General features: G+C 72.4%; 56 protein-coding genes. 31 read left to right on the plus strand and 25 right to left on the minus strand.

Annotation, left to right across the window (positions count from 1 at the left end; genetic code table 11):
* Positions 1–114: 114 nt before the first annotated feature.
* From ACFC1T_RS00635 to ACFC1T_RS00645, 3 genes are all read right to left on the minus strand, one after another.
* A complete protein-coding gene (locus ACFC1T_RS00635) occupies positions 115–1,416 on the minus strand; it encodes a DUF5667 domain-containing protein (protein ID WP_375881752.1) in 1,302 nt (433 codons plus the stop codon).
* 288 nt (positions 1,417–1,704) lie between these two features.
* The gene (locus ACFC1T_RS00640; RefSeq protein WP_375882333.1) at positions 1,705–2,523 is read right to left on the minus strand and encodes an ECF subfamily RNA polymerase sigma factor, BldN family; all 819 of its coding nucleotides are present in this window, start codon (positions 2,521–2,523) and stop codon (positions 1,705–1,707) included.
* Positions 2,524–3,078: 555 nt separating this feature from the next.
* The gene (locus ACFC1T_RS00645) at positions 3,079–4,101 is read right to left on the minus strand and encodes an HAD family hydrolase (RefSeq protein WP_375881755.1); all 1,023 of its coding nucleotides are present in this window, start codon (positions 4,099–4,101) and stop codon (positions 3,079–3,081) included.
* 119 nt (positions 4,102–4,220) lie between these two features.
* Here ACFC1T_RS00645 and ACFC1T_RS00650 point away from each other — a divergent pair, with 119 nt between their 5' ends.
* From ACFC1T_RS00650 to hemB, 7 genes are all read left to right on the plus strand, one after another.
* Positions 4,221–4,496, plus strand: coding sequence for a glutaredoxin family protein (locus ACFC1T_RS00650; RefSeq protein ID WP_375881756.1), 276 nt, complete (start codon positions 4,221–4,223; stop codon positions 4,494–4,496).
* Between the two features lie 163 nt (positions 4,497–4,659).
* Positions 4,660–5,394, plus strand: a complete 735-nt coding sequence (locus ACFC1T_RS00655; RefSeq protein ID WP_375881759.1) for an exonuclease domain-containing protein — start codon at positions 4,660–4,662, stop codon at positions 5,392–5,394.
* 107 nt (positions 5,395–5,501) lie between these two features.
* Positions 5,502–6,398 carry a redox-sensing transcriptional repressor Rex gene (locus tag ACFC1T_RS00660; RefSeq protein ID WP_375882336.1) on the plus strand — a complete coding sequence of 299 codons (897 nt, stop codon included), beginning with the start codon at positions 5,502–5,504 and terminating at the stop codon, positions 6,396–6,398.
* 25 nt (positions 6,399–6,423) lie between these two features.
* A complete protein-coding gene (locus tag ACFC1T_RS00665) occupies positions 6,424–7,764 on the plus strand; it encodes a glutamyl-tRNA reductase (RefSeq protein ID WP_375881762.1) in 1,341 nt (446 codons plus the stop codon).
* A 41-nt stretch (positions 7,765–7,805) separates the two neighbouring features.
* Entirely contained in the window at positions 7,806–8,810 is a 1,005-nt protein-coding gene (hemC, locus tag ACFC1T_RS00670) for a hydroxymethylbilane synthase (protein ID WP_375881765.1), read from the plus strand.
* The gene (locus ACFC1T_RS00675) at positions 8,807–10,444 is read left to right on the plus strand and encodes a uroporphyrinogen-III synthase (RefSeq protein ID WP_375881767.1); all 1,638 of its coding nucleotides are present in this window, start codon (positions 8,807–8,809) and stop codon (positions 10,442–10,444) included. Before hemC ends, ACFC1T_RS00675 begins: the two co-directional genes overlap by 4 nt.
* Before the next feature lie 74 nt (positions 10,445–10,518).
* Positions 10,519–11,505 (plus strand): porphobilinogen synthase, encoded by a 987-nt coding sequence (gene hemB / locus ACFC1T_RS00680; protein ID WP_375881769.1) that lies wholly within the window; start codon positions 10,519–10,521, stop codon positions 11,503–11,505.
* A gap of 62 nt (positions 11,506–11,567) precedes the next feature.
* Here the strand turns inward: hemB and ACFC1T_RS00685 are convergent, their stop codons facing one another.
* The 3 genes from ACFC1T_RS00685 to ACFC1T_RS00695 all read right to left on the minus strand — a co-directional run bounded on the left by ACFC1T_RS00685 (position 11,568) and on the right by ACFC1T_RS00695 (position 12,738).
* Positions 11,568–11,834: a hypothetical protein gene (locus ACFC1T_RS00685; RefSeq protein WP_375881771.1), complete on the minus strand. Its 267-nt coding sequence runs from the start codon at positions 11,832–11,834 to the stop codon at positions 11,568–11,570.
* 131 nt (positions 11,835–11,965) lie between these two features.
* Entirely contained in the window at positions 11,966–12,310 is a 345-nt protein-coding gene (locus ACFC1T_RS00690; RefSeq protein WP_188309838.1) for a rodlet layer protein, read from the minus strand.
* 83 nt (positions 12,311–12,393) lie between these two features.
* A complete protein-coding gene (locus ACFC1T_RS00695; RefSeq protein WP_375881773.1) occupies positions 12,394–12,738 on the minus strand; it encodes a rodlet layer protein in 345 nt (114 codons plus the stop codon).
* Between the two features lie 280 nt (positions 12,739–13,018).
* On the opposite strand from ACFC1T_RS00695, the gene ACFC1T_RS00700 reads away from it, so the two are divergent.
* A complete protein-coding gene (locus ACFC1T_RS00700; protein WP_375881776.1) occupies positions 13,019–13,726 on the plus strand; it encodes a hypothetical protein in 708 nt (235 codons plus the stop codon).
* A gap of 91 nt (positions 13,727–13,817) precedes the next feature.
* On the opposite strand, the gene ACFC1T_RS00705 is transcribed toward ACFC1T_RS00700, so the two are convergent.
* The 3 genes from ACFC1T_RS00705 to ACFC1T_RS00715 all read right to left on the minus strand — a co-directional run bounded on the left by ACFC1T_RS00705 (position 13,818) and on the right by ACFC1T_RS00715 (position 14,968).
* Positions 13,818–14,198 (minus strand): hypothetical protein, encoded by a 381-nt coding sequence (locus ACFC1T_RS00705; protein ID WP_375881779.1) that lies wholly within the window; start codon positions 14,196–14,198, stop codon positions 13,818–13,820.
* 148 nt (positions 14,199–14,346) lie between these two features.
* Entirely contained in the window at positions 14,347–14,616 is a 270-nt protein-coding gene (locus ACFC1T_RS00710; protein ID WP_375881781.1) for a chaplin, read from the minus strand.
* Between the two features lie 109 nt (positions 14,617–14,725).
* Entirely contained in the window at positions 14,726–14,968 is a 243-nt protein-coding gene (locus tag ACFC1T_RS00715; protein ID WP_375881783.1) for a chaplin, read from the minus strand.
* Positions 14,969–15,538: 570 nt separating this feature from the next.
* On the opposite strand from ACFC1T_RS00715, the gene ACFC1T_RS00720 reads away from it, so the two are divergent.
* A complete protein-coding gene (locus ACFC1T_RS00720) occupies positions 15,539–15,778 on the plus strand; it encodes a chaplin (protein ID WP_375881786.1) in 240 nt (79 codons plus the stop codon).
* Positions 15,779–16,071: 293 nt separating this feature from the next.
* Positions 16,072–17,748, plus strand: a complete 1,677-nt coding sequence (locus ACFC1T_RS00725) for an RICIN domain-containing protein (RefSeq protein ID WP_375881788.1) — start codon at positions 16,072–16,074, stop codon at positions 17,746–17,748.
* Positions 17,749–17,760: 12 nt separating this feature from the next.
* On the opposite strand, the gene ACFC1T_RS00730 is transcribed toward ACFC1T_RS00725, so the two are convergent.
* Positions 17,761–18,348: a DUF4291 domain-containing protein gene (locus ACFC1T_RS00730; protein WP_375881791.1), complete on the minus strand. Its 588-nt coding sequence runs from the start codon at positions 18,346–18,348 to the stop codon at positions 17,761–17,763.
* Between the two features lie 155 nt (positions 18,349–18,503).
* Here ACFC1T_RS00730 and ACFC1T_RS00735 point away from each other — a divergent pair, with 155 nt between their 5' ends.
* Positions 18,504–19,790 (plus strand): glycosyltransferase family 39 protein, encoded by a 1,287-nt coding sequence (locus tag ACFC1T_RS00735; RefSeq protein ID WP_375881793.1) that lies wholly within the window; start codon positions 18,504–18,506, stop codon positions 19,788–19,790.
* Between the two features lie 63 nt (positions 19,791–19,853).
* A complete protein-coding gene (locus tag ACFC1T_RS00740; RefSeq protein WP_375881795.1) occupies positions 19,854–20,342 on the plus strand; it encodes a MarR family winged helix-turn-helix transcriptional regulator in 489 nt (162 codons plus the stop codon).
* A gap of 44 nt (positions 20,343–20,386) precedes the next feature.
* Here the strand turns inward: ACFC1T_RS00740 and ACFC1T_RS00745 are convergent, their stop codons facing one another.
* The 4 genes from ACFC1T_RS00745 to ACFC1T_RS00760 form a co-directional block, all read right to left on the minus strand.
* Positions 20,387–22,582, minus strand: a complete 2,196-nt coding sequence (locus ACFC1T_RS00745; RefSeq protein WP_375881798.1) for a hypothetical protein — start codon at positions 22,580–22,582, stop codon at positions 20,387–20,389.
* Positions 22,583–22,590: 8 nt separating this feature from the next.
* Entirely contained in the window at positions 22,591–23,412 is an 822-nt protein-coding gene (locus ACFC1T_RS00750; protein WP_375881800.1) for a protein phosphatase 2C domain-containing protein, read from the minus strand.
* Positions 23,409–24,248 carry a vWA domain-containing protein gene (locus ACFC1T_RS00755; RefSeq protein WP_375881803.1) on the minus strand — a complete coding sequence of 280 codons (840 nt, stop codon included), beginning with the start codon at positions 24,246–24,248 and terminating at the stop codon, positions 23,409–23,411. The genes ACFC1T_RS00750 and ACFC1T_RS00755 overlap by 4 nt, the downstream gene beginning before the upstream one ends.
* A gap of 145 nt (positions 24,249–24,393) precedes the next feature.
* Positions 24,394–24,876, minus strand: coding sequence for a hypothetical protein (locus ACFC1T_RS00760; protein WP_350507657.1), 483 nt, complete (start codon positions 24,874–24,876; stop codon positions 24,394–24,396).
* 479 nt (positions 24,877–25,355) lie between these two features.
* On the opposite strand from ACFC1T_RS00760, the gene hemL reads away from it, so the two are divergent.
* From hemL to ACFC1T_RS00795, 7 genes are all read left to right on the plus strand, one after another.
* Positions 25,356–26,684, plus strand: a complete 1,329-nt coding sequence (gene hemL, locus ACFC1T_RS00765) for a glutamate-1-semialdehyde 2,1-aminomutase (protein ID WP_375881805.1) — start codon at positions 25,356–25,358, stop codon at positions 26,682–26,684.
* Between the two features lie 64 nt (positions 26,685–26,748).
* Entirely contained in the window at positions 26,749–27,399 is a 651-nt protein-coding gene (locus ACFC1T_RS00770) for a histidine phosphatase family protein (protein ID WP_375882339.1), read from the plus strand.
* Between the two features lie 151 nt (positions 27,400–27,550).
* Positions 27,551–28,156, plus strand: a complete 606-nt coding sequence (locus ACFC1T_RS00775) for a TlpA family protein disulfide reductase (RefSeq protein ID WP_375881807.1) — start codon at positions 27,551–27,553, stop codon at positions 28,154–28,156.
* Positions 28,153–28,941 carry a cytochrome c biogenesis CcdA family protein gene (locus tag ACFC1T_RS00780; protein ID WP_375881810.1) on the plus strand — a complete coding sequence of 263 codons (789 nt, stop codon included), beginning with the start codon at positions 28,153–28,155 and terminating at the stop codon, positions 28,939–28,941. Before ACFC1T_RS00775 ends, ACFC1T_RS00780 begins: the two co-directional genes overlap by 4 nt.
* 2 nt (positions 28,942–28,943) lie before the next feature.
* Positions 28,944–30,698 (plus strand): cytochrome c biogenesis protein ResB, encoded by a 1,755-nt coding sequence (locus ACFC1T_RS00785; RefSeq protein WP_375881812.1) that lies wholly within the window; start codon positions 28,944–28,946, stop codon positions 30,696–30,698.
* Between the two features lie 3 nt (positions 30,699–30,701).
* Positions 30,702–31,832, plus strand: coding sequence for a c-type cytochrome biogenesis protein CcsB (ccsB, locus tag ACFC1T_RS00790; protein ID WP_375881815.1), 1,131 nt, complete (start codon positions 30,702–30,704; stop codon positions 31,830–31,832).
* 121 nt (positions 31,833–31,953) lie between these two features.
* Positions 31,954–32,361 (plus strand): hypothetical protein, encoded by a 408-nt coding sequence (locus ACFC1T_RS00795; protein WP_375881817.1) that lies wholly within the window; start codon positions 31,954–31,956, stop codon positions 32,359–32,361.
* A 75-nt stretch (positions 32,362–32,436) separates the two neighbouring features.
* Here the strand turns inward: ACFC1T_RS00795 and ACFC1T_RS00800 are convergent, their stop codons facing one another.
* Positions 32,437–33,510 carry a ScbA/BarX family gamma-butyrolactone biosynthesis protein gene (locus ACFC1T_RS00800; protein ID WP_375881820.1) on the minus strand — a complete coding sequence of 358 codons (1,074 nt, stop codon included), beginning with the start codon at positions 33,508–33,510 and terminating at the stop codon, positions 32,437–32,439.
* A 350-nt stretch (positions 33,511–33,860) separates the two neighbouring features.
* Between ACFC1T_RS00800 and ACFC1T_RS00805 the strand changes: the two genes are divergently transcribed.
* Positions 33,861–34,478: a ScbR family autoregulator-binding transcription factor gene (locus ACFC1T_RS00805; protein ID WP_375881822.1), complete on the plus strand. Its 618-nt coding sequence runs from the start codon at positions 33,861–33,863 to the stop codon at positions 34,476–34,478.
* A gap of 85 nt (positions 34,479–34,563) precedes the next feature.
* Here ACFC1T_RS00805 and ACFC1T_RS00810 read toward each other — a convergent pair whose 3' ends face one another.
* From ACFC1T_RS00810 to ACFC1T_RS00825, 4 genes are all read right to left on the minus strand, one after another.
* Positions 34,564–35,175 carry a ScbR family autoregulator-binding transcription factor gene (locus ACFC1T_RS00810; RefSeq protein WP_375881825.1) on the minus strand — a complete coding sequence of 204 codons (612 nt, stop codon included), beginning with the start codon at positions 35,173–35,175 and terminating at the stop codon, positions 34,564–34,566.
* A 266-nt stretch (positions 35,176–35,441) separates the two neighbouring features.
* Entirely contained in the window at positions 35,442–35,651 is a 210-nt protein-coding gene (locus ACFC1T_RS00815) for an acyl-CoA carboxylase subunit epsilon (protein ID WP_375881827.1), read from the minus strand.
* 75 nt (positions 35,652–35,726) lie between these two features.
* Positions 35,727–37,328 (minus strand): acyl-CoA carboxylase subunit beta, encoded by a 1,602-nt coding sequence (locus tag ACFC1T_RS00820; RefSeq protein WP_375881829.1) that lies wholly within the window; start codon positions 37,326–37,328, stop codon positions 35,727–35,729.
* Positions 37,329–37,779: 451 nt separating this feature from the next.
* On the minus strand, positions 37,780–38,283 hold the full coding sequence (locus ACFC1T_RS00825; protein WP_375881831.1) for a PLD nuclease N-terminal domain-containing protein: 504 nt from the start codon (positions 38,281–38,283) through the stop codon (positions 37,780–37,782).
* A gap of 92 nt (positions 38,284–38,375) precedes the next feature.
* Here ACFC1T_RS00825 and ACFC1T_RS00830 point away from each other — a divergent pair, with 92 nt between their 5' ends.
* The 4 genes from ACFC1T_RS00830 to ACFC1T_RS00845 all read left to right on the plus strand — a co-directional run bounded on the left by ACFC1T_RS00830 (position 38,376) and on the right by ACFC1T_RS00845 (position 41,363).
* Positions 38,376–39,833 carry a menaquinone biosynthesis decarboxylase gene (locus ACFC1T_RS00830; RefSeq protein WP_375881834.1) on the plus strand — a complete coding sequence of 486 codons (1,458 nt, stop codon included), beginning with the start codon at positions 38,376–38,378 and terminating at the stop codon, positions 39,831–39,833.
* Complete coding sequence (mqnP, locus tag ACFC1T_RS00835) at positions 39,830–40,726, plus strand: menaquinone biosynthesis prenyltransferase MqnP (protein WP_375881836.1); 897 nt, start codon at positions 39,830–39,832, stop codon at positions 40,724–40,726. The genes ACFC1T_RS00830 and mqnP overlap by 4 nt, the downstream gene beginning before the upstream one ends.
* 72 nt (positions 40,727–40,798) lie before the next feature.
* A complete protein-coding gene (locus ACFC1T_RS00840; RefSeq protein WP_375881838.1) occupies positions 40,799–41,080 on the plus strand; it encodes a type II toxin-antitoxin system Phd/YefM family antitoxin in 282 nt (93 codons plus the stop codon).
* Positions 41,081–41,084: 4 nt separating this feature from the next.
* The gene (locus ACFC1T_RS00845; protein ID WP_375881841.1) at positions 41,085–41,363 is read left to right on the plus strand and encodes a type II toxin-antitoxin system RelE/ParE family toxin; all 279 of its coding nucleotides are present in this window, start codon (positions 41,085–41,087) and stop codon (positions 41,361–41,363) included.
* Positions 41,364–41,460: 97 nt separating this feature from the next.
* On the opposite strand, the gene ACFC1T_RS00850 is transcribed toward ACFC1T_RS00845, so the two are convergent.
* The 3 genes from ACFC1T_RS00850 to ACFC1T_RS00860 all read right to left on the minus strand — a co-directional run bounded on the left by ACFC1T_RS00850 (position 41,461) and on the right by ACFC1T_RS00860 (position 43,925).
* Entirely contained in the window at positions 41,461–41,811 is a 351-nt protein-coding gene (locus tag ACFC1T_RS00850; protein ID WP_375881844.1) for a hypothetical protein, read from the minus strand.
* Between the two features lie 62 nt (positions 41,812–41,873).
* Entirely contained in the window at positions 41,874–42,629 is a 756-nt protein-coding gene (locus tag ACFC1T_RS00855) for an alpha/beta fold hydrolase (RefSeq protein WP_375881847.1), read from the minus strand.
* Positions 42,630–42,698: 69 nt separating this feature from the next.
* Complete coding sequence (locus ACFC1T_RS00860) at positions 42,699–43,925, minus strand: FAD-dependent oxidoreductase (RefSeq protein ID WP_375881849.1); 1,227 nt, start codon at positions 43,923–43,925, stop codon at positions 42,699–42,701.
* A gap of 97 nt (positions 43,926–44,022) precedes the next feature.
* Here ACFC1T_RS00860 and ACFC1T_RS00865 point away from each other — a divergent pair, with 97 nt between their 5' ends.
* Positions 44,023–44,817: a TetR/AcrR family transcriptional regulator gene (locus ACFC1T_RS00865; RefSeq protein WP_375881852.1), complete on the plus strand. Its 795-nt coding sequence runs from the start codon at positions 44,023–44,025 to the stop codon at positions 44,815–44,817.
* A gap of 153 nt (positions 44,818–44,970) precedes the next feature.
* Here ACFC1T_RS00865 and ACFC1T_RS00870 read toward each other — a convergent pair whose 3' ends face one another.
* The 3 genes from ACFC1T_RS00870 to ACFC1T_RS00880 all read right to left on the minus strand — a co-directional run bounded on the left by ACFC1T_RS00870 (position 44,971) and on the right by ACFC1T_RS00880 (position 48,875).
* The gene (locus ACFC1T_RS00870) at positions 44,971–47,070 is read right to left on the minus strand and encodes an LPXTG cell wall anchor domain-containing protein (RefSeq protein ID WP_375881854.1); all 2,100 of its coding nucleotides are present in this window, start codon (positions 47,068–47,070) and stop codon (positions 44,971–44,973) included.
* Positions 47,071–47,346: 276 nt separating this feature from the next.
* Positions 47,347–48,063, minus strand: coding sequence for an MOSC domain-containing protein (locus ACFC1T_RS00875; RefSeq protein ID WP_375881856.1), 717 nt, complete (start codon positions 48,061–48,063; stop codon positions 47,347–47,349).
* 65 nt (positions 48,064–48,128) lie between these two features.
* Positions 48,129–48,875 carry a cyclase family protein gene (locus ACFC1T_RS00880; protein WP_375881859.1) on the minus strand — a complete coding sequence of 249 codons (747 nt, stop codon included), beginning with the start codon at positions 48,873–48,875 and terminating at the stop codon, positions 48,129–48,131.
* A 91-nt stretch (positions 48,876–48,966) separates the two neighbouring features.
* On the opposite strand from ACFC1T_RS00880, the gene ACFC1T_RS00885 reads away from it, so the two are divergent.
* From ACFC1T_RS00885 to ACFC1T_RS00910, 6 genes are all read left to right on the plus strand, one after another.
* On the plus strand, positions 48,967–49,641 hold the full coding sequence (locus ACFC1T_RS00885; protein WP_375881861.1) for a UbiX family flavin prenyltransferase: 675 nt from the start codon (positions 48,967–48,969) through the stop codon (positions 49,639–49,641).
* Between the two features lie 119 nt (positions 49,642–49,760).
* Positions 49,761–50,219: an Lrp/AsnC family transcriptional regulator gene (locus ACFC1T_RS00890; protein WP_030232219.1), complete on the plus strand. Its 459-nt coding sequence runs from the start codon at positions 49,761–49,763 to the stop codon at positions 50,217–50,219.
* A gap of 4 nt (positions 50,220–50,223) precedes the next feature.
* Positions 50,224–51,186, plus strand: coding sequence for a threonine/serine dehydratase (locus ACFC1T_RS00895; RefSeq protein ID WP_375881863.1), 963 nt, complete (start codon positions 50,224–50,226; stop codon positions 51,184–51,186).
* A gap of 86 nt (positions 51,187–51,272) precedes the next feature.
* Positions 51,273–52,436 (plus strand): aminofutalosine synthase MqnE, encoded by a 1,164-nt coding sequence (gene mqnE, locus ACFC1T_RS00900; RefSeq protein WP_375881866.1) that lies wholly within the window; start codon positions 51,273–51,275, stop codon positions 52,434–52,436.
* A gap of 115 nt (positions 52,437–52,551) precedes the next feature.
* Positions 52,552–53,832: a L,D-transpeptidase family protein gene (locus ACFC1T_RS00905; RefSeq protein ID WP_375881867.1), complete on the plus strand. Its 1,281-nt coding sequence runs from the start codon at positions 52,552–52,554 to the stop codon at positions 53,830–53,832.
* Between the two features lie 122 nt (positions 53,833–53,954).
* Positions 53,955–54,899: a beta-ketoacyl-ACP synthase III gene (locus ACFC1T_RS00910; protein WP_375881870.1), complete on the plus strand. Its 945-nt coding sequence runs from the start codon at positions 53,955–53,957 to the stop codon at positions 54,897–54,899.
* Positions 54,900–55,181: the final 282 nt, after the last annotated feature.

The raw sequence follows: 55,181 nt of genomic DNA on the forward strand, positions 1-55,181 counted from the left end.
CCCGTCACCCCCGGCCCCGTGTTGCGCGGCCCCGGCCCCGCGGGCCCCCCGGCGGGCCCGGGGCGGGGGGGGGGGGCGGGGGCCGCCGGGCCCCGGGCCCCCCCACCGCCCCGCTCAGCTCCCGCCGAGGATCCGCAGCCCGGGCAGCAGGCCGGGGATCAGCGGAGGCACGTCCACGCCCTGCTGGGCGCCGCTCGGCGTGCTGGGCGCACCGGACGGCGGCTGCGGCACCTGCGGCGGGGCCGCGTCGGCGCTCGGCGAGGGCCGGCCGCCGGTGAGCCCGCTGGTGAGGTTGCCGACCAGTCCGTTGACGGCGTCCGGTGCGCTGCTGGGCAGGGTGCTCGGCAGTCCGCCGCCCTTGGCCCCGCCGCCGGCCGTGCTGCCGCTGCCGGCGGTGTCCGGGGCGCGGTCGGTGCCGGGGCGGTTGCCGGTGCCCGTGCCGCCCTGGGACTGCGCGGAGCCGGGTGCGGCGCCGGAGCCGTCGGGCCCGGTGCCGGCCGGGGAGCCGCCGGTCGAGGAGGAGGAGTCGTCGCCCGCTCCGGTGCCGCCCGGTCCACCGCTCTTGGCGGGGGGCTGGGTCAGGCGCAGGGGCGCGACGTCCTCGGTTATGTCGTCGAAGAGCTGGTTCACCAGGTGGGCCTGCTCGGTGAGTTGGACCGGAAGTCGGCCCTGCAGCTCGCTCCAGCGGCCGTCCTCGTCGTGGGCGAAGCCGGCCAGCGCGCGCATCGGGCCCAGTGAGCCGTTGCTGCGGTAGACCGAACGCAGCAGCTCGCGGCCCTTGAGGGCGTCGGCGTGCATGTCGTCCAGCGCGCGGCGGACCCGGTCGACGGTGCCGGGGCTGAGCCCGGTGGTCGAACCGGACGGCCCGACCAGGGCGTTGGCCTCGCCGAGCCGGGTGGCGGCGTTGCCGAGCAGCAGTTCGCCGCGCTCCGAGTCGGAGTCCGCGAGGTCGAGTCGGAGCCCTTCGAGGCCGCGCTTCATGCCGTACAGCGTGTCCCCGGGGAGGGCACTGGTGCTTGCGGCGGCCGCGCCGGCCAGGCTGCCGACGGCGAGCCCGGCGACCAGTCCGCCGATCGCGAAGCGGCGGCTCCACCGGCCGCGCGGCGCCGTCCGGATCGCCCGGTGGCGGCGCTGGCGGGGCACCGCGGCACCCGGCCCGCCCGCGAAGGCCTGCTCGAACGCGGCCATCAGCTGGGCGCGTTGGACCGTCCGGACCTCCTGGTCCAGGACTGGCCCGGGCAGTGCCCCCAGCGCGTCGGCCACCCCGACCAGTTCGGCCATCGCCACCGAACCGGCTTCGGCGGCGGCGATGTTGGCCGATTCGGCGGTGGCCGCGCGGAGTTGCTCCGCCTGGTGGGCCTCCAGCGCCTCGGCGAAGGCCTTCGCCCGTCGGTGCTCCAGCACGTTTGCCGTCACGGGCCACACCTCCCTTCGTCGTTGTCGACACCCCGGCCCGCCGGACGGTTGCCCCGGCGGGCCAAAGCCACTCCATCGGGTGACAGGTCACAATTCGGCTTGACCGTATGCCTGGTGGGGGCTTGCATGCTGGCCAACGAGCGGTACGGGCGGTCGGTTACGCACGGCTGATCATCGGACCGACCGTTCACCCGGACGTGTCGCCCGGGTGGCAGTGGTGACGGGCCGTCGGGCCGGCGCCGGGTCGGGCCCCGCCCGGGCCCTATCGCTCCCTCGGTCACCGTCGCCTCACCGCGCGTCGGGCGGCAGGAGCCGGGCGAGGGTGCGTACGGCGCGGTACTGAAGGGTCTTGATCGCACCCTCGTTCTTGCCCATGATCCGCGCCGTCTCGGCCACCGACAGCCCCTGGAGGAAGCGCAGCGTCACGCACTCCTGCTGCTGGGGGTTGAGCCGGCGCACCGCGTCCAGCAGGGCGGCGTTGGAGAGCGACTCCAGCACCGACTCCTCCGGGCTGCGCTCGCACTCGTTGGAGTCGAGCATCTCGCCGGTGGTGACCTCCAGCCGGAACCGGCTGGACTTGAAGTGGTCGGCGACCAGGTTGCGCGCGATGGTGACCAGCCAGGCCCCGAAGTCGCGGCCCTGCCAGGTGAAGGTGCCGATCCGGCGCAGCGCGCGCAGGAAGGTCTCGCTGGTGAGGTCCTCGGCGGTGGCCCGGCTGCCGACCCGGTAGTAGATGTAGCGGTAGACGGTGTCCGCGTAGTGGTCGTAGAGCCGGCCGAAGGCCTCGCTCTCGCCGGCCTGGGCCCGCTCGACCAGCTCCATGATCGGGTTGTGCTCGGTCTCGTAGCCGGGGCTCGGCGCGGTGCGCGTGCGGCTGCGGCCGACGCCGGTGCTGCCGGTGCGGCTGCGCGAGCCGGTGCCGGTGGAGCCGGCGGCGGTGGTGCGCAGCGCGGTGCCGGGGCCGTGCTGGTGGCCGAACGGCACACCGGCGGGCACGAGTTGGGGCGAGGCGGCGAGCTGGCTGCGGAGCAGGGTGCGCAGCAGGTCCAGGCCGGTGGAGATCTGCCGCTCGGCCGGGCGGCCGCGGAGGCCGGTGCGGGGGCGCAGGGGCGCGGACGACGGGCGGGAGGGTGCAGGCGCGTCGTTCCGGACGGGTGGGTACACGGGACTCCCAGAGGCAGAACTGTGGACGGATCACCTCCGCCTGCGCGGAGAGCACTCCCCATGACATCCGTTCGAGCGGGACGCATGGGTGACGTGCATCCAGGAGAGAATAACGCTTTGTGCAATGACAGCTACACCGTGTGGTCGAAGTGGTCGTTTGGGATCCATTTGTTGCGCATATTCGGCTGACACTGACCGGAGATGTCAGCGTTCATCCGGCTCAACGTGACCGTTCGGGCGCCCAGGGTGACCAATTCGGCGGCACTGCGGGCGGTTTCCCAGCCTTGGGGCTCCGCAACCCCCGACTTTCCCGGCCTGGCGAACGATCAGAACCGGTCACCGGGTGACAAGTTCGCACAGCGGGCCCGGACAGCCGTGCCGGAGCCGGGAGTTCGCTCGTACGAGGGGCCAGGTCAGGCCCCTGATTGACGCCCTCTCACCCGCACGGGGGAGCGGCAGAAACGGTTCCGTGGACGGCCGTCCGGCCCGGACCGGGGCTCAGCCGCGCCGACGGCGGCGCCGCAGCGCCACCCCGGCCGCGGCCGCACCGGCCAGCACCCCGAGCGCGGCCGCCGCCGGCAGGCCCGCCCGGGCCGCCTTGCGCCCGGTCCGGAAGTCGCGCACCCGCCACCCCTGCGCCCGGGCGTGCCGCCGCAGCGCGCCGTCCGGGTTCACCACGTACGGGTGGCCGACCAGCGAGAGCATCGGGATGTCGTTGGCCGAGTCGCTGTAGGCCGCGCAGCGGTCGAGGTCCAGCCGCTCGCGCCGGGCCAGCGCGTTCACCGCGGCGGCCTTGGCCGGGCCGTGCAGCAGGTCGCCGACCAGTCGGCCGGTGTAGTGGCCGTCCCGGGCCTCCGCGACGGTGCCCAGCGCGCCGGTCATGCCGAGCCGCCGGGCGATGATCCGGGCCACCTCCAGCGGGGCGGCGGTGACCAGCCAGACCCGCTGGCCGGCGTCCAGGTGCATCTGGACCAGGGCGCGGGTGCCCGGCCAGATCTTGTCGGCGACGACCTGCTCGAAGACCTCCTCGCAGATCACCTCCAGGTCGGCGGTGCGCTTGCCGGCCACGATGCCCAGGGCGGTGTTGCGGGCGTCCGAGATGTGGTCCGGGTCCTCGGTGCCGTGCAGGCGGAAGAGCGCCTGCTGCCAGGCGAAGCGGGCGATGTCGCGGCGGGTGAGGAAGCCGTGGCGGTAGAGGCCGACGCCGAGGTAGAAGATCGCGGCGCCGCGCAGGATGGTGTTGTCGCAGTCGAAGAAGGCGGCGGCGCGCGGGTCGTCCCGGTCCGGGGTGTGGTTCCCGGCCGGGGCCTTGGGGGCCTTCCCGGGCCGGCCGGGTGCCGGGCTCCCCTCGGTGGCGGGGGCCGCCCCGGGCTCCTGCGCCACCGGGGCGTCCGTCGCGGGGGAGAGCAGCGGTTCGGCGCGCAGCGCGGCCTCGGCCGCCGCTGCCGCGGCCTCGCCCGCCAGGGCGCTCCGCTCGGTGGTGGAGCGTCTCGCCTGGGTGAGCCTTCGGAGCACGGCCATGTCACCGAGCATAGCCAGCCGGGCGGGGAGCGGCCGTGACGGAGCCGTGCCCGTGCGGTGAACAGCTGCCGGGCGGGCACCGCCCCGGGCCGGAGGGGCGGGTCGAGGACAATGGGCAGGTGAGCCCACTGCTGCGACGCAAGAGCCCCGAGCCGGCGGCCCGTACCGTGACCCTGGTCGGCAAGCCCGGCTGCCACCTGTGCGACGAGGCCCGGGAGGTGATCGTCCGGGTGGCGGCGGAGCTGGGCGCGACCTTCGAGGAGAAGGACATCACCCGGGACGAGGAGCTGTACCGCCGCTACTGGGAGCAGATCCCGGTCACCCTGGTCGACGGCCGCCAGCACGACTTCTGGCGGGTCGACGAGAACCGCCTGCGCAAGGCCCTGGGCGGCTGAAGAGGGGTTCGTGCGTGCACCACCTCCCCCGCCGACCGGCGGGGGAGCTTCGCCGAATCGTTGTCGAAGACACTCCGTTCCGGCGTGGGGCCGGGCGCCCCGGTCGGCTTACGATCGAACGCGTTTACGCCCGTGGGGGGCTGAGCACGCGAGGAGTGCCGCCATGCTTCCCCGTCCGACCCCCGCGCTGCCCGCAGCCCCGGGCTTCGCCGTGGTGGACGTGGAGGCGACCGGCCGCAGCCCGTGGCGGCACCGGGTGGTCGAGGTCGCGGTGGTGCTGCTGGACGATCGGCTCCGCCCCGAGGGCGAGTTCGCCACCCTGCTGGACCCGCTGGGCCCGGTCGGCCCGACCCATGTGCACCGGATACGCCAGGCCGACGTCGAGGGCGCGCCCCGCTTCCGGGAGATCGCCCCCCGGCTGCTGGAGCTGCTGGCCGGCCGGGTGCTGGTCGGTCACCACGTCAGCTGCGACCACGCCTTCCTGGAGCGCGAGTTCGCCCGGATCGGGGTGCCGCTGCCGCCCGTCCCCCTGCTGTGCACGATGCGGCTGGCCGGCGCCCACCTGCCGCAGGCCCGCGGCCAGGGCCTGGCGGCCTGCGCGGAGGCGGCCGGTCTGGGCTGGTTCCCGGCGCACACCGCGCTGGGCGACGCCCGGGTGACGGCGGAGCTGCTGCGGCACTGCGCGGGCGTCCCGTCCTGCCCGCCGGACGACTGGACCGGGCCGCTGCGCGAGGCCGCCCGGGTGCCCTGGCCGCGGCTGGGGCGGGCCCGTTCCCGGCCGTCCGGCGGTACGGTGCCACTGCTGCGCAGGGAGGCGCCGTACGGCCCCTGGCTGCCCGGCGCCCGAGCCCCGGAAGTGGTCCTGACACAGGCCGGTGCTATGAGCTCATCGGCGTGATGCGTGTCACTGTGCCGGGACAAATCGGACACCATCTTTGTGCACACGTTCACAAACGCTTAGCCTGGCTGCCAAAGCCCAGCTTCACCCACAGGAGCACCGTGGCAATCGGCCGATCACCACAGAGCAGTTCGCAGACGCCCGACCAGGGCGCCGCGCGCCGACCCGCGCGCGCCCGGGGCATCCCGGAGGCGACCGTCGCCCGCCTCCCCCTCTACCTGCGGGCCCTCACCGCGCTCTCCGAGCGTTCGGTGCCGACCGTGTCCTCCGAGGAACTGGCCGCCGCCGCCGGTGTGAACTCGGCCAAGCTGCGCAAGGACTTCTCCTACCTCGGCTCCTACGGCACCCGGGGCGTCGGCTACGACGTCGAGTACCTCGTCTACCAGATCTCCCGCGAGCTCGGCCTGACCCAGGACTGGCCGGTCGTCATCGTCGGCATCGGGAACCTCGGCCACGCCCTCGCCAACTACGGCGGTTTCGCCTCCCGCGGCTTCCGGGTCGCCGCCCTGTTGGACGCCGACGCGAACGTGGTCGGTTCCACCGCGGCCGGACTGCCGGTGCGCCACATGGACGAGCTGGAGTCGATCGTCGAGAGCCAGCACGTCTCGATCGGTGTGATCACCACCCCGCCCGGCGCCGCCCAGCAGGTCTGCGACCGACTGGTCGAGGCGGGCGTCACCAGCATCCTGAACTTCGCCCCGACCGTGCTGACCGTCCCGGACGGCGTGGACGTGCGCAAGGTGGACCTCTCCATCGAGCTGCAGATCCTCGCCTTCCACGAGCAGCGCAAGGCCGGCGAGGAGCCCGACCGCACCGAGTCGGTGCTGGACCGCGCCCCCGGCCCGGTCCGCGCGGCCGCGGCCAAGCTGCGCCGGGCGGCCGGCGGCAGCGGCAAGGGCCGCACCGGCGCCGAGCCGGCGGCCAAGGAGCCGGCCGAGCCGTCGGCCAAGGGCAAGCCCGCCAAGGGCGGCGAGGGCGAGCTGTCCGCGGTGATGCCCGCGTGAACACCGAGAGCTGTGGGGGGCGGGCATGAGTCTTCTCGTCGTCGGACTGAGCCACCGGACGGCACCGGTCGGCGTGCTGGAGCGTGCCGCGCTGACCGGTGAGGTCCCGACCCGGCTGCTGCACGACGCGGCCGCGTCCTCGACCGTCGCCGAGGCCGCCCTGCTCAACACCTGCAACCGGATCGAGCTGTACGCGGACGTGGACAAGTTCCACGGCGGCGTCGCCGAGCTGTCGCTGCTGCTGGCCCACCACAGCGGGGTGGACCTGGAGGAGCTGACCTCCCACCTCTACGTCCACTACGAGGACCGCGCCGTCCACCACCTCTTCTCGGTGGCCTGCGGCCTGGACTCGATGGTGGTCGGCGAGGGCCAGATCCTCGGCCAGCTGCGCGACGCGCTGGCCAAGGCGCAGGACGAGCACACCGCCGGGCGCGGCCTGAACGAGCTGTTCCAGCAGGCCCTGCGGGTCGGCAAGCGGGCGCACAGCGAGACCGGGATCGACAAGGCCGGCCAGTCGCTGGTCACCTTCGGCCTGGAGCAGGTCGCCGCGGGCGCGGGCGAGATCGCCGGCAAGCGCGCGCTGGTGGTCGGGGCCGGCTCGATGAGCTCGCTGGCCGCCGCCACCCTGGTCCGCTCCGGGGTCACCGACCTGCTGATCGCCAACCGCACGCCGGCCCGCGCCGAGCGCCTGGTGGAGATCCTCGGCCCGGACGTGGCCCGCACCCTGGACCTCGCCAAGGTGCCGCAGGCGCTGGCCGACGTCGACCTGGTGATCTCCTGCACCGGCGCGGCCGGCGTGGTGGTCCGGGCCGAGGACGTCGCCGCCGCGGTCGCCGTGCGCACCGCCCCCGAGCCGCTGGCGCTGCTCGACCTCGCCATGCCGCGCGACGTCGACCACGCCGTGCACGAGCTGGACGGCGCCCTGCTGGTCGACCTGGAGAGCCTCTCCCACGCGCACGCCGCCAGCCCCGGCGCCGGCGACGTCGACGAGGTCACCCGGATCGTCTCCGACGAGGTGACGGCCTTCGGCGCCGCCCAGCGGGCCGCCCGGATCGCGCCGACCGTGGTCGCGCTGCGGGCGATGGCCTCCGACGTGGTCGCCGCCGAGCTGGGCCGGCTGGACTCCCGGCTGCCCGACCTGGACGAGCGCTCCCGCGCCGAGATCACCCAGACCGTCCGCCGCGTCGTCGACAAGCTGCTGCACGCCCCGACCGTCCGGGTGAAGCAGCTGGCCGCCGAGCCCGGCGGCGCGTCCTACGCGGACGCCCTGCGCGAGCTGTTCGACCTCGACCCGGCGGCCGTGCACGCCGTTTCGGGCACGCCCGTCGGCGGCCGCCCCCAGCCTTCGGCCGGGAGCACCAGATGAACCGTCAGCCATCCCACGAGTACCACCGGGACGATCACCTCATGAATGGTCAACCGCTCACCGAGCAGGCTCCGGCCGCCGCCCTGCGGCTCGGCACCCGGCGCAGCGCGCTCGCCATGGCCCAGTCGGGCATGGTCGCCCGCGAGGTGACCAGGCTCACCGGCCGCCCCGTCGAGCTGGTCGAGATCACCACCTACGGCGACACCTCGCGCGAGGCGCTCGCCCAGATCGGCGGCACCGGCGTGTTCGTCTCCGCCCTGCGGGACGCCCTGCTGGAGGGCCGGATCGACTTCGCCGTGCACTCGCTCAAGGACCTGCCCACCGCCGCGCCCGAGGGCCTGGCGCTGGCGGCCGTCCCCGCCCGCGAGGACGTCCGGGACGCCCTGGTCGCGGCCGAGGGCCTGGCCCTGGACGAGCTGGTGGAGAAGCTGGCCGGGGCCGGTCGCCCGGCCCGGATCGGCACCGGCTCGCCGCGCCGGATGGCCCAGCTGAACGCCTGGGCCCGGGCCCGCGGCGCCCAGCTGGAGACCGTGGCGATCCGCGGCAACGTGGACACCCGGATCGGCTACGTGAGCGCCGGCGAGCTGGACGCCGTGGTGCTGGCCACGGCCGGCCTCAACCGGCTCGGCCGCAGCGCCGAGATCTCCCAGCACCTCGACCCCGAGCTGATGATCCCGGCCCCCGGCCAGGGCGCGCTCGCGATCGAGTGCGCCGCCGCCGACACGGACCTGACCGCCGCGCTCGCCGCACTGGACCACGCCCCCACCCGGGTCGCCGTGGCCGCCGAGCGCGCCCTGCTGGCCACCCTGGAGGCCGGCTGCTCGGCCCCGGTGGCCGCACTGGCCACCTGGGGCCGGGAGAACGAACTGCAGCTGGACGGGGTGGTCGGCGATCCCGACGGCACCGCCCTGCTGAAGATGTCCGCCAACGGTCCGATCGTCCTCGACGAGACCGCCGAGCAGCAGGCGCGGGCCCTCGGCCACGCCCTGGCCGCCCGGCTGCTCGACGCGGGCGCGGCCACCCTGATGGGGGAGCGAGCCCGATGAGCCCCACCGAAGCCCTCTTCCCGGCCGGCCAGCCCACCGGACGTTGCACCTTCCTGGGGGCCGGCCCCGGGGACCCGGGGCTGCTGACCCTGCGCGCGGTCGAGGTGCTGTCCTCGGCCGACGTCCTGGTCGCCGACCCGCTGACCGCGGCCGCCGTGCGCACCCACTGTCCGGCCGGCGTGCAGGTGCACGCCCCGGCCGCCGAGGGCGCCGACTTCGACCTGGCCAAGCTGGTCGCCGAGGCCGTCCGGTCCGGCAAGCACGTGGTCCGCACGGTCGACGGCGACCCGGGCCTGGACGGCTGCGCCGCCGAGGAGATGCTCAGCTGCGCGGGCGACGGGATCCCCTTCGAGGTGATCCCGGGCGTCGCCCAGTCGGTCGGCGTCCCGGCGTACGCGGGCGTCCCGCTGCGCGGCGCGGCCGGCACCGACGTCCGCTTCGTGGACGGCGGCCAGCTGCTGTCCGGCGCCCCGGTCGACCTGGGCGCGCCGGAGACCACCCTGGTGGTCCGCACCACCCTGGGCCAGCTGCCGGCCACCGCGGGCGCGCTGGTCTCCAACGGCCGCAAGCCGGACTCGGCGCTGAGCGCCACGCTGTCCGGCACCACCACCCGCCAGCGGACCTTCACCTCCACGCTGGCCACCATCGCGGCCGACCTCAAGATCGCCCGGGTGCTGCCCTCGCCGGTCTCCGCCCCGGTGGACCCGGCGACCTCGGTGATAGCCGTGGTGGGCGAGCAGGTCGCCCACCGGGCCTCGCACTCGTGGTTCGAGACCAAGCCGCTGTTCGGCTGGAACGTCCTGGTGCCGCGCACCAAGGAGCAGGCCCACGGCCTGTCCGAGCAGCTGCGCTCGTACGGCGCGGTGCCGCAGGAGGTGCCGACCATCGCGGTCGAGCCGCCGCGCACCCCGCAGCAGATGGAGCGGGCCATCAAGGGCCTGGTCACCGGACGCTACGAGTGGATCGCCTTCACCTCGGTGAACGCCGTCCGCGCCGTCCGGGAGAAGTTCGAGGAGTACGGCCTGGACGCCCGGGCGTTCGCCGGGATCAAGGTCGCGGCGGTCGGCGAGACCACCGCCCAGGCCCTGGTGGACTTCGGCGTGAAGCCGGACCTGGTGCCCTCCGGGGAGCAGTCCGCGGCCGGGCTGCTGGAGGACTGGCCGCCGTACGACCCGGTCTTCGACCCGATCGACCGGGTGCTGCTGCCGCGCGCCGACATCGCCACCGAGACCCTGGTGGCCGGCCTGGTCGAGCTCGGCTGGGAGGTCGACGACGTGACGGCGTACCGGACGGTGCGCGCCTCGCCGCCGCCGGCCGAGACCCGCGAGGCGATCAAGGGCGGCGGTTTCGACGCGGTGCTGTTCACCTCGTCCTCGACCGTCCGGAACCTGGTCGGCATCGCCGGCAAGCCGCACAACGTCACGGTCATCGCCTGCATCGGCCCGGCCACCGCGAAGACCGCCGAGGAGCACGGCCTGCGGGTCGACGTGATGGCCCCGGCGCCGTCGGCGGCCGCGCTGGCCCAGGCGCTGGCAGACTTCGGCGCCAAGCGCCGGGACACCGCGACGGCTGCGGGCGAGCCGGTCTACCGGCCCAGCGAGCGCCGTCCGGGATCCCGCCGCAAGGCCCGCTGAGATCCCTCAACTATGGTGCTGGGGGCGGCGGTTCGTCGCCCCCAGTACTGCACAACCGTTCGGAGAGAGAAGCCGTGTCCGCTGAATTCCCGTACGTTCGCCCCCGTCGACTGCGGCAGAGCCCGGCGATGCGCCGACTGGTCGCCGAGACCCGGCTGCACCCGGCGGAGCTGATCCTGCCCGCCTTCGTCAGCGAGGGCATCAGCGAGCCCAAGCCGATCGCCGCGATGCCCGGCGTGGTCCAGCACACCCGGGACAGCCTGCGCAAGGCCGCGGTGGAGGCCGCCGAGGCGGGAGTCGGCGGCATCATGCTGTTCGGCCTGCCCGAGGTGAAGGACGCCGTCGGCTCCGAGGGCACCAATCCGGACGGGATCCTCCAGCGGGCCATCAGCGACGTGGTCGCCGAGGTCGGCGACCGGCTGGTGGTCATGTCCGACCTCTGCCTGGACGAGTTCACCGACCACGGCCACTGCGGCGTGCTGGCCGAGGACGGCAGCGTGGACAACGACGCGACCCTGGCGCGCTACGCCGAGATGGCCGTGGTCCAGGCCGAGGCCGGCGTCCACATGGTCGGCCCGTCGGGGATGATGGACGGTCAGATCGGCGTCGTCCGGCGGGCGTTGGACGCGGCCGGGTACCAGGACGTCAGCGTCCTCGCCTACACCGCCAAGTACGCCTCCGCGCTGTACGGGCCGTTCCGCGAGGCCGTCAACTCCTCGCTCAAGGGCGACCGCAAGAGCTACCAGCAGGACCCGGCGAACGCCCGCGAGGCGCTGCGCGAGCTGGAGTTGGACCTCGCCGAGGGTGCGGACCTGGTGATGGTCAAGCCCGCGATGCTGTACCTGGACGTCCTGCGGCAGGTCGCCGACGCCTCGCCGGTGCCGGTGGCCGCGTACCAGATCTCCGGCGAGTACTCGATGGTGGAGGCCGCCGCCGCCAACGGATGGATCGAGCGGGAGCGCACCATCCTGGAGACGCTCACCTCGATCCGCCGGGCCGGCGCCGAGCAGATCCTCACCTACTGGGCGGTCGAGGCCGCCGCGTTGCTCAAGCAGCAGTAGCACCGCTACAGCAGAAGGCCGGGCCGCTCCCCCCGCGGGGAGCGGCCCGGCCTTCCTCGTTGCTACTTCCAGCCCTTGATGTGCGCGAAGCCCGCACCGCCGCCGATCAGGTCGGTCGAGGTGGCGGCACCCTCGGCGAAGCCGCCGGCGACGACGTCGGTGGTGTGGCCGACGCCGAAGCCCCCACCGGCCACGAACGGGTGGTCACCGGAGGCGACGATGCCGCCGCCGCCCACCAGGCCGACGTGGGCGAACGCCGGGGTGGCGGCACCGGCGAGCGCGAGCGCGGCGGTGACGGTCAGGGCGGCCTTGGCCAGCGTGCTCTTCATGGATCTGCCCTCTCTGTGGGGGCGCCCGGGGCGCCCGTCCTCTGACTGGTGCTGTGACTCTTGTCTGCCAAGCCCGGAGGGCCCGGGGAGCTCTTCCTCCCCGGGCCCTCCGTCCGTGCCGTGCCCCTTGATCAGCCGATCAGGTGCGAGACACCCGCGTCGCCCGAGGACTGGGTGTTCTGGCCGACGTTGCAGATCTGCTTCGGGGTGCTGTTCAGGACGGGCACCTCGACCGGAACCGCGACGCCGACGACGGCGACGGCGATGTTGTGGACCTCCGGCAGGCAGATGTTCGCGTTGTCCAGGGTGTGGAAGTTCGGGCTGCCGTTGCCGTGGGTGCCGGTCTGGTTGGTGCCGCCGTTGCCCTGGACGGAGGTGGCGGCGCCGTCCGAGTCGACGATGGCGGAAGCCGAGCCGGCGGACATCGCGATGGCGGCGGCGGCCAGGCCGGCGGCGGCGAGGGACTTCTTGATCATTTCCGGTTTTCCTCTCAAGGGTGAATCGGGGAGCGATTCGAGGGTGGTTCAGGGGGGTGGTGCGGAGGTGGGCTGGGGGAACGTCAGCCGACCAGGTGGGACACGCCCGCGTCGCCGTGGCTCTGGGTGCCCTGGCCCTGGGTGCAGTACTGCTTGCCACCGCTGTTGGCGATCGGGACCTCGACCGGGACGGCCACACCGAGAACGCCGACGGCGATGTTGTGGATCTCGGGGAGGCAGACGTTCGCGTTGTCCAGGAAGTGGAAGTTCGGGCTGTTGTTCCCGACCGTCCCGGTGAAGTTGGTGCCGCCGTTGCCCTCGATGGAGGCGGCCGAGCCGTCCGCGTCACCGATGGCCGAAGCGGGAGCGGCGGCGCCGGCGAGCGCGGCGACGGCCAGGCCGGCGGCGGCGAAGGACTTCTGGATCATGGGGAGATCCCTCTCTGAAATGCTTTCGGTTTCCGTGCGTAGCAACGCGTCGGACGCTCAGACCCGGTCTGCAGTCACTGACGTCCAGATCAAAGAATGACGGCACGGAAGGTTACGGGGATTTTTGAAAAGAGTCCGGGAGGCGCGTCCGAGGGTGGTTTCCGGTCGGATTATTACGCCGAATCGGTTAACGCCCGCAATCCGAACTCCTGGTCACTCGTTGCGCAGATTGCTTTCCGGCTGCGGCCCCGCAGCCCTCCCCGAAGGAACGGTGAAAAGCATGAAGTTCTCCAAGCGGGCCGGCGCGATGCTGTTGGCGGTCGGTGCGGGCGTGCTCGCCTCCCAGGGAGCGGCCTCCGCCGCCCCGGTCAGCCCCGACCAGGTCGGAGCCCTGGAGGACAAGCTGGCCACCCAGCAGGTCCCGGCGGACGTACCGCTCACCCCGCTGGGCAGCCACGTCACGGCCGGCATCCCCACCTCCCTGCTCATGCCGCCGGTGGCCGGCCGGACCACCGACAACGGGCTGCTCCCGGACCACCTGGTGCCCCAGCTGGCCACCGGCAAGGTCGGCCCGAGCGCCAAGGCCCAGCTGCCGCTGCCGCTGGTCGACCAGGGTGCCGACCTCGGTGAGGTGCTGCTGGAGGCCCCGGCCGCGCCGCTCCAGGCCAAGACCCCCGGCCTGGACGTGGGCAAGCCGCTCTCCCTGGTGCACGACGGCACCGGCCAGCTGGCCGACGGCCGGCTCCGGGTGGACGAGGTGGACCCGCACCTGGTGCCCGGCGCCGTGCAGACCGTCCCCGGGGCCACCGCGAGCCTGGGCGGCGACGAGAGCCGGCTCTCCGTCACCGACGAGGCGAACGACCTGGCCAACACCACCACCGCCACCGCCACCGGCGTCCTGGGGCAGACCGACGCGACCGGCACGGCGACCTCGACCGTCACCGGCCTCGTCCAGCAGAGCGGCCTGGCCGACCTCACCCAGCTCTGAGGCCAGCGCTGCGCCTGGCTCCGAGCCCGGCGCGCCGGAGCCCGGCACCCCTGGCCACCAGGAGGGGTGCCGGGCTCCGGCGCGTCCGCGGTCAGCCCGGCAGGACGCCGGAGAGCCCGCCCACCAGCGGGAGGTCCTTGACCCCGCCGCCCGCGCTCAGCGGTCCGGTCAGCGTGCCGGTGCCCACCGGGGCCAGGCCCTGGTCCGGCCGGACGGTCGCCCCGTTGTTGAGCACGTCGGCCGAGGAGTTGGCCCACGGGTCCAGGCGCAGGCTCTTGATCGGCGCGACGCCGTAGCCGAGGCCGGCCGTCGTCCCGTTCAGCGCCTGCCCGACGTCGGTCTTCGCCAGCGTGGCCGGGCCCGCGGCGGGCTCCTGCCCGGCGGCGGGAGCGGCCTGCGCCGAACCCGCGCCGAGCAGCACCACGGCGCCCACGGCGGCGGCCAGCCCGGCCCCGCCCTTCTTCGAAACCATGCGGTTCACCCTTCGGTGGAGTGCGGCCCGGCCCGGCGGAACCCGAGGGAGGGCCCTGAGCATCCGGACGTCCCGTCCGGAGAAACCGAACTGCCCCCCGGCCGGCTGGTCGGGGGGCAGGACGGCCGAAACGCGTGCCGATCGGGGATCAGCAGTCGTCCGCGGGCTGCGGGTGCATCTCGACGTTGGCGCAGCTGTTGCCGAAGGCCGGGTTCAGCAGGCCGATCACGTTGATGGAGTTGCCGCACAGGTTGATCGGGATGTGCACCGGGACCTGGATCTGGTTGCCGGAGGCGACACCCGGGGAGCCGGCGGCCACGCCCTCGGCGCCCGAGCTGGCGGCGGCGGAGCCCGCCGCGCCCATCACCAGGCCGGCAGCGGCGGCGGAGAGGACGGCGACCTTCTTCACGTTCTGCATGGGGGTTGATCTCCTCGATCACACACGGGTGGAGCGTGCCGCGCCCCGGCGCTGCGGGGCGCGGCACGGGCTCGGTGAATCAGCTGTCGCCGGGTCGGCGACCGCGGGTTCAGCCGACGTTGGCGCAGGAGTTGCCGAACGCCGGGTTCAGCAGGCCGATCACGTTGATGGTGTTGCCGCAGACGTTCAGCGGGATGTGGATCGGCACCTGGATCTGGTTGCCGGAGAGCACGCCGGGGGAGCCGGCGGCCACACCCTGGGCGCCCGAGCTGGCGAACGCGCCGCCCGCGGCACCGAGCACCAGGCCGGTGGTGGCCAGCGACAGGATGGCGGCCTTCTTGAGGTTACGCATGTCTGTTCCTCCGATTTCTGCCCGACGCAAGGGGAATGTCGGGAAACGGGCGAGCACGAATACTCACCCGAACGGTTCAGGGATTGCCGTGTTTGTCACTCCGGCGGCGCACACCGGCGTGTTGCGCCCGTGGCTCGGGCGTCGACGCAGCCGCCGCGTTCTTCCGGTACCTCGCGAACATTTCCCGCACGGCCGGGAACGGTCCGGACAGAGGTGCGACCGGGAATTCCCGGTCAGGCGTTCAGGCGGTGTCGCCGAACGCCGGGTTCTGGGGGGCCCGCCACGTCGACCGGCCCGCCGTGGGCCGCGGTGCCGACGTGGCCGTGGGCGAGCTGCGCATGGGCGGTACTCGATTCGTGTGAGCAGGGCCTGGTGGATCGTCTTCGTGAGGGAGAACGAGGCAGCGCGCGAGGGGAAACGGTCCGGTCCGGTGATCACCCGAATGCCGGTCGGCGGCCGGATTGCTCCAGACGGGTGACAGTGCGGACACCGTCGCAACCGCTCCGGACGGGTGTCGTTCTAGATGTCGCACTCCCCGTGCATCTCTGTATGAACAGTCAGGAGGCTCGCATGAGCATCAAGAAGACCGCCGCCGTCGGCGCGGCCGTGGTGGGCATCGTGGCCGCCGGCGCCGGCACCGCCATGGCCAGCTCCGGCGCCGAGGGTGTCGCTGCGGGTTCCCCCGGCGTCATCTCGGGCAACCAGATCCAGATCCCGGTGCACGTTCCCGTCAACCTGTGCGGCAACAGCATCGACGTCGTGGGTCTGCTGAACCCGGCGTTCGGCAACCACTGCGCCAACGTGGGCTGAACCCACCCCCGGTTCGGCCGGTGAGAGCCGCCGTTCCGTGCTTCCCTCCTGGGGCGCGGAACGGCGGCTCTTTTTTCGGGTCCTCCCGGGTCCTCCCGGGTTCTCCCGGGTCCGCTCGTGCCCTCCCGTGCCGCCACCGTTCCGGGGGCGGTTTCCCGGTGTTGTCACGAGCCTTGTTGCACTACTTGTCAGTACCTAGAATGTGAGACCTGCTCACCTTTTCGGCACCTCTCTTGCCCCGCACCGCCCGGCGCCCCGGGCCGGGCGGCCCCCACCCCCGCAAGGAGTCGCGTGTGATCAGGTTCCGCACCCCCGCTGCGCGGCGGGCGCGAACGGGCTCGTCCCGGTCCGCCGCACTGCTCGCCACCGGCGTCCTCGTCGCCACCCTCGGCCTGGCCGGCGCCCCCGCCGCGTTCGCCGACAGCGCCCCGGCCCCCGCCCCGGCGCCCACCCGCCCGGCCGCGATCGTCGCCCTCGGCGACAGCGCCATCTCCGGGGAGGGCGCCGGCACCGACACCAACGACGGCTACTTCCCGGAGACCGACACCTCCACCAACTACTGCCACCGGCACCCCAAGTCGGAGATCTTCACCACCGACATCCCCGGGGTCACCCCGATCGACCTGGCCTGCTCCGGCGCCCAGACCGGCGACCTGGTCAGCGACCCCGAACTGGCCAAGATCACCGGCGGTGGCAGCGGCGACTTCGGCGAGCCCAAACAGGACGTCAAACTCGCCGACACGGCGGCCAAGTACGACGTCAAGATGGTCGTCGTCACCATCGGCGCCAACGACGACTTCGACTTCAGCGGCATCATGATGCACTGCCTCGCGCAGTACTTCCCGATCCCCAAGGACCAGGGCTGCCGGGACACCATCGGCAGCGACGAGATCCGCCGGCGGGCCAAGGCGGTCCAGCCCAAGGTGGTCGCCGCGCTGCAGAACATCCGGCAGACCATGCGCCGGGCCGGCTACGCCGACTCCTCGTACCAGCTGGTCTACCAGTCGTACTTCAACCCGATCACCCCGGACATCCGGCGCAACGACTACCTCGGCAAGATCGCCGACGGCTGCCCGGCCTTCCCCGAGGACCTCGCCTGGGGCCACAACCTGGTGGTCCCCACGCTCAGCGACGCGCTCCGCGGCGCGGCCGAACAGGTGCCCGGCGTCCGGTACTTGGACCAGCGGCGGGTCGCCTTCGGGCACGAGGTGTGCGCGGAGTGGACGAGTTCGCCGTACGAGTACAGCAACGGGGACGTCATCAACCTCTCCGAGTGGGCCCGCAACGGCTGCGACTCGCAGATCGGCATCCCCGGGCTGTGCATGAACATGGTCCGCCAGTCGTACCACCTGCGGGTGGCCGGCTACCGCGGCGAGGGCGTCTGCCTCGGCCAGTTCTTCGCCAAGCCGGACCAGACGGAGGCGTACTGCACCCTCAACCAGCAGAACACCACCTCGATCCAGCCGCTCACCCCCGGCAAGCCCTTCGGTGACACCCCCGAGGACGGCTCCTGGTACCAGCTCACCAACGCGGCCACCGGCAACGCCCTCGACCTCACCGGCGGCGGCAGCTACGGCGACTCCACCAACGGCCGGGCCGCCATCAGCTACCCGGCGACCGGCGGACTGAACCAGTCCTTCGTCCTGGAGGCGAAGGCCGGCGGCAGCTACGAGCTGGACTTCAGCGGCAACCGCGGCATGTGCCTGGACGCCAACGCTGCCTCCACCGCCCCCGGCACCCGGATCCAGCAGTGGGGCTGCAACGGCGGCGCCAACCAGCACTGGGTGTTCACGCCGGCCGGCAACGGCAACTACAGGATCGCCGACTCGGCGGACCCGACCAAGGTCCTGGCAGCCGGCACCACCCTCGACGCCAAGGGCAACCCCTACGTCGAACTCGCCACCGACACCGGCGCCCCCACCCAGCTCTGGCAGCTCACCAAACTCGGCATCGTCTACCTCCACAGCTGACCCCAGCCGACCTCAGCCCGCCGCCGCCCCCACCCGGGCGGCGGCGGCCGCACCCAGCGGGTAGGCCGTCTCCACCGGCAACAGCGCGGCATCCCGCTCCCGCCGCACCCGGTCCGCCAGCGCCGTGACGTCCGTGATGCCCCGGATCCACTCGTCCGCGTAGCGCCGCACCGCCTCGCCGCGCAGCCCGACCTGGATCGTCCGCCACTCCAGCGCCCGCAGGTCCGGCCCGCGCTCCGGATCCCACTGCACCCGCACCGGGCTCTGCCGCAGCTCCCGCTTCCAGGCCGCCTGCGAGGCGTGCACCCGCCCGGTGTAGCCGCTCAGCACGGCCCGCTCCAGCGCCCAGTCGAAGCCCTCGCGGCTGATCTCCAGGGCCAGCACCCGCTCCTGGCCGGGGCTCCGGCCCCAGTCGCTGCGGTGCATCATCCAGAGGAACGAGGGCTTGATCCAGGTCATCCGGTCCCGCTGGAACGCCTCCGGGAACCGCCCCTCGGCCGCCGCCGGTTCGGCGATCGCCGGCGGGAAGGCCTGGTAGACGGTGAGGGTGTCAGCGGTGTGGAGCGCCCGGATCTGGTGCTTCGGCGGCTGGAGCGGCATGCGGGCATCGTCGGGGGCGGCGGCGGCCGGGCGCCACGGGTTTTCCGGGGTGGGCGGGGGCGGGGTGGGGTGCGGGGGTGTGCCGTAGGCTCTCCGGAACGTCGTTGCGCCGGAGCCGCGCGCACCATGAGCGGGGCGGGGAGTACCCAGAGCAGATGAGCACGGCATCGAGCACCGAGTCGTCCAGCACCGAACCGTCCAGCGCCGCTCCGGTGGCCGGGCCGGGGGAGCCGGTCGAGGAGCGGGCGGACCGTACGCCCGGCCGGTTCATGGCGCTGGTGGACCGCTTCGCGCCCGCGCTGGGCGCGTACGCGGTGGTCAAGGCGATCGGCCTGACCGTGTTCCTGATGCTGCTGGAGCACACCGGCGACTACTTGAAGAAGCAGCCCGGCCGGGGCGGCGGCGCCCACTCCTGGGACGTGCTGGGCACCTGGGACGGCGTCTGGTACCAGCGGATCGCCGAGAACGGCTACGACCCGCAGCTGATCGAGCTGCACGGGTTCCCGCTGGCCACCTACTACGAGAACTCCTCCGCCTTCTTCCCGCTCTACCCGTGGCTGATGCGGCTGGTCGGCGCGGTCACCGGCCTCGGCCCGTACGGCTCCGGGATAGCGGTCTCGGTGCTCGCCTCGCTGGTCGCCGCGGCCGGGATCTTCGCTATCGCGGAGCGGCTCGCGGGGTTCCGGGCCGGTGTGATCGCCGCGGTGGTCTGGGGCCTGTTCCCGGGCTCGGGCGTGGAGTGGGCGGTCTACTCGGACTCGCTGTTCGTCGCGCTGTCCGCCTGGGCCTGCTACTGCGTGATGACCCGCCGCTGGCTCGCGGCCGGGCTGCTGGCCCTGGTCGCGGGCCTGAACCGGCCGACGGCGGCCGCGCTGATCGCGGCGGTGTCGATCGCCGCGCTGGTCGCCCTGGTGCGCCGCACCGACGGGGTGGCCCGCCCGCTGACCGCGATGCTGATCACCCCGTGGGGCCTGTTCGGCTACGTCGCCTGGGTGGGCTGGCGGATGGGCGACTGGGGCGGCTACTTCAAGCTCCAGCGCGGCGCCTGGAACCGCTACTTCGACTTCGGCGCCTCCACCGTGCGCACGGTGATGGACGTGATCACCGGCCACTGGGACTTCTGGCAGTCCAATCCGGTGCCGGACCTGATCGCGATCGCCCTGCTGATCGCCCTGCCCGGCCTGCTGGTGCTGCTGGCGCGGGCCCGTCCGCCGCTGGTGCTGTGGGTCTTCACCGCGCTGACCGTCTTCACGGCGCTGAGCAGCAACCAGATCTTCGGCAACATCTCCCGCTACCTGCTGCCGGCCTTCCCGCTGTGCATCGGCCTGGCGGTGGCGCTGCGCAAGGTGCGGACCTCCTCGCTGATCGGGCTGTTCGCGATGCCGGTGATCGCGGCGGGCTGGTACGCGGGCTATGCGCTGTTCGAGTTGGGTATCCCGTAACCCCGATGTTGGTTGGCTACGGGATCATCCGGCAGCAGACGGGCCGTTGCTAATCTCGGACGTATGACGACGACCCCGCCCGTGCGCCAGATCCGCGACATCTCCGGCCTGCTGGACCACGCGAGCCACGTGCTGGCGACTCGGATGGCGGCCGCCTTCACCGAGCTCGGGATCACCCCGCGCGCGTACGGCGTGCTGTTCCACGCGCAGGAGACCGAGCGCACCCAGATCCAGCTGGCCGAGCTGGCGGACCTCGACAAGACCACCATGGTGGTCACCGTCGACGAGCTGGAGAAGGCGGGCCTGGCCGAGCGCCGCCCGTCCGCCACCGACCGCCGGGCGCGGATCATCTCGGTCACCGAGGCGGGCGAACGCGCCGTCGAGCAGGGCACCGCGATCGCCGACCGGGTCCACCGGGAGGTGCTGGAGGCGCTGCCGCGGCCCGAGCAGGAGGTCTTCGTCTCGGCCCTGTCCCGCCTGGTGGACGGGCACCTGGCGGAGCCGGTCGAGAGCGAACGCACCGTCCGACGGGCCCGCCGCTCCCGCGGCTGACCCGCCCGGGGAGCCGATCCACGCTGACCGGATCCCGCCACGGCTCAGACGCCGGTGTAGAGGAACCGGACGTACCGATGTCCGGCCACCGCGCGGCGGTGTGTCTCGGCCGCTTGATGTGCGGCCGCGAGGCGGGACTGGTCGATGCCGCCAGCTTGAGTGGCCGAAGCTTCCCGGTCGAGATCCAGCCGCGCTCGTTTCAGCCCCTCGGCCCGCTTCTGGTGTTCCACCAGCAGGTTCTGTCGCTCGCCGGCGATCCTCCTGGTCGCTTCATCCTTGAGTCGCTGGGTCGCGCTGGTCAGATCCTGGAGAGCCTGGGTGATTCCGTTGCGCTGGCTCGTGTAGCGCGCGGTGATCTCCTTGTGTCGCTGCTGTCCGAGGGTCATCGGGGCGCGGCCAAGGGCTGCGGTCCCGCAGCGCTCGCGCCAGGCTTCGAGGGTCTGCGCCTTCTGTGGGCCGACGCCGCGAACCTTCACCTGCTGTCCGTTCGGACGGATGATGTATGCGGTCACCGACCCGTAACCGCCGCTGGTGGAGACGAGTTTGATCCCGGTGAAGTCGGCGGCGGTCACGATGCCGTACGCCGCGAGTTCCCCCACCGTCTTGGGGCCGAACTGGTGCAGCTGTGCGGCGCTGATCCTCTTTCCTCGCAGCCGCTCGTGCACCACCTGCGCGCGCAGGGCGTTCAGTGCCTGTTGGAGCTCGGACTGTTGCGCGCCCGAGAGTTGCGCCAACTGCTGTTCGAGTGTTCTGCGCCGCCCCGCCGCGTCGGCTTCGACTCCGGCGTGCTGCTGCTGGAGCGCCCTGTCCAGCCGCTGTTGTCCGGCCTGGCGCAGGGCCGGGAGCGCCGCCTCGTCCCGGTCGAGTCCGGCTCGGTGTTGGTCGATGCGGGCGAGGGTCTCCGCCTGGTGTCGGGCTTCTGCTTCCAGCCGATCGAGCGCCCGGCGCAGAGCCGCGGCTTCCCGGACCTCAGGGCGGGAGCGACGAGCCTGCCGGACGAACAGGGCGGACACCGCAGCGCAGACGATGCCGACCGGCAGCAGGACATGGGTGAAGAACAACAGCACGGGGGCGAGGACACCGATCGGCAGAAGGACGGCTGCCAGCACGTCCACCAGGCGGCGCCGGGCGAAGCCTGTCGCCGTGATGGGCGCCTGCGAGCCGCCCGGTGCGGTGTGTGGCGGTGTGGGCGGTGCAGCTGCGGCTCCGGCGGCGGGTGCGACATGGTCTTTCATCCACCCCGGTAGCGGGCCTCTGGGCGAGGGCACCTTGGGGGGAGGGCCTACGGTGCTCGTGGGCCGACCGAGGGTGCTGAGGTCCGGCAGCGTCGAGAGTGGCAGACCGGCCAACATCTGTACGCGTTCGGCGAGTTCGCGCACGGCGCGGTCTCCGTGGTGGACCAGGGCAGGGAACCGGCTGGAGTTGGCCGGGTTCTTGAAGTCGTCCTCGGACAGCAGCAGGTACTCGCCGCCGTCCTCGTGGAGCTGGTGCCAGAGGGCGGGTTCGACGGACAGTGCGAACAGCGACAGGTAGATCACCCACGCGGAGAAGCGGTCCATGCCGGGCCCGAAGTCACCGGCCGAGCGGTTGGGGGGCTGGTAGTTGCGATGGCCGTTCTCGGTGCCCGGAAGCCCCTTGAGGGCCGGGACAAACATGCCGTCGTAGTCGACCAGTCGGAACGTCCCGTCCTTGGCGACCAGGAGGTTACCGTGCTGGAGGTCTCCGTGGGCGATGCCGGCGGTCGTGAGGTCGGCGACCAGGCCGGTGAACCGGTCCGCGAGTGCGCCCACGGCCGCCCGGTCGGTGAAATGGGTCTCCAGCCAAGCCGACAGGGTGATGCCTTCGACCCACTGCATCTTGAGGATCGGGTAGCGATCGTTGTTGACCAGGATGCCGTCGGGCAGGTACTCGAACCCCATCTTCCAGGGCTGGGACAGTGAGGCGTCGGCCATTCCGCCGAGCTTGTCGCTGATCGCGTGGAAGCGGTTCTCCTGATCGCCGACCTCGCGGGTGAAGCACTTCAGCGCGTACCGCCGCCCGGTGGTCGAGCTGACGGAGAAGACGCTCGCGAAGTTCCCGGAATTGGCCCGGGGCAGCCCGAGCTTGGTGAGTGTGGGTGTCGAGCTGGCCAGCTCGGGATCCCGGAAGCACAGACGGGGGGTCTGCAGTGCGGTCGCATAGTCGCCACCGGTAGGGAACGTCCGTTTCGGACCGGCGGCATGAGATCGCGCCACGCTCAACTCACCCTCTATGCGTCGATGTGGATCAGGGCGACGTCGTCGTTGTGGAGCCGGCCGGACGTCCGCAGCGAGGTGACCCACTTCTTGAAGCCCGTGAGATCGTTCTGTCGAGTGTGGTCGGTCAACCTGCCGATTTCCACGGGAAGTTCAGATTCGAGGCCAAGGATCCAGGCAGCCATGGCATCGGTCGCCAGGAAGAGGTCGTCGCCCTCCTGGAGGGTTCCGCGGGCGAACTGCGTACGAGTGGCGATCAGTTCGAAGTCGCGGTTCCGACTGCCGAACAGATTGGGCGTGGTGCCGAATTCCCTTCGGTCGGTGAGTGGGAAGGCTGCGAGCAGTTCCCCGTCCCTGACGTGGAAGAGGCAGCTGTCGCCCAGTGCCGCGGCCTGCCAGCCGTACTCGTCGTCGGCCGTGCGTTCCACTTGGACTGCCAGGAAGGTGGCGAAGGCACCCCGCTCAAACTTGGCCTCCTCGTACCACTGCACCGGTTTCCCGCCCCGGGCGCGATCATCGATGTAACGCTCCAAGTGGGATTCCCAGTTGTTCACCAGATCTGCCGCCAGGGCGGTGAGCGCCTCCCGGGAGCCAGCCAGGACAGACGGGTCGAGGTGGGCCCGGTCGACGAGCCCACGAGCCAGCATCTTCGACCAGTCCTTCGCCAGCGCGCTCTCCGACGCACCGTCTGACACCGCGGCGATCAGCCGGTCGCCGGACACCGCCTCCTCGCTGGCGGTGTCCGGTCGGACCGCGAGCGCGTCCTCGCACTCGATCTCGCTGTTGCCCTGCTTGGGGACCAGCAGATGGGTGACGAAGATCTGCCGACGCGTCACCGGAGCTCGGTCGCCCGGGTGCCGATGTCGAGGAACTGGACGACGGAGGTGATGTCCGCGTTGTAGACGAAGCCCCTGGTCGCCTCGCTGACCTGGTAGCCCTGGGATGCCGCGTACGACCGCATGTGGCTGGGAAGCACGCTGGACATCGTGAAGAGAAGCCGGGAGTGCTGGTCCGGGAGGGCGGCGTCGGTGTCCGGGAAGGTGACGGGCAGTCCACCGGCACCCGAGACATGAAGGTTGAACAGGAGTGCGGCACCGTCCGCGGTGGCCTGGGAAGCGATGTCGATCGCCGTCGAGGTGGGGTCCCCGTCGGTGGACTCCCCATCGGAGAGGTTGAGTACGATCGGCGGAAAACCGCCGGGGTGCTCCTCGATCCACCGGGTGACCAACTGGTCGGCGTACTTGAGCGCCCGACTCATCGGCGTTCCGCCGTTGGCGACGGGCGCCATCCACACGGGGAACTTGGTTTCGGTCTCGACCAGCCCGCCGGCCCCGTCCGGCACCTTCTTGGTGCGCGTCTCCACACGGAACGGGTTGTCCGCGACCTGACTCAGCGGTACCAGATCCCGGCCCGCGAGATCGCCGTTGAAGGCGGAGCCCACGGACGTGTGCCCGTAGCCGATGACCGCGACGTGGAAGTAGTCGCGAACCCCCTCCTCCTTGGCGCACTTGATGGAGAGCTCGGTGAGCAGCCGGTTGATGGCGTCCGAAACCACCTCGGCCTTGCTCTTGGGTACCTCGCCGCCGATCGGATCACTCATGGACGCGGACTGGTCCACCAGGAAGATGATGGCCGTCGGGTTGGTGCGGCTGATCTCGGCCGTGTACGACATGCGACTGCTCCAGGGCATGGAGGGGCGGTCAGGCGAGGGTATGGGACGTGGCGTCGAACGTTCGTCGTCGGAGCAGAGGGTATCGGAGCGCGTCACACGCCGTAGGACAGAAAGGGATATTGGCCGCTGGGGAGATTTGCGACGGCTACGGCCAGACCAGGCAGTACAGCTGGTGCCCGGCATCGTGCAGCCGGTTGGCGAAGTCCTGCCACTCGTGCAGCATGCTGTAGATCACGAAGGCGTCGCGCGGTCCGCGGCGGTCCGGGACGGTGGACCAGATGAAGGCGGCCGCGCCGAGTTCGGTCTCGTCCGCCTTGCGCAGCGGCTCGACCACGTTGTGCGGGAGTTGGACGACCGCGTAGTCGGGGTGCAGCACGACGAGTTCCAGCGGCGGCACCTGGTGCAGGGGGACGCCCTGGATGCCGGTGAGGACCATGGCGCTCATGGTCTCCGGCTTGATCTTGGTGGAGAGGTGGCCGGTGGGGGAGCCGCTGGTCTCCATCAGGTCGCCGAGCCGCCCCAGCGCGCCGAGTTCGCCGGCGTCCAGTCCCAGCCCGCCCGGGCCGAGGGCGGTGGGGACTCTGGCGGCGGTGGCGCGGTCCGGTGCGCCGAAGTACTTGTACGTCACCCCCACGTGTCCCTCACCCCGCCTCTCGCCGCCGCGACGACCACGACCCGTACCCGCTCCCGTACCCCCGCGTGCGGTCTCGGCGGGCCTGCGGGGGCCACCCGCTGCCTCGTCGAACCCGTCCTGCGCCTCGGACACTCGGACCATCCTCACCGGAACTCGCCGGAATCGACAGACCCCCGCACGTCCGGCGTCCCGCCGGCCGTGCTCCTTACCGTCATTCGCCGCCGTGCCTACTCGCGGGCCGTACCCACCAGCGGCACACAGCAGTCCTCTCCACACCCCTGTACACAACCGGAGCGCTCGCGCACTCTGTGCACACAGTCTGACTGGTCCGTGTGACGGAACAACCAGCGGCCCCGCCCGTACACCACCGCCACGGGCGACCGTCAGGGACAACCGTACAGACAACGGTGCCCGGATCATCGTTCCAGATGATCGGGCCGGACATGCAGAGCCCAAGGACACGATTTGAGACCATGTCTCCCGTGAGCTACCCCTACGAAGCCCCCCAGTCCCAGTCGCTGTTCGATCGCGCCTCCGTGGTCACGCCCGGCGGCGTCAACTCCCCGGTGCGCGCCTTCCGCGCGGTCGGCGGCACACCGCGCTTCATGGTGTCCGGCACCGGCCCCTACCTCACCGACGCCGACGGCCGCGAGTACGTCGACCTGGTGTGCTCGTGGGGTCCGATGATCCTCGGCCACGCGAACCCGGCCGTGATCGAGGCCGTCCAGCGGGCGGTCTCCCGCGGCACCTCCTTCGGCACGCCCGGTCAGGGCGAGGTCGAGCTGGCCGAGGAGATCGTCTCCCGGGTGGCCCCGGTCGAGCAGGTCCGCCTGGTCTCCTCCGGCACCGAGGCCACCATGTCCGCGATCCGGCTCGCCCGCGGCTTCACCGGCCGGGCGAAGGTGGTCAAGTTCGCCGGCTGCTACCACGGTCACGTGGACGCGCTGCTGGCCGCCGCCGGTTCCGGCGTGGCCACCTTCGGCCTGCCGGACACCCCGGGCGTCACCGGCGCCCAGGCCGGCGACACCATCGTGCTGCCGTACAACGACCTGGCCGCCGTCGAGCAGGCCTTCGCCGCCCACCCGGGCGAGATCGCCTGCGTGATCACCGAGGCCTCGCCCGGCAACATGGGCGTCGTCCCGCCGCTGCCCGGCTTCAACGCCGGCCTGGCCCGGCTCTGCCGGGACAACGGCGCGCTGTTCGTCTCCGACGAGGTGATGACCGGCTTCCGCGTCTCCAAGGCCGGCTGGTACGGCCTGGAGGCGGCGCACGAGGGCTGGGCGCCGGACCTGCTGACCTTCGGCAAGGTCATGGGCGGCGGCTTCCCGGCCGCGGCCTTCGGCGGCCGGGCCGACGTGATGGCCCACCTGGCCCCGGTCGGCCCGGTCTACCAGGCGGGCACCCTGTCCGGGAACCCGGTCGCCACCGCGGCCGGCCTGGCCCAGCTGCGCGGCTGCACCGACGAGGTGTACGCGACGGTGGACGAGGTCTCCGCCGAGATCTCCGGCCTGGTCTCCGAGGCGCTCACCAAGGAGGGCGTGGCGCACCGGCTGCAGACCGCCGGGAACATGTTCTCGGTGTTCTTCACCGAGGCGCAGGTCACGAACTACGACCAGGCGAAGACCCAGGAGGCGTTCCGCTACACCGCCTTCTTCCACGCGATGCTGGCCGAGGGCGTCTACCTGCCGCCGTCCGCCTTCGAGTCCTGGTTCGTCTCGGCGACCCACGACGCCCGGGCGATCGAGCGGATCGCCGCCGCGCTGCCGGCCGCGGCCCGCGCCGCTGCCGCCGCCACGGCCTGAGCCCCCTCCAGACCACAGGAGCAGTTGAGAAGTGAGCGCCAAAGAGATCACCGTCGTCCACGTGATGCGCCACGGTGAGGTGCACAACCCGGAGGGCGTGCTGTACGGCCGCCTGCCGGGCTACCACCTGTCCGAGCTGGGCCGTCAGATGGCCGACCGGGTCGCCGAGGACCTCGCCGGGCGGGACATCACCCACGTGGTGGCCTCCCCGCTGGAGCGGGCCCAGGAGACCGCCGAGCCGATCGCCAAGGCGCACGGCCTGGAGGTCGCGGTGGACCCGCGGCTGATCGAGGCGGAGAACGTCTTCGAGGGCAAGACCTTCGGCGTCGGCGACGGCTCGCTGCGCAACCCGGGCTACTGGAAGTACCTGACCAACCCGTTCAAGCCCTCCTGGGGCGAGCCGTACCTCGACCAGGTGGTGCGGATGATGGGTGCGCTCGGAGCCGCCCGGGACGCGGCCCGCGGGCACGAGGCGGTCTGCGTCAGCCACCAGCTGCCGGTCTGGATCCTCCGCTCCTTCGTGGAGCGCCGCCGGCTCTGGCACGACCCGCGCAACCGGCAGTGCTCGCTGGCCTCGCTGACCAGCTTCACCTTCGAGGGCGACAGCATCGTCTCGGTCGGGTACCGCGAGCCGGCCCGTGACCTGCTGCCCGCGCACCTGGTCGGCAAGGGCCGCAAGGGCGACAAGCCGGTGGGCAAGAGCTTCGGAGCCTGAGGCCCGTAAGCGGTGCGTAAGTATGACTTCGGGTCACCTGACGAAAGTCGGGTGGCCCGAAGTCTTCGCAGGTCAGAGGGTGTGCAACGCGCAAGGTAGGACCCCGGCGAACCCGCCCGGAACTCCATGCGAAACTTTTCACATGTCTGCCATGACGCGCCCCCGTCCCCGTGTCGCCGCAGCCGCCGCCACAGTCGCCGCCGCTGCGCTCGTCCTCACCGGCTGTTCCTCCTCGGGCTCGTCGAGCAGCAGCGAGGGGCAGGTCGGGTTCGTGACCGTCAAGGGGACCAACCTGTCGAAGGCGGACACCGGCAAGCGCGGGGACGCGCCGGACATCTCCGGGGAGACCCTGGAGGGCAACCAGGTCAAGCTCTCCGACTACCGCGGCAAGGTCGTGGTGCTGAACGTCTGGGGCTCCTGGTGCGGGCCGTGCCGGGCCGAGGCGAAGAACCTCCAGGCCGTCGCGGACGAGTACAAGGAGAAGGGCGTCCAGTTCCTGGGCATCAACACCCGGGACACCGACAAGACCAACGCCGTCCGCTTCGAGCAGGAGCAGGGCGTCTCCTTCCCGAGCATCTTCGACCCGGCCGGCACCCAGCTGCTCAAGTTCCCCAAGGGCAGCCTCAACCCGCAGTCCATCCCGACCACCCTGGTCGTCGACCGCGACGGCAAGCTGGCCGCCCGCGCCGTCGGCGGGACGACCCAGGAGGCGCTGGAGTCGATCGTCCAGCCGGTGGTCGCGGAGCAGCAGCAGTGAGTGGGCCGCTGAACGCCGCCGCCCTCCCGCTGGCCGACACCTTCACCACGGTCCAGAGCGGGGCGCTGCTCGCCGCCGCGCCGGTCGCGCTCGCGGCCGGGCTGGTCTCGTTCTTCTCGCCCTGCGTGCTGCCGCTGGTGCCCGGCTACCTGTCGTACGTGACGGGCTTCTCCGCCGCCGACCTCGCGGACGCCCGCGGCGCCAAGCGCGGCCGGATGCTGCTCGGGGCGACCCTGTTCATCCTCGGCTTCACCGTGGTCTTCGTCTCCGGCGGGGCGCTGTTCGGCCAGTTCGGCAACACCCTGCAGGAGCACAAGCGGGCCATCGCGATCGTGCTCGGCTCGCTGACCGTGGTGATGGGCCTGGCCTTCATGGGCCTGGTGCCCGGCCTGAGCATGCGCGAGGTGCGCTCGCACCGCCGCCCGGCCGTCGGCCTGCTCGGCGCGCCGCTGCTGGGCATGGTGTTCGGCGTCGGCTGGACGCCCTGCATCGGCCCGACCCTGGCGGCCGTCCAGACGCTGTCGCTGAACCAGGCGGACGCGGCGCGCGGGGCCCTGCTGATGACCTTCTACTGCCTGGGCCTCGGCGTACCGTTCATCGTGGCCGCGCTGGCCTTCCGCCGGGCGCTGGGCGCCTTCGGGTGGGTCAAGCGGCACTACCCGCTCGTGATGCGGATCGGTGGCGGCATGCTCGTCGCGGTCGGTCTGCTGCTCGTCACCGGGATCTGGGATTCCTGGATGAGCGAACTGCAGTCCTGGACCGCCGACTCCCAGATCGGAATCTGACCGTGAGCAAGACCACGACCGATACCGAGCTGCCCCCGGCGCCGGACGACGACGCCGCCGCCGAACGGCTCAGCACCGCGCCGGTCGAGTCCGAGGGACCGACCGGCATAGGGGTGTTCGGCTGGGCGCGCTGGATGTGGCGCCAACTGACCTCGATGCGGGTCGCCCTGATCCTGCTGTTCCTGCTGTCGCTGGCCGCCATCCCGGGCTCGCTGATCCCGCAGAACGGCCAGAACCAGTTCAAGGTGCAGACCTGGAAGGCGCAGCACACCGCGGTCGCGCCGATCTACGAGAAGCTCCAGCTGTTCGACGTCTACAGCTCGGTCTGGTTCTCCGCGATCTACATCCTGCTGTTCGTCTCGCTGGCCGGCTGCATCATCCCGCGCACCTGGCAGTTCGTCGGCGTGCTGCGCTCCCAGCCCCCGGCCGCCCCGCGCAACCTGACCAGGATGCCGGTGTACGCGGTCTGGCGCACCGGGGCGGAGCCGGAGCAGGTGAACGCGGCCGCCCACCGGCTGCTGCGCAAGCGCGGCTTCCGGGCGAACCTGTCCGGCGGCTCGGTGGCCGCCGAGAAGGGCTACCTGCGCGAGGTCGGCAACCTGCTGTTCCACCTGTCGCTGTTCGCGCTGCTCGGCGGCTTCGCCTGGGCCAGCCTGGCCTCCGGCACCGGCGGCAAGCTGATGGTCGAGGGCCAGGGCTACTCCAACACCATCACCCAGCTCGACGACTTCACCGGCACCCGGTTCTACGGCAACCAGGACCTCGACCCCTTCTACCTCAAGCTCGAGAACTTCACCTCGAAGTTCCAGAACACCGGTGACCAGATGGGCGCCGCCCGTCAGTTCACCGCGAACGTGGAGTACTACGAGGGCAGCGACGAGTCGAAGGTGAAGAAGGGCACGATCGAGGTCAACCACCCGCTGGAGATCGGCGGCAGCAAGGTCTTCCTGATCGGCCACGGCTACGCCCCGGTGATCACCGTGAAGAACGGCAAGGGCGACGTGGTCTACCACGACGTCGTGCCGTTCCTGCCGCAGGACGCCAACCTGACCTCGACCGGCGTGGTGAAGGCCTCCGACTACGGCGTCGGCCCGGACGGCAACAAGACCCAGCTGGGCTTCTCCGGCTTCTTCCTGCCGACCGCCCCGCTGAGCTTCGCCGGCACCGGCCCGGTCTCGCTGTTCCCCGGCGACGCCGCCCCCGAGCTGGTGCTGAACGCCTTCGCCGGCGACCTCGGCACCGACTCCGGCCTGCCGCAGAACATCTACCAGCTGAACACCTCCAAGCTCACCCAGCTGCAGCAGGACGGCCAGCCGGCCAAGGCCCTGCTCAAGCCCGGCCAGGGCTGGACCCTGCCGGACGGCTACGGCACCGTCACCTTCGAGGGCTACAAGCAGTGGGCGAGCTTCAACGTCTCGCACCGCCCCGGCAACGAGATCGCGCTGACCGGCGCGGTGCTGGCGATCCTCGGCCTGATCGGCTCGCTGTTCATCCAGCGCCGCCGGATCTGGGTGCGGGCGGTGGCCCTGCCGGGCGGCGGCACCCAGGTGGAGCTGGCCGGCCTGGCCCGCAGCGAGTCGGCGAAGATCGCCGAGGAGCTGGCCGAACTCGCGGTGGACCTCCAGGACGACGCCCCGGCGTCGGAGGAGGACCAGGCGGACCAGGAGTCCGACGAGACTCCGGAAGACCCCGCAGCGCCGGAAGACCCCGCAGCAGAAGACCCCACAGCCCCTGCCGACCAGAACTCCAAGGAGTAGACGGTGCACCTCGCCTCGGGAGTCGACCCACAGCTGGCCGACCTCTCCAACAAGCTGATCTATTCGGCGATGGCGGTCTACACGATCGCCATGTTCGCCCACATGTTCGAGTGGACGTTCGGCAGCAAGGGCGCGGTCGCCGTCCGCTCCAAGGAGCAGTCCGGCAACCTGGCCGAGACCGTCGCCGCGGCGGAGCCCAAGGCCGCCAAGAAGGTCACCGTCACGGTGGCCGGGGCGAAGGGCGGCACCACCACGCTGACCCGCACCGTCCTGGCGGGCGAGGGCGCGACGGTGGTCACCGGCGGGCGCGGCGAGGACGAGGAGGACGGCCCGGGCGCGGCCGGCACCAGCGAGAAGGCCGACCTGGCCGGCCGGATCGCGGTCTCGCTGACCGTCCTCGGGCTGCTGCTGCACGGCGGCGGCATCGTCGCCCGCGGCCTCTCGGTGTCCCGCTGGCCGTGGGGCAACATGTACGAGTTCTCCTGCGCCTTCGCCTTCACGATGACCGCCACCTACCTGGTGCTGCTGGCCGCGCGGAAGAACGTCCGCTGGCTCGGCCTGCCGGTCGCCGTCGCGGCGCTGCTGACCCTCGGCATCGCCACCCAGGTGCTGTACACCGACTCCGAGCAGCTCGTCCCGGCGCTGCACTCGTACTGGCTGGCGATCCACGTCTCCACCGCGATCTTCTGCGGCGGCGCCTTCTACGCGGCGTTCATCGCCACGCTGCTCTACCTGGGCAAGGACTCGTTCGACAAGCGGATGGCGGCCGGCCTGACCACCGGCCCGCTGGGCACCTCGCCCTCGATCTGGCGCCGGCTTCCCGCCGCGTCCACCTTCGACAAGCTGTCGTACCGGATCAACGCCCTGGTCTTCCCGCTGTGGACGTTCACCATCATCGCGGGCGCGATCTGGGCCGAGGCCGCCTGGGGCAAGTACTGGGAGTGGGACCCGAAGGAGACCTGGTCGTTCATCACCTGGGTCGCCTACGCCTGCTACCTGCACGCCCGCGCGACGGCCGGCTGGAAGGGCCGCAAGGCCGCCTACCTGGCGCTGGCCGCCTTCGCCTGCTGGCTCTTCAACTACTACGGCGTGAACATCTTCGTCACCGGCAAGCACTCGTACGCGGGGATCTGACCGGAGGCACGCACCCACCGGCCCGGCTTTCCGCACGAGATCGCCGGGCCGAGGTGCAAGAGGGGTACGACGTGCCGGCCGTCCGTGCCGGTACGGGGAGGAACGAGGAGGAGATCGCGCAATGGAGTGCGACGAGGTCATGCTGACCGTCCGAATCACCGCCGCCGAGCGCATGTTGCTCCGACGGCTCGCCCAGGGACACCGGAGCGACGTGTCCGAAGTGGTGGCCGACGCTCTGCTGGACATCATCCCCACGCTCAGCGCGCCGGGGGACGCCTACCGGCTGCTGGGCGCCCTCGCGACGCCCGCTCCGTGTGCGCTGACCGTCTGGCTGCCGACCGCACTGGCCGACCTGCTGGTGCCCGGCGCGGCCCGGATCGCCCAGATCACCGAGGTCCGGATCGAGTCGGCCAGCGCGGCCCTGGGCGCGGCGCTGCGGCTCTGGCTGGCCCAGGACCCGGTCCGGCTGGCGGCCAACCTCAGCGTGATGCACGCCGGGCGGCGGCCGTCCGCGCTGGTGGCCGCCTGACCCCCGGCCCGCCGGACCCCGGCCCACCTGACCTCGCGCCGGACCTCGACGCGCCGGACCTCGACGCGCCGGGCCTCAACTCGCCAGCGGCAGCAGGCCGGTCGCGGTGGGGCGGCCCTCGAAGGCGTCCCGCCGGACCGGCACCCGCGGACCGTCGACCGGCTCGGTGAGCAGCCGGCACTCGGCCGCCGTCCGCCCGTCCTGGAGCAGTCGCACCAGGACGGGGGTGCGGCGGCCGTCCGGTGTCCGCTCGCGGACGGCCCGGACGAAGCACGGCCGGTCCAGCTCGATGTAGTGGTCGAAGGCGGTCACCAGCTCGACCGGCACCACCGGCTCGGGGTGGTGCAGCCGCTGGGCGGCCTGCCGGGCGGCCTCCAGCACCAGCATCCCGGGCACGTGGTCGAGCCCGTGGTCGAACAGCACCGGGTGCCCGGCGTCGGCGCGCAGCAGCCAGGTGTCCGGCCGCAGGGTCGGGCTGAGCACCACGTCCGCGGCCTGCGCCCGCCCGACCAGCTCGGGCGCGGCGGGCTCCGGCGGGCGCGGCGGGGTGGCGGCGCCGCGGCCGGGGCCGCGCAGCCGCCGGTACGAGGCGGGGGTGACCACCCGCAGCTGGCCGTCGCCGTGGCCGATCCGCCGGCCGTCCCGGGTGACCTCGGCGTGCACCCGCAGCGAGGCCAGCCGGCCGTGCCGCATCCGGACGTCCTGGCAGCCGACGGTGAGCATCAGCGAGGCCGGGTCGGCGGTGACCGCGAGGCCGGGCAGGCCGGCCTCGCCGAGCGCGTAGCCGAGCTCCTCCATGACGAAGTGGTGGTCGCGCGGCACCCCGAAGCCGGCGTGGCCGATCAGCAGCCCGGCCTGCCGGACGGTCTCGGCCATCAGCACCGGGTCGTGGTAGCGGTCCCCGGGCAGCCGGTAGAAGCCGTGCAGCCGGGGCCACTGGGCGCCGAGCAGGAAGTCGTACGGGCCGGTGGCCTGCCAGCCGGTGAGGAACACCTCGGAGACCGAGGCGCGGTGCACCAGGTGCCGGGAGACGGTCCGGTCGTGGAAGTCGTAGCCGGCACCGGAGTGGCCGGTGCCGGAGTGGGTGCCGTAGCCGGTGCCGGGGTGGGCGTACGGGCCGTGGGCGTCCGGCTCTACGATCAATGGCATGACTGGCCCCAGCTCCAGGGTGTCGGTCGAGCGCCCGCCACGGACGCCCCACAGCAAAACATACATACCACCCGGTTTGTCTTCTGCGGCCGGGGGTGGCCCGTCGCAAGACCCGGACCGACCACGCTACCTGGCCTCTGGTCTGCGGGAATGCCTGAACTGGGGACGGCAGACCTTGGGCGGGGGGTGGTCCCCGCTGGACGGCGGGGTCGACACAGGCGCTAGATTAGATACCAACCATGCGGTTTCGGCCAGTGCCCTCCGCATGCGAGGCGTCGCCTCCGACCGAGGGCGCGCCGACAGCGGCCGGGTGGGGCGGGGAACGCGTCCGGCGGAGTCCGGGGGGATCAGTGGTCAAGCAGGAACGCGCGGGGCGGACCAGGCGGGCCGTGCTGCTCGCCGCTGCGGACACCTTCGCGGGGGCCGGGTTCGAGGCCGCCAGCCTGGTCGACATCAGTCGCCGGGCCGGGGTGAGCAAGGGCGCCCTCTACTTCCACTTCGTCTCCAAGCAGGCCCTCGCCGACGGCGTGCGGGCCGCCGCCGGACGGGAGATCGGCGCGGCCGCGCTGCGCGCCCTGCGCACCGAGGACCGGGCCGTCCAGGCACTGATCGACTTCTCGCACGAGCTGGCCCGGTTGCTGCGCGAGGACGTGGTGGTCCGGGCCGGCGTCCGGCTCGGCCGCCAGGGCCTGCGGCCGGCCGACGGCTGCGCCGGACCGGGCACCGCCTGGCGCAGCCTCGCCGCCGTCGTCCAGCGGCTGCTGGAGCGCGCCGAACGGGCCGGGGAGCTGCGCCCCGGGGCGGACCGGCGGGCCTGCGCCGAACTGCTCACCGCGGTGGTGGCCGGCCAGGTGCTGCTGGCCGCCGAGGAGCCCGGCCGACCGGCTCCGGAGGCCGTCCGGCAGCTCTGGGCGGCCGCCCTGCCGGCCCTGGTGGGGCCGGACGACTGCGCGGGCTACCGGGTCTGACCGGGGCCGGCCGGGTCCGACCGGGGCGCGCTGGGCCGCCGGCCCCGGGCGGCGCCCAGTCGTGCGGTGCGGCGCTCAGCGGTGCTCAGCGGCGTTCGGCGACGCTCAGCCGGGCCAGGGCGTGCGGCTGGACGAGGCCCGGGAGCAGCAGCGTCCACAGGTCGGCCATCCGCTTGATCAGGTCCTGCCGGTCGGCCAGCACCTGGGAGCTCAGCTGGATCCCGGTCACCGCGCCGGTGATCACCCCGGAGGCCGCCACCAGGTCGACCCCCGGGTGGAGGTCCCCGGCCTCCCGGGCGCGCTCCAGCAGCGCGCCTACCAGGTCCATCCAGCCCTGGTAGGCGGCGATCTGCGGCTGGGTGAAGCTGCCGTGCTCGATCGTCAGCCGGATGCTGCCGCGCACCAGCGGGTCCTCCTGGAGCGCGCGGGCGAACGCGTACCCGAGGTCGATCAGGGTCTGCACCGGGCTGTCCGAGGAGGGCTCCCAGGTGGCGATCCAGGCGCCCTGGCCCTCGATCACGGCGAGCGCCAGCTCCTCCTTGGAGCGGAAGTGGAAGTACAGCGCGCCCTTGGTGACACCGGCCCGGTCCAGGATCTCGGCCATCGTGGCGGCGGCGTAGCCCCGCTCGTCGAACACCTCGGCCGCCGCGAGGAGTACCGCCTGGCGGGTTGCCAGCGCGCGGGCCTGCCTGGCCATCGCAGCCTCCCTGGAAAGTTCTGTACCTCGGCAGCGGCCGATCCTATGGGGGCCGACGGGGCGACGGGCGTGAACCGTCCGGTAGGTATCCTACCGAGCCGCTCCGCGCCCGGTCGGACGGGCACGAACGGCGCCGGGGGCCCCGGGTGCCCGCGCCGCGGCGGCCGGCGGAGCTCGGCCGGACAGCCCGACGGCCGGTCACCCGATGGGGGTGACCGGCCGTCGAGGTCGGACTCTCGGGGCCCGGGGCCCGGGGCCCGGAGGCGTCAGGCGGCCTGCTGCCAGCTCACCGGCGAGTAGTAGGCCGGGCGGCGCTCCAGGCGCTGCCAGTTGGCGATCGGCTCGACCTGGGCGGCGGCCGCGGCCTGCTGCGCGACGGCGGCGCGGGCCATCAGGACGGCGGTCAGGGCGGCGAGCTCCTCGTCGGAGAGGCTGCCGCGGACGATGCGGACGAGGGGTTCGGCGGAAGCGGTCATGTCCTTGGTTTCTCCCCCGGTTGCTGTGGTGTGTGGTGTGCTCGGTACGGCCTGCTGCTGCGAACCGCGCCGCTGCTACATCGGCGGGTTGCCGTGCTTGCGGCTGGGCAGGTCGGCGTGCTTGGTACGGAGCATCGCCAGGGCGGAGGCGATCACCTGGCGGGTCTCCGCCGGGTCGATGACGTCGTCCACGAGGCCGCGCTCGGCCGCGTAGTACGGGTGCATCAGCTCGCTCTTGTATTCCTTGATCTTCTCGGCGCGCATGGCGTCGGGGTCGTCGGCGCCGTTGATCTCGCGGCGGAAGATGACGTTGGCGGCGCCCTCGGCGCCCATCACCGCGATCTCGTTGGTCGGCCAGGCGTAGGACAGGTCCGCACCGATGGAGCGGGAGTCCATGACGATGTAGGCGCCGCCGTAGGCCTTGCGCAGGATCAGCGAGATGCGCGGCACGGTGGCGTTGCAGTAGGCGTACAGCAGCTTGGCGCCGTGCCGGATGATGCCGCCGTGCTCCTGGTCGACGCCGGGCAGGAAGCCGGGCACGTCCAGCAGGGTGACCAGCGGGATGTTGAAGGCGTCGCACATCTGGACGAAGCGCGCGGCCTTCTCGCTGGCGTTGATGTCGAGCACGCCGGCCAGCGACTGCGGCTGGTTGGCGATGATGCCGGTGACGTGGCCGTCGACCCGGGCCAGCACGCAGAGCACGTTGGTGGCCCAGCGCTCGTGGACCTCCAGGAACTCGCCGTGGTCGACGATCTCCTCGATCACCTTGCGCATGTCGTACGGGCGGTTGCCGTCGACGGGCACCAGGTCCAGCAGGCTGTCGTTGCGGCGCTCGACCGGGTCCTCGCTGACCACCGACGGCGGCATCTCGCGGTTGTTCTGCGGCAGCAGCGACAGGAGGAAGCGGACCTCCTCGATGCAGGACTGCTCGTCGTCGTAGACGAAGTGCGAGACGCCCGAGACGCCGGCGTGCACGTCGGCGCCGCCCAGGCCGTTCTGGCTGATCTTCTCGCCGGTCACGGCCTGGACCACGTCGGGGCCGGTGATGAACATCTGCGAGGTCTCGCGGACCATGAAGACGAAGTCGGTCAGCGCGGGGGAGTACGCGGCGCCGCCGGCGCACGGGCCGAGCATCACCGAGATCTGCGGGATGACGCCGGAGGCCTTGGTGTTGCGCTGGAAGATGCCGCCGTAACCGGCCAGGGCGGTGACGCCCTCCTGGATACGGGCGCCGGCGCCGTCGTTCAGCGAGACCAGCGGGGCACCGGCCGCGATGGCCATGTCCATGATCTTGTGGATCTTCTGCGCGTGGGCCTCGCCCAGGGCGCCGCCGAAGATCCGGAAGTCGTGCGCGTAGGTGAACACGGTGCGCCCGTGCACGGTGCCCCAGCCGACGACCACGCCGTCGGTGTGCGGCTTCTTGGCCTCCAGGCCGAAGCCCTGGGCGCGGTGCCGGCGCAGCGGCTCGACCTCGCGGAAGGAGCCCTCGTCCAGCAGCAGGTCGATGCGCTCGCGGGCGGTCAGCTTGCCCTTCGCGTGCTGGGCCTCGGTGGCCTTGTCGCTCGGGCCGCGGCGCACCTGCGCGCGGAGCTCGTGGAGCTCGGCGACCCGCCCCTTGGCATCGGCCGGGACCTCGGGGACCTCGCCGCCGACCGGCGCCTCATGCACAACCGTCATCTCGAACCACTCCAAGGGTGAGGGAACTGTCCGACAGCCAGCGTCTGCTGTACCCCCAGCTGCGAATCAACTTCTTCACTTATGACTGTACGAGGGGCCGTGCGCTGGTTTCGGCGTCGATTCCGTACAAGGTCGAGTTCGTTTAGCTGTCAGGCCTGTACAGAAGCGGTCGCCCCGAGGGCTGTGCGCTCGGTGGCCGTTCGAATACCGGGGGTTGTCGGGCAGATGATGGTCCGATGATCTGAGCATGAAGGAAAACGCAGGTCAGGACCGTTCTCCAGCAGTGTGGGGCGGCCGTCCGGAGTACTGCTTGAGGACGGCTGGACCGTGGCGCCGGGAACGGGGCGATCAAGGCCGGACGCTTGCCGGTCGTAGGGAAGCGCCAAAAAGGCCGCAGCCCACCCGTGGGTGCCCGGGTGGGCTGTCCGGGGGAGCGGCGGACCCGCTCCGATCAGCTCTTTCGCCCGTCCTCGGGCTCCTCGCCGCCGCGCAGCTCCTGCTCCCGGCGGCGCAGATCGGCCTCCCACCGCCGGAGCATGTCCTCGTGGTCCTTGTCGTCCTTCTGCAAGGACCCGCCCTTCGAGGGGGCGTCCTTCTTCTCGGGGCCGTTCTCGGCGGACCCGTTCCTCGCGGACTCGTTCCCGAGGGAGGCCAGGAACTCCGGGTCGTCGTCCGGGGCCACCGGCCGGCCGCGGCGCGGGGCGGCGGAGCCGCTCCGGCCGTCCGCGTCCGTCCGTCCCGGTCCTCCGTCCGGCGCGCCCGTGCGCAGGAAGCCGCGCCGCTTCCCGGCCACCAGCCAGGCGATCGGGCCGAGCGGCGGGAAGAGCAGCACGATGATCAGCCAGATCGGCTTCGGCAGGTGCCGGACCTCTCCCTCGGGCGTGACCAGGCAGTCGATGAACGCCCACACCCACAGCGCGAGCGGAAGGACGATGGTCAGAAGAATCCTCAGCACGGCTGTGATCTCCCCCGCGAGGGCCGGAGCGGCGGGCGCCTCCCGGGGCCCTTGACGCAAGCCAGGCTATCGGGTGGCGGATACTGACTGGCATGGCATACGACGATCTCCGCTCGTTTCTCCGAGCCCTCGACCGCGAGGGCGACCTCAAGCGCATCAAGGCGGAGGTGGACCCCCACCTGGAGATCGGCGAGATCGTCGACCGCGTGCAGAAGGCCAAGGGCCCGGCGCTGTTGTTCGAGAACGTCAAGGGCTCGTCGATGCCGATCGCGATGAACGTCTTCGGCACCGAGCGGCGCCTCGCCAAGTCGCTCGGCCTCAAGGGCCCGGAGGACATCTCCGAGAAGATCGCCGGCCTGCTCAAGCCCGAACTGCCGCAGGGCTTCACCGGGTTCCGGGACGCCTTCGGCAAGCTCGCCTCGATGGCCCACGTCCCGCCCCGGAACGTGAAGTCCGGCGACGCCCCGGTCCAGGAGGTCGTGCTCACCGGCGACGACGTCAACCTGGACGAGCTGCCCGCGCTGTTCACCTGGCCGCTGGACGGCGGCTCCTTCTTCAACCTGGGCCTGACCCACACCAAGGACCCGGACTCCGGCGTCCGCAACCTCGGCCTCTACCGGCTCCAGCGGCACGACCGCCGCACCATCGGGATGCACTGGCAGATCCACAAGGACAGCCGCAACCACTACGCCGTCGCGGCCAAGCGCGGCGAGCGCCTCCCGGTGGCGATCGCCTTCGGCTGCCCGCCGGCCGTCACCTATGCGGCCACCGCACCGCTGCCCGGCGACATCGACGAGTACCTGTTCGCCGGCTTCGTCGCGGGCGAGCGGGTCCGGATGGTCGACTGCAAGACCGTCCCGCTCCAGGTCCCGGCCGACGCCGAGGTGGTCCTGGAGGGCTGGCTGGAGCCCGGCGAGATGCTCCCCGAGGGCCCGTTCGGCGACCACACCGGCTTCTACACCCCGCAGGAGCCGTTCCCGGCGCTGACGATCGACTGCGTGACCATGCGCCGCCGGCCGATCCTGCAGTCCATCGTGGTCGGCCGCCCGCCGACCGAGGACGGCCCGCTGGGCAAGTTCACCGAGCGGTTCTTCCTGCCGCTGCTGAAGATCATCATCCCGGACATCGTCGACTACGACCTGCCCGAGGCCGGCGGCTTCCACAACTGCGTGATCGTCTCGATCGACAAGAAGTACCCCAAGCACGCCCAGAAGACGATGCACGCGATCTGGGGCGCCCACATGATGTCGCTCACCAAGCTGATCATCGTGGTGGACTCCGACTGCGACGTCCACGACTACCAGGAAGTGGCCTGGCGGGCCTTCGGGAACGTCGACTACAGCCGCGACCTCACCGTGGTCGAGGGCCCGGTCGACCACCTCGACCACGCCTCCTACCAGCAGTTCTGGGGCGGAAAGGCGGGCATCGACGCGACCCGCAAGCTCCCCGAGGAGGGCTACACCCGGGACGGCGGCTGGCCGGAGATGGTCTCCTCGGACCCGGCCACGGCCGCACTGGTGACCCGTCGCTGGAAGGAGTACGGGCTGTGAGCACCGCCGCCGTCGAGACCCCGGGGCGCACCAAGGCCTTCCTGCGCCTGGTGATGATCGAGCACTCGGTCTTCGCCCTGCCCTTCGCCTACATCGCCGCGCTGACCGCCATGTTCCTGGCGGACAAGCGGGTGCACTGGGGCGAACTGTTCGTCGTCACCGTCTGCATGGTCGGCCTGCGCACCTTCGCGATGGCCGCCAACCGGATCATCGACCGCGAGATCGACGCCCGGAACCCGCGTACCGCCGGGCGCGAACTCGTCACCGGCGCCGTCTCGTTGAGGACCGCGTACGCCGGCTCGGCGGTCGCCCTGGTGGTCTTCCTCGGTGCGGCGGCCCTGCTCAACCCGCTCTGCCTGGCCCTCGCGCCGGTGGCCGTGGTGCCGATGGTCGTCTACCCGTACGGCAAGCGGTTCACCAACTTCCCGCAGGCGATCCTCGGCCTGGCCCAGGCGATGGGCCCGGTCGGCGCCTGGCTCGCGGTGACCGGCACCTGGTCCTGGGAGGCCGTGGTCCTCGGGGCCGCGGTCGGCATCTGGATCGGCGGCTTCGACCTGATCTACGCCTGCCAGGACGTCGAGTCCGACCGGGAGCACGGCGTCGGCTCGCCGCCGGCCCGCTTCGGCGTCCCGGCCGCCATCCGCGGCGCCCGGGTCTGCCACGTCCTGACCACCCTGCTGCTGGGCTGGTTCGCGGTGCTCACCGACGCCGGCCCCGCGTTCTGGGTCGGCCTGGCCGTCGTCGCGGGCGCCTTCGTCTACGAGCACACCATCGTGAAGCCGAACGACCTGTCGAGGCTCAACCGGGCCTTCTTCCAGACGAACAGCTTCGTCGGCATCTCGCTGTTCTTCTTCGCCCTGGTCGACCTGGTCATCCGCGGCCTCGGCATCTGACCCCCGCGGGCCCGGCCCTGGCCGGCCCCGGATCCTCTCCTGGAACAGATGTACATCTGTTACATTCGTGCCATGAGTGAGTCTGTCGTGGAATCCATGGCCGATGTGCGCAGCCACCTGGCGGACGTCATCGACCGGGCCCGTAGGGACGGCACCCCGACGATCATCACCCGGCGGGGGAAGCAGGAAGCCGTGGTGATCGACATCGACGAGTACCGGCGTCTGAGCCGACTGGCCGAGGAGGCCGAGGACGCCTGGCTCAGCGGGCTCGCGAAGGAGGCCGAGGCCGAGGGGCGCGAAGGGTCCGTCTCCCTGGAGGAGATGGCCGCGATGCTGCGCGCCCAGCAAGGGTGACCCGATGGGCCACGTGACACGCTTCACCCCCCAGGGGCAGCGCGACATGCTCAAGGTGCCGCGCCCCGACGCCCTGCGGATCATGTACCGCCTCACCGAGTTCCAGCGGGCGCTCGACAGCGGCGGCACGGCGCCCTTCGACATCAAGCCGCTCCAGGGCCATCCGGGGCACTGGCGCCTCCGGGTCGGCGACTACCGGGTCGTCTACACGATCGAGGACGGGCTGCTGGTCGTGTGGGTGGTGGCCGTGGGCAACCGGCGCGAGGTCTACCGCCGGTACTGAGACGTCTCGGCGGCCTTCGTCTCGACGGCCGCCAGGAAGTCGGCGGGTGCGCCGCCGGTGACGTGTTCCGGGCTGGGCAGGTACTCCCAGCTCCAGCTCACTCGTTCACCGCCGAGAACGCGGCCCGGTAGATCGCCGCGACGTCGGTGGCGTTCCGACGGCACTCCTCGACGCTCTCCGCGTGGTTGGCGAGGTAGTTCGCCCGGTGGTAGGCCCGTGCCGTGGCCGGGACCCGCTCGATCTCCACGACGGCCGCCCAGTGCGCGACGAACGCGCGGAGCGGGCTGATGCTTCCTGAGTCGATGGCGGCGGCCATGGCCCGGGTCTGTCCCTCCACCATCTCCGGCAGCCGGGCGGAGGCCACCACGGCGAGAGCGGCCTTGAGAGCGGCGGGCGACTTCTCGGGCCTGGGGATGAGTTCGGCTCCGTCCGGGACCGGCTGGCTCACGGGGCTCTCCTCTCGTCCCGTCCGAGCCTACTCGCCGCCGGTTCGCGGTAGCGCTCCGCGGCTCAGTTGTGGAGGAAGGCCTCCATCGCGGTCGCCAGTGCCACCGGCGCCTCGTACATCGGGTAGTGCCCGGTGCCGCCGAGCTCCTCCAACTCGGCGTTGGGGTAGTGCTCCAGCCAGGTGCCGCGCATCACGTCGGCGGTCAGCGCGAGGTCGTGCTCGCCGACGATGACCTTGACCGGGACGGGGTTCCCGCTGATCCGGTGCTCCAGGTCGGCCGTGGTCCAGTCCTGGACGTAGCCGTCGAAGGCCTCGACGGTCGACAGCCGCAGCGACTGGTCGACCATCCGGTCCAGCCAGACCCGGCCCGCCCGCTGCCCGGTGACCAGGTCGAGGATCGCGTACCGCTTCTCGCGGTCCTCGGCGGCGCCGTAGAACAGCGCCTCGCCCGCCTCGTCCAGCGGGTACGCCCCGGCCGGCACCGGAGACAGGCCGACCAGCTTGCGCACCCGCAGCGGGGCCTCGGCCAGGACCTGCTGGGCCGCCTTGCCGCCCATCGAGTGGCCGACCAGCGAGAAGCGGTCCCAGCCGAGCTGGTCGGCGAGGGCGAGCGCGTCGGCGGCGATCTCGGCGAGGGTGTAGGCGCCGGTCACGTCCTTGCGCTCGCCGTAGCCGCGGTAGTCGAGGAAGGCGTAGCTGAACGCCCTGCCGTCGAGGTAGTCCAGGAAGGGGCCCCAGCCCGCGCTGGTGCCGAACCAGTCGTGCAGGACGAGGACGGGGTGGGCGCCCGTACCGGTCAGGCGATGAGGGATCGTCATGCCGGGGGTCGTTCCCCGGAAACCGCCCGCCCGAACGGCCGGTCCGGGGCGGGCCGTTCGGGTGGAGGGTCAGGCGGACGGCCGGCGGGCGAAGGCCGGGGCGTGTTCGGGGCGCGGCCCGATGGCGAGCAGTCGGGACAGGCCGATCCGGACGGCGGGCACCCGGCGGGCGACCGCGGCGAAGGCGGTCGGCGGTCCGGAGCGCCGGCCGGTGAGCACCGGGACGAACATGATGCCGTGCAGGACCCGCTGGAGGCGCTGCATGACCACGGTCGGCCACCAGCGGCGCCGCTGGACCCGGGCCAGCGCGGCGACGGTCGGCCGGCCGCGGCGCAGCGGTTCGGCGAGCAGGGCGGCGGCCGCGACGGCGTCCTGGATGGCGAGGTTGATGCCGACACCGCCGGCCGGGGACATCGCGTGGGCGGCGTCGCCGATCAGCAGCAGCCCGTCGACGTACCAGCGGTCCAGCCGGTTGAGCTTGACGTCGAGCAGGTGGAGCTCGTCCGTTCCGGCCAACTGGTCGACCCGGTCGGCGAACTGCGGCATGAGCCGGGCGATCCGGGCGCGGAAGCGGTCGATGCCCTCGGCGCGCAGCTCGGGGTCGAAGCCCTTGGACTTGAAGTAGGCGATCTGGAAGTAGTCGTCGCGGGTGAAGCTGAGGGCCAGCTCGCGCTCGCCGAAGCCGGGGGTGAGGCTGGGCGGCGCGGCCTGCTCGTGGGCGTGCCGGGGGAGCCGGAACCACCAGACGTCGAAGGGCACCGGGTACTCCTCGGGCACCAGGCCGGCCTCCCGGCGCAGGGTGGAGTGCCGGCCGTCGGCGGCGACTGTGAGGTCGGCGCGCAGCTCGCCCTCCTCGCCGTCCCGGGTGCGGTAGCGGACGCCGACCACCCGGCCGTGCTCCCGGAGCAGTCCGGTGGCCTCGGTGTTCATCCGCACGGTGAAGGTGGGTTCCCGCTTCGCCTCCTCGACCAGGAAGTTGAGCAGGTCCCACTGCGGCATCATGGCGATGTAGTTGTACGGCGCGGGCAGCCGGTCGAAGGCGCTCAGCGCGACGTCCCCGACGCCGGGCACCGGTACCACCAGGTTCCCGAGCCGGCTCTGCGGCAGGGCGGCGAACTTCCGGCCGAGGCCCAGTTCGTCCATCAGGCGCACGGTGGACGCGTGGACGGTGTCGCCGCGGAAGTCCCGCAGGAAGTCGGCGTGCTTCTCCAGCACGGTCACCTCGACGCCCGCTCGGGCCAGCATCAGGCCCAGCACCATTCCGGCCGGTCCGCCCCCGGAGATGACGACGCTCATGGCTCTCTCCCCTTCGATCCCTTGCCGTTCCTGGGTGGAACTTGCCTATAGAGCGTCTCTGGAACCGTCTCAGGTGTCAAGTAGTACGATGTCTCACATGAACGAACTGGTGGCGGCCGCCCTGGCGGCCGCGAAGGCACGGGGGCGGGACGTCGCGGACGTCCCGCTGACGGCGATCGCCTCGGCGGCCGGAATGTCGCGCAGCACCCTGCTGCGCCGCCTCGGCGGCTCCCGGGCCCCGCTGGACGAGGCCGTCCGGCAGGCGGGCGTCGACCCGGGCGGACGGCCGCCGGTGCGGGAACGGGCGATCGAGGCGGCGGGCCGGCTGGTCGCCGAACGCGGCCTCGCCGGAGTGACCCTGGACGCCGTGGCCGACCGGGCCGACTGCTCACTGCCCAGCCTGCACACCGTCTTCGAGGGGCGGGACGGCCTGTTCACCGCCGTCTTCCTCCAGTACGGCCCGCTGCCGGACCTGGAGACACTGGCCGCGGACCCGCCGGAGAGCCTGGAGGAGACCGTCCGGGCGATCCACCACACCTTCGCCGCGGCCTTCGACCGCGAGCCGAGGGTCGTCCCGGCGGTCTTCGCCGACCTCTTCGGCCGCCCGGACGGCCCCGCCGCCCGGATGATGGAGGCCCACCTGCCGCGGATGTTCGACGGCCTCTCCCGCCTGCTGCTGCCGTACGTCGAGGCGGGGCGGCTGCGCCCGCTGCCGCTCCCGGTGCTGGCCCAGCTGATGCTCGGCCCGCTGCTCAACCACGTCCTGATGAGACCGGTGCTGGAGCCCGCGTTCGGCGCCGGACTGCCGTCGCCGGACGCGGTGCTGGACCTGTTCGTCGAGGCCTACCTACGGGCGGTCGCCCTGCCCGGGCCGGGCCACCGGAACCCCTGAACCGACCCCGAGGAGAACCGTGATCGGCACCCTGCAGTGCCTGGTGCTCGACTGCCCCGCGCCGGGTCCGGGGCTGAGGGGCGGCCGGAACGGCCGAGCCCCGGCCCCCGGACGGTGCCGGGAGCCGGGGCTCGGGTGCTTCTCGGAGCGGGATCAGGCGTTGCGACGGCGACGCGCGAAGAAGAGGGCGCCGATGCCGCTGGCGAGCAGGCCGGCGGCGGCCGTGGCGGACGCCAGCATGCCGTCCGAGCCGGTGTGGGCGAGCGAGCCGCCGGCCAGCTGGGTGTCGGTCGTGGTGCCGGTGCCGGTGCCGGTGCTGTCGGCCGTGGTGCCGGTGCCGGTGCCGGTGCCGGTGCCGGTGGTGAGACCGGCCTTGACGGCGGTGCCGTTGCCCTTGTCGGCGCCCTTGCCCGCGTACTCCGCCGGGGTGGCGGTCAGGTCGAGGGAGAAGCTCGGCGCGCTGGCCCAGGCGTCCGCGTACGGGCTGCCGGCCGGCTGCTCGCCGAGGATGACCGCCGGGGAGACGTAGACCCGGCCGATCGGGGCGTCGGCGGTGAAGGCCAGGCGCACGTGCTTGGTGAAGGACGACTTGGCCGCGAGGTTCTTGTCCGCGGTGAGGTGGTACACCACCGGACCGCCGGACTGGGCGCTCGGCGTGCCGGTGATGTCCGCCCAGCTGCCGTCGGCCTGCTGCACCTGGAGCTTGGTGTAGCGGTCGACGACCACGACGGGGGAGAGGTTGTCGTAGTCCGAGGCGCTCTGGTTGTCCACGGTGAAGTCGAACTCGATCGGGGCGCCGCCGATCGCGGCGGTGCTCGGCGCGTTCTTGACCGCCAGGCCGAGGCCCTTCATCTCGACGTTCTTGGTGCTCTCGGACACGACCGTGTTCGCGCCGTCCACGATCGCGGAGTAGAGCGTGACGTCCCCGTGCGCGTTGGGCCAGTCGTTGTTGACCGGGGCGGAGAGGCGCAGCTGGAGGATCTTGGTGGTACCGGCGGCGACCGACACGCCCGGGATCTCACCGCTGAAGTTGAAGGTCTTCTCGCCCTGGCTGAAGTTCAGCGTGACGGGCTTCCAGCTGCCGTCGGCGGCGCGGTAGTCGACGGCGAAGCGGCCCGCGCTGCGGGCGGCCGGGTTGCTGACGTTCAGCTTGAGCGTGTACGTGGCGTCGGTGCCGCCCGGGTTGGTGACGGTCTCGGTGAACTCGACCGGCTTGCCGGAGTTCCCGATGGACGACGGCTCCTGCACCGACAGGCTCGGGCCGGCGGTGAGGTTGATCGCGACGAACTGCGGGCCGCAGACGACGGGCGCGAACGCCCCGCCCTCGCCGAGCATGGCCCACGGGTGGATGTAGGTGGTGCCGATCGGGGCGTCGGCGGTGAAGGAGAGGCGGACGTGCCGGGTGAAGGAGGCACCGGGGGCGAGGGTCTTGTCCGCGGTGAGGCGGTAGAGGACCCGGCCGAACTGGTCGGGGGCCGCGGTGACGGTCTCCCAGCTGCCGTCCGCGTTCTGCACCTGGAGCTTGCTGCGCTTGTCGGCCTCGATGACCTTGGCGACGTCGGTGTAGCGCGCGGCGCTGGGGTTGGTCACCGTGACGTCGAACTCGACCGGGGCGCCGCCGGCGACGGCGGTGGTCGGGGCGTCCTTGACCTGCACCGTGATGGCCTTGGCCGTCACGTCCTTGGTGCTCTCGGCGAGAACGGTGTGCCCGGACTCGTCGAGGACGGTGGAGTCGAGCTTGATGGGCAGGTCGTGGCTGCCCCAGTTGTTGTTGATCGGGAGGCCGAGACGCAGCTGGACCGTCTTGGTGGCGCCGCCGGCGACGGTCAGAGCGGTCGGGATCCCGCCGGCGAAGTGGCCGCCGGAGTTGGTGAAGGCCAGGTCGACCGGCTTCCAGGCGCCGTCCGCGTCGCGGTAGTCCATGGTGAGCTGGGTGCGGGAGGCGGCCGCCGGGTTGCTCGCGTCGAACCACAGCTTGTAGGAGGCGTCGGTGGCGCCGGGGTTGGTGACGGTCTCGGTGAACTCGACCGGCTCCCCGCCGTTGCCGAAGGACGCGGGCGCGTTGACCGTCAGCGACGGCTTGCCGGCCTCGGTCGAGGTCTTCGGGGCGGTCGGCTCGGCGGAGGCGGAGGCGGTGGCGGCCGGGGCGTCGGCGGCGTAGGCGGCCGGGGCGGCGACCACGGCGCCGGTGGCGAGCAGCACGCCCAGGGTGGCGGCGGTGACGACGGCGGAGCGGGAACGGCGTGCACGCACGACGGACATTTTGAATACCCCCCAGGGTGTTTCACCGGCAGCTTTGCGCTGCTGGTCGATCAGTACGGTACGGGTCGGACCTGAGGTCCGGGGTCGGTGTCCCCGGTGTCGCCTGCGGTCCGCTCCGGCGGGTTTCCCCGCCGCTCACTGACATAGACGTGCAAGGGTCGCGGGGGTTGCAGGTGAGTTCGAAACTTTTTCGGGGAATCTTCGAGACCGCTCTGACCTGCGGTTATATCGGCGCCGGCGTCGGCACCGTGGCACCGTGACCAGGACTCAGTCCAGCACCAGCCGGTCGCCGAGCCGCAGCCGCCCGGGGGCGGCGACCTCGGCGAGGGCGTCGAGCCGGCCGTCGTGGGCGTGCACGATCGCCTTGAGGATCTCCGGCGCGTGCGGCAGGCCGGGCTGCGGGGCGCCGCTCATCGCGCAGCGCTCGCTGGCGGAGACGAAGGCGAGCCGGGCGCTGTCCGGTGCCCCGCCGTGGGCCTGCCGGCCGAGCCAGGCGTCCTCGACGAAGGGCGGGGTGCCCGGCGGGGTGCGCAGCACGATGTTGGGGCGGAACCGGCGTTCGTCGACCACGGCGAAGGGGACGGCCTCGCGGACCCAGTCCAGGGTGGCGGTGCTGAGCACGCTGACGGGCAGTCGGTCGAAGTGCGGGACGGCGTCCTCGCGGGCGAGTTCGACGTCCTCGCGCTGGAGGTAGGCGCGCAGGAAGGCGGTCGGGTGGTCGACCGGGCGGCCGAGCGGGTCGAACAGTTCGGGGCCGTCGATCCGGCGGCCGAGGCGGGCGGAGAGCCGGAGCAGCCCGTCCATCCGGCGGAAGCGGCGGGTGTTCTTGCCCGAGCCGAGCTTCCCGGAGGCGTCGCGGACGGCGTAGAGGCGGTCCCCGGCCAGGCCGCGCACGTCCACGTCGACGGAGTCGAGCCGCTCGCCGCCGGTGGACTTCACGGGGTAGCGCCAGAGTCGCTCGACCACTCCGATGATCTCAGCCATGGCCGGAAAGCCTAGTGGCGCCATCGGAGTTGGTCTAGACCAAGTGCGGCCCGGGTCGGGGCCGGTCAGCCCAGTCGCGCCACCGCCCGCACCGGGGCCCCGTCCGCGGCCACCAGGCGCAGCGGGAACAGCGACACCTCCACCGGCCGGCCGGCCTCCTGCGCCGCCAGCAGCGCCCGCAGGTCGGTCAGGTTCTCCGCGATCACCCCGCCGCCGTCCGCGCCCAGCAGCACCCGGTGGGCGGCCAGCGTCGGCTCCTCCACCGGGTCGGGCCCGTCGTGCTCGTCGGTGAGGTCGGCGAGCAGCGCGGCGACCGCCGGGTCCTCCGGCCCCGGGTCGGGGGTGGGGTCCACGCTCAGCGCGTCCACCCCGACCGTCCGCACCCCGGCGGCCACGATCGCCTCGGCGGCGGCCGCGGTCAGGCTGGGGTGGCCCAGGTAGGCGTCGGTGCCCCAGTGCCGGGCCCAGCCGGTGGCCAGCAGCAGGACGGTGCCCTCGGCGCAGCGCGCCAGCGCGGGCGCCAGCAGGTCGGGGGTGACGGCCGTCCGGGGCTCCAGCCCGCGCAGGTCGGCGACCACGGCCGGGCCGGTGAACCGCTCCAGCGGCAGCCCGTCCAGGGTCGGCCAGGTGACGTCCACGTGGTACGGCGCGTCCACGTGCGTCCCGGACTGCGAGCCGAGGTGCAGGGCCAGCACGTTCACCCCCGCCGTGGCGGTGGTGAGCGCGGGCGCCAGCAGGACGGCCGGGTCGCCGGGGTAGACCGGCATCGCGGTGGTCACCTGATGGGTGAGGTCGACGAGGGTCGCTGCCATGCGCCCATCCTCCCAGGGGGCGGGCCCGCGCGGGCCCGGTCCGCGGTGCCCGGGGCGGAGCCGCAGGTGGGGGCGGGACAGAATTGCCTCCATGGGAACTGCGAAGCGTCAGCCGTGGGTGGTCGGGGTCTCGGGAGCGTCGGGGACGCCGTACGCGGCCTCGGTGATCCGGGCGCTGCTCGCCGCCGGCGAGGCGGTGGACCTGATCGTCAGCCGGGCCGCCCGGCTCACCATCCTGGACGAGACCGGCATCTCCTTCCGAGACGCCCACTGGCGCGCCGACCTCGCCCGCTGGCTGGGCACGGACGAGGGCCTGGACGACGTCCGCTACTGGCCGGCCGGGGACTTCGCGGCCGGCCCGTCCAGCGGCTCGTACCCGGCCAAGGGGATGCTGGTGGTCCCCGCGACCACCGGCGCGGTGGCCGGGATCGCGCTCGGCCTGAGCAAGGACCTGCTCCAGCGGGTGGCCAGCGTCACCCTCAAGGAGCGCCGTCCGCTCGTCGTCTGCGTGCGCGAGGCACCACTCAACGGGGTGACGTTGAAGCACCTGGTGGAACTCGACGCGCAGGGCGCCGTCGTGCTCCCCGCCTCGCCCGGTTTCTACGCCGGCGGCTCCACCGTGCGCGAACTGGTGGATTTCGTGGCCGGCCGGGTGCTGGACGCCGTCGGCGTGCCGCACTCCCTGTACCTGCGCTGGGAGGGCGAGTTGGGCGCGGCCGCCCGCAAACCGGGCGACGGGGAGGCCGCTCGGGCTGAGGGGGAGTAAGGAGAGCGAGGGCGGGAGAGTATCTTCTCTGCGATATCCGGGTCGTTCAGCGCACGGCGCCTTTGAATCCGGATAATGATCTGTGGGTCTGGTGAGGTTCGGAAGGACGCGGACGGTATATGGACACGGTGGACAGACAGCTCATCCAGGCGCTCCGGGAGAACGGCCGTGCGTCCTACGCCGAGCTGGGCCGACTGGTCGGACTCTCCGGCCCGAGCGTCACGGACCGCATCAACCGCCTGGAGCAGGCCGGTGTGATCACCGGCTACCGGGCGACGGTCAACCCGGCCTCGCTCGGCTTCGGCGTCACGGCCCTGATCGGTCTCCAGCTGACCGACGCCGCCGACCACGAGGACGTCGCGTTCCGGCTCAAGGACCTCAACGAGGTCGAGGACTGCTGGTTCATCGCGGGTGACGACTCCTACATGCTCAAGGTCCGGGTGGCCGACGTGGCCGGCCTGGAGTCGGTGGTCAAGCGGATCTCGGGCACGAAGGGCGTGGCCCGCACCCGCACCACCGTCGTACTCTCCACGAAGTGGGAGAACCGGGTGAGCGAGCTCCCCCCCGAAGGAGAGTGACGGCATGGCACTGGTCGGTCTGGAGGAGCTGCACGCCGCCCGGGAGCGGATCGCCGGGGTCGCCGTGCGCACCCCGCTGGTCCCCGCCCCCTGGGCGTCCGAGGACGGGCGGCGGCTCTGGCTCAAGCCCGAGAACCTCCAGCCGACCGGGGCCTTCAAGACCCGCGGCGCCTACAACCGGCTGGCCGCGCTCACCCCGGACGAGCGCGCCCGCGGCGTGGTCGCCCAGTCCAGCGGCAACCACGCGCAGGCGGTGGCCTACGCGGCGCAGCTGCTCGGCCTCAAGGCCGTGATCGTGATGCCGGACACCTCGCCCGCCGTGAAGGTCGAGGCCACCCGCGCGTTCGGCGCCGAGGTGATCCTCGTCCCGCCGGGGGAGCGGGACACCCTGCCCGGCGAGCTGGCCGAGCGGTTCGGCTTCGTCTGGGTGCCGCCGTACGACGACCCGTTCATCATCGCGGGCCAGGGCACGGTGGGCCTGGAGATCGCCGAGGACGCCCCGACCGGGCTGGACACCGTGCTGGTGCCGGTCAGCGGCGGCGGCCTGATCAGCGGGACGGCCGCCGCGCTCAAGCTCACCCGCCCGGGCGTCCGGGTGATCGGGGTGGAGCCGGAGCTGGCCGCCGACGCCCAGGAGAGCCTGCGCTCCGGGCGCCGGGTGGAGTGGCCGGTCGCCGACACCTACCGGACGCTCGCGGACGGGCTGCGCACCCCCTCGGTGGGCGTGCTGCCGTACGAGCACCTCACCGCCTACGTCGACGACATCGTCACCGTCACGGAGGACGAGATCCGCGCCACCGTCGCCCTGCTGGCCCGCCGCGGCCGGCTGGTCGCCGAGCCCTCCGGCGCGGTCGCCCCGGCCGCCTACTTCCACCGCGCCGCCGAGACCGGGGGCCGGACGGTGGCCGCCGTGGTCAGCGGCGGCAACATCGACCCGGGTCTGCTCGCCGAGCTGCTCAGCGCCTAGGGGCACGCCCTCGCCCGGCCTCCGTCGGCATAGGCGTAACCTCGTCTCCGGCAAGGAATCGAATGTCTGAGGAGGCGGGTCACCGCATGGACGCAGGGCTCAAGCGCGAGCTGGAGGCGAAGGTCTACGCGGGTGAGCGGCTGACCCGCGAGGACGGGATCGCGCTCTACGGGAGCGACGACCTGGCCTGGCTGGGCGGGCTGGCCCACCACGTGCGCACGCGGAAGAACGGCGACGTCGTCCACTTCAACGTCAACCGCCACCTCAACATGACGAACGTCTGCAGCGCCTCCTGCGCGTACTGCTCGTTCCAGCGCAAGCCGGGCGAGAAGGACGCCTACACGATGCGCATCGAGGAGGCCGTCCGCCTCGCCAAGGCGATGGAGAGCGACTCCCTCACCGAGCTGCACATCGTCAACGGCCTGCACCCCACCCTGCCGTGGCGCTACTACCCGCGCTCGCTGCGGGAGCTCAAGGCGGCGCTGCCGAACGTCTCGTTGAAGGCCTTCACCGCCACCGAGATCCACTGGTTCGAGAAGATCAGCGGCCTGCCCGCCGACGAGATCCTGGACGAGCTGATCGACGCCGGTCTGGAGTCGCTGACCGGCGGCGGCGCGGAGATCTTCGACTGGGAGGTCCGCCAGCACATCGTCGACCACGACACCCACTGGGAGGACTGGTCGCGGATCCACCGCCTGGCGCACGCCAAGGGCCTCAAGACCCCGGCCACCATGCTGTACGGCCACATCGAGGAGCCCCGGCACCGGGTCGACCACGTGCTGCGGCTGCGTGAGCTCCAGGACGAGACCGGCGGCTTCCAGGTCTTCATCCCGCTGCGCTACCAGCACGACTTCCACGACTCCAAGGACGGCGTCGTGCGCAACAAGCTGATGGCCCGTACCGAGATGGCCACCGGCGCCGAGGCGTTGAAGACCTTCGCGGTCTCCCGGCTGCTCTTCGACAACGTGCCGCACGTCAAGGTCTTCTGGGTGATGCACGGCGTCACCACCGCCCAGCTGGCGCTCAGCCACGGCGCGGACGACATGGACGGCTCGGTGGTCGAGTACAAGATCACCCACGACGCGGACAACTTCGGCACCCCGAACAAGCTCGGCCGCGAGGACCTGCTCGGCCTGATCCGGGACGCCGGCTTCCGCCCGGTGGAGCGCAACACCCGCTACGAGATCATCCGCGAGTACGACGGCCCCGACCTGACGCGTCGCGAGACCCCGCAGGCGATGCGCCTCTGACCTGCGCTTTCCCCGCCGCCCGGACCGCACCCGCGCTCCGGGCGGCGGCGTCTTCACGGCTCCCGCACGCGCCCCGGGTTTACCAACGGGTAGGGCGTTTGGCAGGATCGACGGCATGTCCGGTTCCCATCGCGCCACCGAGTACCCGCCGTACGAGCCGATGCCGGAGCCGGGGTACGGGGTGCCGCAGCAGTCGCACGAGGCGCCGTACCAGGCGTACGAGCCGTACCCGCAGGCCGTCCCGCAGCCCGCCGCGCAGGAGTACTACGGCGAGTACCGGCAGCCGGCCGACGGGTACTCCGGGGCGTACGAGCAGCCGTTCCAGCCCTTCCAGCCGTACGTCGTCGAGCCGGAGCCCGCCTACCAGGGGACCGCTCACCAGGAGCCGTCGGTCTACCAGGAGCCCGCCTACCAGGAGCCGGTGTACGGGCAGCCGGAGTACGAGCAGCCCGAACCGGTCGAGCCCCTCGCGCCCCTCGCCTCCGTCACGCCCATCGCCGCCGCGGCCCCCGCGCCCGGTGGCCGGGCCGCCTCCCGGGGCCGGCGGCGCAAGGCGAAGCAGAAACGACACGGCAAGGCCGTCATGGCCGGCACCGCGCTGCTGGTCGCGGCCGCCGCCGGCTGGTACACCGTCGGCCAGGACGGCGCCAAGTCCGTCGCCGCGGCCGCCGACGGCCCCGGGCCGGAGGGCGTCAGCAAGCCCGACCACCCCGTCACGCCCGCCCCCGCGGCCGTCCAGGCCGCCGCCGACCGGCAGAGCGCCCCTGCGGCCGCCGGCCGCAGCGAGACCCGCCCGGACGGCTCCCTGACCGCGATACCCGGCCTCGGGGCCGCCTTCACCGCGAAGATCCCCGCCGCGACCACCCAGGTCGTGGTCGCCACCGGCCAGGGCAAGGACACCGACAGGAACAGCGTCACGCTGTGGACCCGCACCCCCGAGGGCCGCTGGCTGGCCGGTGAGACCTGGCAGGGCCACAACGGCAAGAACGGCTGGACCACCGACCACAACGAGGGCGACCTGCGCAGCCCGATCGGCGTCTTCGACCTCACCGACGCCGGCGGCCGCAACGCCAACCCCGGCAGCAAGCTCCCGTACGACAAGGACGCCAGCTTCGTGGTCTCCGGGACGGGCTTCTTCGGCGACCAGCTGGCCGGCTCCTTCGACTACGTGGTCGCGATCAACTACAACCGGGTCGCCGGCAGCTCCCCGCTCGACATGCGCCGCCCGATGGGCAGCAAGAAGGGCGGCGGGATCTGGCTGCACGTCGACCACGACGGCCCGACCCACGGCTGCGTGTCGATACCCGAGGACAAGATGGCCCAGCTGATCCGCACCCTGGACCCGGCCGCCCATCCGGTGATCGTGATGGGCGACGCCACCTCGCTGGCCGCCTGACCTCGGCGGACGCCCGGGCCCAGGCGCCCCAAGGGCCTTGTGGAGCCCCTACAGATCACAGCTGCGGATCCTGTAGCCGGTCGTGCCCGGCTGACCAGCGGGTAACCCGGTTCCATGGCAGCATGAGCGGTTCGCGCATTGTGGCACTCGGGCACTACCAGCCTCCCAAGGTGCTCTCCAACGACGACCTGGCGGCATTCGTCGACACCGACGACGAGTGGATCCGCACCCGGGTGGGGATCCGCACCCGGCACATCGCCGAGGGCGAGACCCTGGTCGACCTCGCCACCGAGGCCGCGCAGAAGGCGCTGGCCAACAGCGGCCGGACGGCGGCGGAGATCGACCTGGTGGTGGTCGCCACCTGCACCGCGATCGAACGCAGCCCCAACACCGCCGCCGCGGTGGCTGCCCGGCTGGGCGTCCGCGCGCCCGCCGCCTACGACATCAACACGGTCTGCTCCGGCTTCTCCTACGCGCTGGCCACCGCCGACCACGCGATCCGGGCCGGCGCGGCGCGGCGCGCGCTGGTGATCGGCGCCGAACGGATGTCCGACACCCTCGACTGGACCGACCGCTCCACCTGCGTGATCTTCGGCGACGGCGCCGGTGCCGCGGTGGTCGAGGCCCAGGAGGAGGGCGCCGACCCGGGCATCGGACCGGTGGTCTGGGGCTCCGAGCCGGAACGGGGCGACGCCGTGGTGATCACCGGCTGGGACCCGGTGATCAGCCAGCAGGGCCAGTCGGTGTTCCGCTGGGCCACCACCCAGCTCGCCCCGCTGGCCCGGCAGGCCTGCGAGCGGGCCGGGATCGACCCGTCGGAGCTCAAGGGCTTCGTCCCGCACCAGGCCAACCTGCGGATCATCGACGCGATCGCCGCCAAGCTGGGCCTCGGCGACGCGGTGGTGGCCCGGGACGTGGTCGAATCCGGCAACACCTCGGCGGCCTCGATCCCGCTCGCCTTCTCCAAGCTGGTCGAGCGCGGCGAGCTCTCCCCGGGCGACCCGGTCCTGCTCTTCGGCTTCGGCGGCGGCCTGGCCTACGCCGGCCAAGTGGTCCGCTGCCCGTAAGCCACCCGCCCTTGAGCCGAAGGGCGGGCGACCCCGCCCCGAGCCGAAGGGGCGCGCCGGTGCCGAAAGGGAGAGCGCGAGGGAGCGACGGAGGAGCGAGGGAGCGCCGACCGTCGGCACCGGACGAAAGCGCCCTGGAGGCGAGCGGGCGAAGATACGACATGCCGGTGGGCGGGCACCCTGTGTGAGGGGTGCCCGCCCACCGGCATGTCTGGCGCGCGTGCGGTACGTCGGCGGACCTCCCCCGAGGACACGGCCGCCGTCCGTCGTTCCCCGGACAGG

Source organism: Kitasatospora sp. NPDC056076 (genome assembly GCF_042266305.1).
Classification (GTDB): domain Bacteria; phylum Actinomycetota; class Actinomycetes; order Streptomycetales; family Streptomycetaceae; genus Kitasatospora.

Excerpts from the sequence above, each read along its gene's own strand:
- ACFC1T_RS00645 (WP_375881755.1), bottom strand. The coding sequence starts at position 4,101 with ATGGCCGTGCTCCGAAGGCTCACCCAGGCGAGACGCTCCACCACCGAG.
- ACFC1T_RS00655 (WP_375881759.1), top strand. The coding sequence starts at position 4,660 with ATGCTTCCCCGTCCGACCCCCGCGCTGCCCGCAGCCCCGGGCTTCGCC.
- ACFC1T_RS00665 (WP_375881762.1), top strand. The coding sequence starts at position 6,424 with ATGAGTCTTCTCGTCGTCGGACTGAGCCACCGGACGGCACCGGTCGGC.
- hemC (WP_375881765.1), top strand. The coding sequence starts at position 7,806 with ATGAATGGTCAACCGCTCACCGAGCAGGCTCCGGCCGCCGCCCTGCGG.
- ACFC1T_RS00675 (WP_375881767.1), top strand. The coding sequence starts at position 8,807 with ATGAGCCCCACCGAAGCCCTCTTCCCGGCCGGCCAGCCCACCGGACGT.
- ACFC1T_RS00685 (WP_375881771.1), bottom strand. The coding sequence starts at position 11,834 with ATGAAGAGCACGCTGGCCAAGGCCGCCCTGACCGTCACCGCCGCGCTC.
- ACFC1T_RS00690 (WP_188309838.1), bottom strand. The coding sequence starts at position 12,310 with ATGATCAAGAAGTCCCTCGCCGCCGCCGGCCTGGCCGCCGCCGCCATC.
- ACFC1T_RS00695 (WP_375881773.1), bottom strand. The coding sequence starts at position 12,738 with ATGATCCAGAAGTCCTTCGCCGCCGCCGGCCTGGCCGTCGCCGCGCTC.
- ACFC1T_RS00700 (WP_375881776.1), top strand. The coding sequence starts at position 13,019 with ATGAAGTTCTCCAAGCGGGCCGGCGCGATGCTGTTGGCGGTCGGTGCG.
- ACFC1T_RS00705 (WP_375881779.1), bottom strand. The coding sequence starts at position 14,198 with ATGGTTTCGAAGAAGGGCGGGGCCGGGCTGGCCGCCGCCGTGGGCGCC.
- ACFC1T_RS00710 (WP_375881781.1), bottom strand. The coding sequence starts at position 14,616 with ATGCAGAACGTGAAGAAGGTCGCCGTCCTCTCCGCCGCCGCTGCCGGC.
- ACFC1T_RS00715 (WP_375881783.1), bottom strand. The coding sequence starts at position 14,968 with ATGCGTAACCTCAAGAAGGCCGCCATCCTGTCGCTGGCCACCACCGGC.
- ACFC1T_RS00720 (WP_375881786.1), top strand. The coding sequence starts at position 15,539 with ATGAGCATCAAGAAGACCGCCGCCGTCGGCGCGGCCGTGGTGGGCATC.
- ACFC1T_RS00730 (WP_375881791.1), bottom strand. The coding sequence starts at position 18,348 with ATGCCGCTCCAGCCGCCGAAGCACCAGATCCGGGCGCTCCACACCGCT.
- ACFC1T_RS00735 (WP_375881793.1), top strand. The coding sequence starts at position 18,504 with ATGAGCACGGCATCGAGCACCGAGTCGTCCAGCACCGAACCGTCCAGC.
- ACFC1T_RS00740 (WP_375881795.1), top strand. The coding sequence starts at position 19,854 with ATGACGACGACCCCGCCCGTGCGCCAGATCCGCGACATCTCCGGCCTG.
- ACFC1T_RS00755 (WP_375881803.1), bottom strand. The coding sequence starts at position 24,248 with ATGTCGTACACGGCCGAGATCAGCCGCACCAACCCGACGGCCATCATC.
- hemL (WP_375881805.1), top strand. The coding sequence starts at position 25,356 with ATGTCTCCCGTGAGCTACCCCTACGAAGCCCCCCAGTCCCAGTCGCTG.
- ACFC1T_RS00770 (WP_375882339.1), top strand. The coding sequence starts at position 26,749 with ATGCGCCACGGTGAGGTGCACAACCCGGAGGGCGTGCTGTACGGCCGC.
- ACFC1T_RS00775 (WP_375881807.1), top strand. The coding sequence starts at position 27,551 with ATGACGCGCCCCCGTCCCCGTGTCGCCGCAGCCGCCGCCACAGTCGCC.
- ACFC1T_RS00795 (WP_375881817.1), top strand. The coding sequence starts at position 31,954 with ATGGAGTGCGACGAGGTCATGCTGACCGTCCGAATCACCGCCGCCGAG.
- ACFC1T_RS00800 (WP_375881820.1), bottom strand. The coding sequence starts at position 33,510 with ATGCCATTGATCGTAGAGCCGGACGCCCACGGCCCGTACGCCCACCCC.
- ACFC1T_RS00810 (WP_375881825.1), bottom strand. The coding sequence starts at position 35,175 with ATGGCCAGGCAGGCCCGCGCGCTGGCAACCCGCCAGGCGGTACTCCTC.
- ACFC1T_RS00815 (WP_375881827.1), bottom strand. The coding sequence starts at position 35,651 with ATGACCGCTTCCGCCGAACCCCTCGTCCGCATCGTCCGCGGCAGCCTC.
- ACFC1T_RS00820 (WP_375881829.1), bottom strand. The coding sequence starts at position 37,328 with ATGACGGTTGTGCATGAGGCGCCGGTCGGCGGCGAGGTCCCCGAGGTC.
- ACFC1T_RS00830 (WP_375881834.1), top strand. The coding sequence starts at position 38,376 with ATGGCATACGACGATCTCCGCTCGTTTCTCCGAGCCCTCGACCGCGAG.
- ACFC1T_RS00840 (WP_375881838.1), top strand. The coding sequence starts at position 40,799 with ATGAGTGAGTCTGTCGTGGAATCCATGGCCGATGTGCGCAGCCACCTG.
- ACFC1T_RS00845 (WP_375881841.1), top strand. The coding sequence starts at position 41,085 with ATGGGCCACGTGACACGCTTCACCCCCCAGGGGCAGCGCGACATGCTC.
- ACFC1T_RS00855 (WP_375881847.1), bottom strand. The coding sequence starts at position 42,629 with ATGACGATCCCTCATCGCCTGACCGGTACGGGCGCCCACCCCGTCCTC.
- ACFC1T_RS00860 (WP_375881849.1), bottom strand. The coding sequence starts at position 43,925 with ATGAGCGTCGTCATCTCCGGGGGCGGACCGGCCGGAATGGTGCTGGGC.
- ACFC1T_RS00865 (WP_375881852.1), top strand. The coding sequence starts at position 44,023 with ATGAACGAACTGGTGGCGGCCGCCCTGGCGGCCGCGAAGGCACGGGGG.
- ACFC1T_RS00875 (WP_375881856.1), bottom strand. The coding sequence starts at position 48,063 with ATGGCTGAGATCATCGGAGTGGTCGAGCGACTCTGGCGCTACCCCGTG.
- ACFC1T_RS00880 (WP_375881859.1), bottom strand. The coding sequence starts at position 48,875 with ATGGCAGCGACCCTCGTCGACCTCACCCATCAGGTGACCACCGCGATG.
- ACFC1T_RS00885 (WP_375881861.1), top strand. The coding sequence starts at position 48,967 with ATGGGAACTGCGAAGCGTCAGCCGTGGGTGGTCGGGGTCTCGGGAGCG.
- ACFC1T_RS00890 (WP_030232219.1), top strand. The coding sequence starts at position 49,761 with ATGGACACGGTGGACAGACAGCTCATCCAGGCGCTCCGGGAGAACGGC.
- ACFC1T_RS00895 (WP_375881863.1), top strand. The coding sequence starts at position 50,224 with ATGGCACTGGTCGGTCTGGAGGAGCTGCACGCCGCCCGGGAGCGGATC.
- mqnE (WP_375881866.1), top strand. The coding sequence starts at position 51,273 with ATGGACGCAGGGCTCAAGCGCGAGCTGGAGGCGAAGGTCTACGCGGGT.
- ACFC1T_RS00905 (WP_375881867.1), top strand. The coding sequence starts at position 52,552 with ATGTCCGGTTCCCATCGCGCCACCGAGTACCCGCCGTACGAGCCGATG.
- ACFC1T_RS00910 (WP_375881870.1), top strand. The coding sequence starts at position 53,955 with ATGAGCGGTTCGCGCATTGTGGCACTCGGGCACTACCAGCCTCCCAAG.